The sequence below is a fragment of the Telluria sp. ZB4P37 genome, assembly GCF_059685855.1.
The window spans coordinates 229,382-286,539 of record NZ_JCASID010000005.1 but is presented as its reverse complement, the minus strand read 5'-3'; the positions used below and the strand labels follow the sequence as shown (position 1 = coordinate 286,539).

Sequence of the window (57,158 nt, the reverse complement as noted above, 5' to 3'; positions counted from 1 at the left end):
TCCGGCCCATGTACTTGTTCGGCAAACGCATGGGCGTGGGCATCAATGGGATAAGCAAGACGTTTGACGCGGACGAAGTAAAGGGCTTGCTGTACCGCTCTTGATAGCTGGTTCGCCCGACGGAACTGGGCCAGCGTCCCCTTAACGATTTACAGGAAAGGTTCCCGGGCGAGAACCGGCAGCTGTGTTTCCACGCTTGCCGACGTGGCGCTTCCTGCGCCACGGCCATCGCCTTGCCCTGGATTGACCCAAAAATCTTGCTTGGCGATAAATACACGCCGTAATATAATTGGGAACCATTCTCATTCTCATTCCCATTTACTTTCCCATCGACGACTATGCGTTCTTCACCATTCTTCCGCCCGACCCCTATCGCGTTTGCCGTGGCAGGTACGCTTTTCAGCTCCATAGCGCTTGCAAACGACGACCAGCCTCCCCCGGTGGCGGTGGTCGAAGTGCTCGGCTCAGCCGACCGTGGCTATGTCGAAAAAGCGACCGTCAGCGTGATGAAAACCAATACGCTGCTGCGCGATACGCCGCAGTCGGTGACGGTGATCACGCGGCAGTTGATGAACGACCAGGCCATGCAGAGCATCGCCGACGCGATCCGCTACGTGCCGGGCATCGTCACGGCCCAGGGGGAAGGCAACCGCGACGCAGCCGTGTTCCGCGGCAATAGCTCCACCGGCGATTTCTTTATCGATGGCATGCGCGACGACGTGCAGTACTACCGCGACTTCTACAACATCGAAAGCCTCGAGGCCATCAAGGGCGCCAATGCCATGATCTTCGGCCGCGGCGGTTCGGGTGGCGTGATCAACCGCGTCAGCAAGCAGGCGCGCTGGGCACCCGTGGCCGCTGTCAACCTATCCGTCGGCTCGTATGGCCACAAACGCGCCGCCGTCGACGTCGGCGGGGCGGTGAACCCGGACATGGCAGTGCGCGTCAATGCCATGGCCGAGCGGTCGGACAGCTACCGCGATGGCGTCACGCTCGAACGCAAGGGCATCAATCCGACCATGAGCCTGCGCGCCGGCAGGAACACCCGCATCAGCCTCGGCTATGAGCATTTCCGCGACGACCGCATCGCCGACCGCGGCGTGCCGTCGTTCAACGGCCGTCCATTCGACACTGACGTGTCGACCTTCTTCGGCAATGCCGAGCTGAGCCCGACCGCAGTGCGCGTAGATGCCTTCTCGGCCTACGTCGAACACGACGCCGGCAATGGCTTCATGCTGCGCAACCGTACCCGTGTGGCCAAGTACGACAAGTATTACCAGAACGTCTATGCCAACAGCGCCGTCAACGCAGCCACCGGCCGTCTCGCCGTGGGCGCCTATCTCGACACGACTGAACGCAATAACCTGTTCAACCAGACCGACCTGAGCTACGCGCTGGCGACCGGCAGCATCACCCACAAGATCGCCGCCGGCGTCGAGCTCGGCCGCCAGGAAACCGATAACGCGCGCCGCACCGGTGCCTTCGCAGCCCCCGCGAGTGTTCTTGCCAGTAACCCGATCTATACCGGCGGCGTGAGCTTCCCGACGGCGACGACCAGCAACTACAGCGAGGCCAAGGTTGCGTCCGTCTATCTGCAGGACCAGATCATCTTCTCGCCCCAGTGGCAGGCGGTGGCGGGCTTGCGCTACGACCGTTTCAGCGTCGACTTCAACAATCGCCTTGCCACCAGCAACGGCCAGTTCGAGGTGACCGATACGCCGCTCTCCCCACGTTTCGGCCTGATCTACAAGCCGGTGGAAGCGATGTCGGTATATGCCAGCTACAGCCGCGCCTACCTGCCGCGCGCCGGTGACCAGCTCACCTCGCTTACCGCCAGCAACCGTGCTTTCGATCCCGAGAAATTCGACAATGTCGAACTCGGTGTGAAGTGGGACGTAACCCCGCTGCTGGCCGCCAGCGCCGCCATCTATCAGCTCGACCGCAGCAACGTCGTCGTGCCGGGCGCGGTGGCCGGTACCAGCATTCTGGTTGATGGCCAGCGCAGCAAGGGCATCGAACTGGACCTGACGGGACGCGTGACCCAAGCACTTAGCGTCATGGGCGGCTACGCTTACCAGGACGCGGTGCTGACCGCCAACCAGTCGGCCACCGTGCGTTCCGGCGCAAAGCTGGCGATGGTGCCGAAGCACACGTTCTCGTTGTGGAGCCGCTACGATTTCAGCGCACCGCTGGCCGCAGCCCTGGGCGTGGTCTATCGCGACAGCCTCTATACCTCGACGTCGAACACGGTGATGCTGCCTTCGTTCACCCGCGTCGATGGCGCTGTCTTCTACCGTTTCAGCAAGCAGTACCGCGTGCAGCTGAACGTGGAAAACCTGTTCGACAAGAAGTACTGGGCATCGGCCCACAACGACAACAACATTACGCCGGGCGCGCCGCGCAGCGTGAAACTGTCGCTGTTCGCTAGCTTCTAAACCTGCCGTAAGGTACTGCCGCCGGCCCCGCAAGGGGCCGGCAGCGGTCAAGCGGGGACGTCGACCACGTGGTCGACGTCCAGGCGGATGCAGATCCGTTCGCCCGGCGCGTGGTCGTGGATGGACTTTGTTCGTCACCGCGTCACCGAGATGCCACAGAATTTTGCCATCCGTTCGACCGGCATCATTCCGTCGCTAACAGCCAATTTCCGAGAGTAATCTGCCCCTAGCAGTTGTGATGGCGATGCAGTTGCCGAATTGCTAAACGCTAAAACAACGCGATTACTTTTCTCGGGCGGATAGACGACAAACCAATGGGAGTAGCCGCGCTCGACAGCAAGACTTGTATAGGCACACATCAGCCAACGTGCGCCAGCTGCAGTACGCTCGTGGAAACCGGGGACGTTGAGGTAGGACTTCGTTGGCAGACGCTGAATCTCGGTGAGCAACAAATCGAAAGGCTTGCCTTGCGCTTTTGAACTCACCGAAAATAGTACAACATCGTCGGCGTTCGCAGACATAAAAACGATACTCGCGACTGCCAGCAGGAATGCTCGTCGGATTGTTTTTTCCATAGAATACCTTCTATTCGAGTCGTGACTCAGTGCGCCTGAAAACTGTCGTTTATCGTTGTGTGAAATTCATCTGCAAGCGCGGACAGCGACAGTTTTTCCATGACAAGTTTTCTTTATTCGTACCTCTATTCGGGCGGCTACAAGGTCCGCTTCTGGCCGAACCCGGCCGTTGAGCTCAGCATAGCAGGTCGCCAAGACGGAAAAATCGCAGACTGTCACGAAGGACCGGATCCGATTCATAGCGGACATGTAAAAAGGCACGGCCTGCATAGGTGAGCCGCCTTGAGACCTAGGTCAGTACACCCACGTTTGATACGCAAAGAACGTATGGAATGTGGCAGCAGTGTCCTGCACGCGGTACGCAGCCATGCCTTCAGCGCCTTTTCGCGACGAGACTAAGACAGCGAAAGATGATATGACCCGACGCGTTCGAGCGTCGAAAATTGCCACCTGGCTGCTGTTCAACAATCGGCCTACAAAGTACTGGGACTTATCGCGTGTCCTTTTTCGACTGTGGATTCAACTGGTGAACGCAACACTCTAAGAAGGTATGGAGGAGTGTTCAAACTGACCCGTTCGTAATCAATGTCCGCGGTCACGGTTTACTCTTCGATGTCAGTTGCGGCGCACCACCCGCGCGCGCGTCTTCGGATAGTTTGCACTTCCGACCTGTTCACCTTTAGGTGACGCCAACCGCATGCAGGTACGGTAGACCAAGTCCCGGAGCCACTCGTGACCTTTGTCCGTTTCATGGCGGGCATGCCAGACGAGATGGAGGTCCACGGCGGGCACCTCAAATGGCAGCGGGCTGACCTCCAGGCGCAGCGCGCTCGCCAGTTCCCTCGCCGCTATTCCCGGGAGCGAAGCAATACCCGGGAAGCGCCGCAATACAAACGGCAATGTGCTGAACCGCGTCGTGGTCATCGTAACGTGGCGGCTGAGGCCGCGTTCTACCAAGACATCATCGACATAGCCGGTGAATTCACCCCCGAACGATGTTAGAAGATGAGGGTATGCAAGGTAGTCTTCAAGGCTGATTGGAATGCGCGCTTGTACCAGCTTGGGGTCGAACATGCAGGCAAAGGACTCCTTGAACAGCGGCTTGGTACATATCCAGCCCGTCGTGGGGCCTATGTCTGTCACTGCAAGGTCCAGCATCCCTGCTTCAAGTTGGGCAACTACGTTGGCCCGGTCGACTGGACGCAATGCGAGCCGTATGCGAAGTGCCTGTGCTGCCAGAGCGCCGAGCAGCGCAGGCGCCAGCGTGACCTCACCGATATCGAACATCCCCAGAGAGAACGTACGATCACTCGAGGTCGGGTCGAACGCACTATCTGCGAAGAGCGCAGCACTGAGGCCTTCAAGGACCGGCTTTAGACGCTCTGCCAACGCGAGAGCGTGGGTGGTCGGCTCCATTCCTTGGGCCGTTCTCACGAACAGATCGTCTCCAGCGAATGTGCGAAGTCGAGCCAAGGACGCGCTCATCGCCGGCTGACCAAGGTATAGACGTTTGGCAGCCCGAGTCACGCTTCGCTCGCGCAGCAGTGCTGTGAAGACAAGCAGGAGATTCAGATCAAGCTTGTGAAAATCATGCTCATTGATATCGATCATGTTTTTAATCGATTTGAATAATCAATGAGACGAGTCTAACCTTTTGGTGTCGACGGCGCATCTACTCTTTCGGGACATGCCAAGTCTTCATTTGGTTCTATGAATTTTTGCACTTACCTAAGAGGATCACTATGCGCTATCGCGTTTTCGGCAAGCACACGGGCTTGCGAGTTTCCCAGTTAGCTCTGGGTACAGGTAACTTTGGGACAGCGTGGGGATACGGCGCCGAGCCGGATGAAGCGCGTCGCATGTTCGGTCGATATATCGAGGTGGGTGGAAACTTCATCGATACGGCCGACAACTACCAGGCCGGACAGTCTGAAACACTGCTCAGTGACCTGATTGCTCCCGTTCGCGAGCGACTTGTCCTGGCCAGCAAATTCACGCTAGGTCCTATGCCGACACATGCCGGGATGGCGGCGACCGGGAACTCGCGCAAGGTGATGATTCAGTCCGTCGAGTCCAGCCTGAAACGCTTGAAGACCGATCGGATTGATCTCCTGTGGGTCCACATGCCCGATGGCGTTACGCCGATAGAGGAGATTATGCGGGGTCTAGACGATCTGACGCGAGCCGGCAAGATCGTGTACGCTGGCCTGTCCGACTTCCCCGCATGGCGCATCTCCCGTGCGGTTACCTTGGCCGAAATCCGAGGTTCGCTACCGATTGCTGGCGTCCAGCTCGAGTACAGCTTGGTCGAGCGTACGGCCGAGAGAGAGCTGCTGCCAATGGCGCAGGCATTGGGTCTCGGTACCGTAGCTTGGTCACCACTGGGCGGGGGGCTTCTAACAGGCAAGTATCGTCGTGGCGAAGTAGGCCGTGCGACCCAGTTGGGCACGCTAATTCATCACGAGGACAGCGCCCAGAAGGGAGCGGTCCTTGACGCCTTGCAAGTCGTCGCTGATGAAACGGGGTCGAATCCTGGAAGAGTGGCGATCGCTTGGGTGGTGGCACGAGGCGCCATCCCGATTGTCGGACCGAAGTCACTGGCACAGCTGGACGACAACCTCGCCGCTACAGAATTAACGCTCACTGAACAGCAGCTGTTACACCTGAACGCGGCAGGCGCGCCCAGTCTTGGGTTTCCTCATGAACTCCTGAACCAGGAATCTACCCGCCAAAGCTTGGCAGGCGGACAGCTCGATCAGCTGGACGGACCAAATCATCCGATAGCATGAGTACATCAAACCGGTGATGGATCCGCGTTGAATAGGCGCGGCACTATCCTAGCGACAGTGCTGAGAGTCCGCTTTGGCCGAAAGCGGAATTCGGAAAGCCCAAGTGTACGGGGCTGTTGCTCCCCGAGCAAGCAGGGTCAAAGGTAGCGGCGTTGGTGACAAATGTCATACCAATCTGATGGCGCCTGCTTCTTACGCAACCCCCGCGCTGTTCGCATACTGGTTCCACACCAACCATGCGAGGAATGTATGAACGCTACCCTGAAAGCCCTGTCCACCGCCGCCGCACTCTGCTTGGCGAGCGCCGCCATCGCTGCCCCCACTCTGGTGCAGGACGTGCGGGTCTTCGACGGCGAACGCGTGCACGAGCGGCGTTCGGTACTGTTCGACAAGGGAGTGATCGTCGATGCCAATTTTCGCGGTGCGGTGCCGAAGGATGCGCGGGTGGTGAACGGACAAGGCCGCACGCTGCTGCCTGGCCTGATCGATTCCCACACCCACGCCTTCCGCTTTTTCGAGCTGCCAGTGCTGTTCGGCGTGACCACCCAGGTCGACATGTTCACCGACGTCGGGATGCTTGCGACCGCCAAGAAGGCCATGCGCGCAGGCGGCAACCACCAGCACGCCGACCTGTTCTCGGCCGGCACCCTGGTCACCGCGCCGAGCGGCCACGGCACCCAGTTCGGCATCGCCATCCCGACCCTCACCAAACCCGGAGACGCGCAGGCCTTCGTGGATGCCCGCATCGCCGAAGGCTCGGACTTCATCAAGGTCGTGATGGAGGCGGGCCTGGGCTTCAAGTCGCTCGACCTGGCTACCGTAAAGGCCGTGATCGCGGCGGCGCACCGGCGCGGCAAGCTGGTTGTGGTCCACATCAGCACCGAGGCGGACGCCCGCGCCGTGCTGGAGGCGGGCGCCGACGGCCTGGTGCACCTGTACACCGGCAGCACTGCCGATGCGGAGGGCATGGCGAAACTCGCGCGTAGCAAGGGCGCGTTCGTGATCCCGACCTTCACCGTCCTGGAAAGCATGGCCGGCTACAAGGGCGACGACCTGCTGGCCGATCCCGCGCTTGCCGGCCTGCTCGACAAGGACGGCCAGGCTCCGCTCAAGGCGCGCTACGGCTCGCAGCAGCAGCCCGCGATGCTGGCGGCGCCGAAGATGGTGACGGCCGCCATGCAGCGCGCCGGCGTGCCGGTCTTGGCCGGCACCGACGCCGGCAATCCCGGCACCCAGTATGGCGTGAGCATGCACCGCGAACTGGCCTCGCTGGTCGAGGCGGGCCTGAGCCCGGCCCAGGCGCTGGCCGCTGCCACCAGCGCGCCGGCCATGGCATTCAAGCTGGGCCGGCGCGGCCGCATCCAGAATGGCTACAAGGCCGACCTGCTGCTGGTGGAGGGGAATCCTGCGCTGGACATCCGCGCGACGCGCCGGATCGTCGAGGTGTGGAAGGATGGCGAGAGCGCGGGCGGCCTGCGCGAGCGCCAGCGCGAGCAGGTGGCGAAGGCGGCGACCGGCGCCAACCAGCCGTTGGCGCTGCCGGCGGACGGCCGTATCAGCCAGTTCAGCCAGGCCAAGCTGGCCAGCCCGTTCGGCGCCGGCTGGATGCCGTCGACCGACAGCTTCGCCGGCGGCAAGTCGACCGTCAAGCTGGCAGCACAACCGGCCCTGCCCGATGGCCAGGTGCCGCTCGCGGTGAATGCGACAGTCGCGCCGGGCCTGCCGTTTGCCTGGGCCGGCGTGGCCTTCATGCCGGGCACCACGCCAATGCAGCCGGTGAACCTGAGCGCGGCGAAGCAGGTGCGCTTCAAGGTGCGCGGCGACGGCAAGGTGTACCAGATGATCGCCATGTCGCAGGGCGTGCAGATGCCGGGCGCCGCGCGCTTTACCGCCGGCCCCGAATGGGCCGAGGTGACGGTGCCGGTGAGCGACCTGAAAGGCGTCGATCCGGCCACCCTGACCATGTTAGGATTCAACGCCGGTCCACAGCCGGGCGACTACCGCTTCGAGATCGCCGACGTGCGCCTGCTCGCACAATAACAACCTGGATGGAAGACGCATGAACAGGATCAGGCAGGGCATCGCGAGACTATGGACGGGACCCTGGATCCCGCCCGAGCATGGCAAGATGCCGTACTTCTGGCTGCTCAGCCTTGGCTACATGGGCTGGAAGTACGCCTACGTTTCGCCCACTGCACTCGAAGCGCTCATGCTGGTGCTCACGCTCGTGGTGTTCCTGGTCCTGTATTGCGCCAGCTTCTGGACGCACGGCTGGCAGTCGGTCGGCTGCATGCTGGCGGGCTGCCTGATCGGCGCGGCCTGGGTGCGCTGGAACGTCGGCGCCGCCACCTTCTTCATCTTCGCCTGCGCGGCGGCGGCCGGGATCATGCAGCTGCGGCTGGCCATGCTGGCCATCGGCGGCGTCGTGGCCCTTGCGGTGCTCACGTCCTTCTTCATCCTGGACACGCAGATGCGCTGGCTGTTCCTGATGCCGGTCCTGACCATCAGCCTGCCGGTGGGCGTGGGCGCCGTGATGGATGCGCGCCTGCGCCGCTCGCGCCAGGCGCTGGTGCGCAAGCAGGAAGAGGTCGAGCACATCGCCACCATCGCCGAGCGCGAACGCATCTCGCGCGACCTGCACGACCTGCTCGGGCACTCCTTGTCGCTGATCGCCTTGAAGGCCGAGCTGGCGCGCAAACTCGTGCATCGCGATGCCGATGCCTGCGCGCGCGAGATCGGCGACATCGAAACCAGCGCGCGCCAGGCCTTGGCCGAAGTGCGGGCGGCTGTGAGCGGCTACCGCGAGAGCGGCCTGGCCCATGCCCTGGCCAGCGCCCGCGCCAGCCTGGCGGCGGCCGACGTCCAGCTGGACGAAAAAGTGGAGCGCTTCGCGCTCGCGCCGGCTGCCGAGAACGTGGTCGCGCTGGCGTTGCGCGAGGCGGTCACCAACGTGGTGCGACATGCGGGGGCGAGGCGTTGCAGCGTGTCGCTCGCGCTGGAACAGGGCGTTGCCGTGCTGCGCATCGCCGACGATGGGCAGGCGCGCAGCGAAGCCGATATCCGGCATGGCAACGGCTTGTCCGGCATGCGCGAGCGCGTGGCCTCGGTCGGCGGCAAGCTGGCGCTGCGCGCGCGCGCCGGGCTCGAACTCGAATTGCGCATTCCGGCGGGAGCCACGACATGATCCGCATCCTGCTGGCCGAAGACCAGAACCTCGTGCTCGGTGCCATGGCCGCGCTGCTGCGCCTGGAACCCGACTTCGCGGTCGTCGGCGCCGCCACCAACGGACGCGAAGCACTGGCGCTGTGCGAAGAGCTGGCGCCGGACGTGGTGCTGACCGACATCGAGATGCCCCAGATGACCGGGCTCGAACTGGCGGCCCAGATCAAGGAGCGCCGCCTGGGGGCGAAGGTGATCGTGGTGACCACCTTCGGCCGCAGCGGCTACCTGCGGCGCGCGCTCGAGGCTGGCGTGCGCGGCTACCTGCTCAAGGATGCGCCGGTCGATGCATTGGCCGCGGCGATCCGCGCGGTGCACGAAGGCGGGCGGGCGATCGCGCCCGAGCTGGCGCTGGAAAGCTGGAGCGGCGGGGGCGACCCGCTCACCGAGCGCGAACGCCAAGTGCTGCGCCTGGCCGGGGAAGGGCGCAGCAGCTCCGATATCGCGCGCCATGTGCATTTGTCCGAAGGGACCGTACGCAACTACCTGTCCGAGGCGATCAGCAAGCTCGGTGCGGCCAACCGGGTGGACGCCTACCGGATGGCACGCGACGCCGGCTGGCTGTAGGCATCAAGCGCGGGCGCCTTGTCTTTCTGCTTGGGCGTGTACACCAGCGGATGGGCGTGCGGATCAGGCTTGGTAGAGCATCGGCTCGCGCCGGCTCGGGCGAGCGTCGCGGGCGCGCAGGCGGCCGGCGCTTGGGCCCTGGAGTATCGGGTAGACCAGCGCCAGGCCGGTGACCAGCGTGAAGCTGAGCAGCAGGCCGCCCATCCACAGCACATTCGGGTCGTTGCCGAACCAGAGCGTGGCGACGCCGGCCAAGAAAGGCGCGCCCAGTACCATCACGCACAGGCGGCGCAGCGGGGGCGAGCGCTTGATCCGGTGTGCCGAGAAGGTGATGAAGAAGAAGGCGGAGGCCGCCAGCATCAGCATCAACGCCATGGCCAGCGCCCCGGCCAGGCGGGGCGTCACGGCGCCATTCGGGAACAGCACGGCCGGCGGCGCGACCAGAACTGCTATGCCGGCCACCAGGCAGGCAAGGCGCAGGAAGATCATCGGCCGCCTCCGGGAAGCAGCTTGGTTGGACGGTATTCATTGTTTCCTCGTGTCGGTTTGCTTGTTGCGGAAACTCAGCAATAACGAGAAGTTATCGGAAAAACTATTTTCGTGGCGCGCGACTGGGCGCGGCAGAAGTGGGGCGGGGCGGGACGGGCGGCGGCATGCGACGCCGCCCGGAGTCGTTCAACTGCTGCTTACTGCTCGCGGACCCAGGTCTGCGAACGGCCGAACATCGGCGCGCCGATGTAGCCGCGCACTTCCAGCTTGCTGCCGTTGTCCTTCAGCTGCGCCTTGCTCTTGTAGGTCTTGCCCTTGGCCGGATCCATGATCTCGCCGCCGGTGTACTCGTTGCCGTCTTTCTTCAGGCCAGACAGGATGGTCATGCCGATCAGCGGCTGGTCCTTGCGCGCGCCATCGCAGGCGGTGCATTTCGGGTTCTGGTCCTGGTCCGCAGGGCGGAACAGCTTCTCGATCTTGCCGGTCAGGACGCCGCCCTCCTCGGTGATCCGCACCAGCGACTTCGGCTTGCCGGTTTCGTCGTCGATCGTTTTCCACGTGCCCGCCGGCGAGGCGTTTTGCGCCATTGCAGGCATGGCGAACATCATGGCAATCAGGCTTGCCCCAATCAGTTGTCGCATTGTCAGTCTCCATTGTTGTTGTCAGGCGGGGTCAGTGTAGCAAACTGTGTTGACGCCGGGGTGATCTGGAACCTGAAGAACCATTCCAATCACCGTGGCCGCCCGCCCTATGAAAACAAAAAAACGCGGCCACCAGGGCCGCGTTCTCAGGAAGCGCAACAGCTTACGCCGCCAGCTTGCCCAACTGCTCCCGCATCTTGTCCAGCGTCGCCGAGAAGTTCGCCACGCGTTCCTTCTCCTGCGCCACCACCGCGGCCGGGGCGCGGGCGACGAAGCTTTCGCTCGAGAGCTTGGCCGTCGCCTTGGTGATCTCGCCTTCGATGCGCGCGATCTCCTTCGACAGGCGCTCGCGTTCGGCGGCGACGTCGATCTCGACCTTCAGCATCAGCTTGGTGGTGCCGACGACCGACACCGCGGCCGGCGATTCCGGCAGGGCGTCGACGATTTGCACTTCGGCCAGCTTGCACAGCGACTGGACATAGGGCGCGAAGCTCGCCAGGGCTGCCCGTTCGGCACCGGCTCCCGGCTCGACGATCAGCGGCACGCGTACCGAGGGCGAGAGCTTCATCTCGCCGCGCAGGTTGCGGGTGGCATTGGTGAGGTCCTTGAGCTGGGCCATCCAGCCTTCGGCCGCTTCGCTGATCAGGGATTCGTCGGCGATCGGGTAGGGCTGCATCATGATGCTGTCGCCCGTTTTCCCGGCCAGCGGCGCGATCGCCTGCCACAGCGCTTCGGTCACGAACGGGATGATCGGATGCGCCAGGCGAAGGATCACTTCGAGTACGCGCAGCAGGGTGTGGCGGGTGGCGCGCTGCTGCGCTTCGGTGCCTTGCTGGACCGAGACCTTGGCCACTTCCAGGTACCAGTCGCAGTACTCGTCCCAGACGAACTTGTAGATGGTGCTGGCGATGTTGTCGAAGCGGTAGTCGGCGAAGCCCTTGGCCACGTCGAGCTCGGCGCGGTTCATCAGCGAGATGATCCAGCGGTCGGCCTGAGACAGGTCTTCCGGGTTCGGCTGGCCGCAGTCCTTGCCTTCGGTATTCATCATCACGAAGCGCGTCGCATTCCACATCTTGTTGCAGAAGTTGCGGTAGCCTTCGCAGCGGCCGAGGTCGAAGTTGATGTTGCGGCCCAGCGAAGCGTAGCTGGCCATCGTGAAGCGCACGGCGTCGGTGCCGAAGGCCGGGATCCCGTTCGGGAATTCCTTGCGGGTGGCCTTGGCGATTTTCTCCGAAGCCCGCGGGTCCATCAGGCCGGTGGTGCGCTTGGCGACCAACTCTTCGATGCCGATGCCGTCGATCAGGTCGATCGGGTCGAGCGTATTGCCCTTCGATTTCGACATCTTCTGGCCCTGCGAGTCGCGCACCAGGCCGTGCACGTACACGGTCTCGAACGGTACCTTGCCGGTGAAGTGGGTCGTCATCATCACCATGCGGGCAACCCAGAAGAAGATGATGTCGAAGCCCGTCACCAGCACGGACGAAGGCAGGAACATCGACATGTCCTTCGTCTGCTCGGGCCAGCCCATGGTCGAGAAGGGGACCAGGGCCGACGAGAACCAGGTATCCAGGACGTCGTCGTCGCGGCGCAGCGGGCCGTTGACGCCGGCGGCTTTGGCCTTGGCTTGCGCTTCTTCTTCGGTGCGCGCGACCACGATCTGGCCGTCTTCCGCGTACCAGGCCGGGATGCGGTGGCCCCACCACAGCTGGCGCGAGATGCACCAGTCCTGGATGTTGCCCAGCCACTGGTTGTAGGTGGTGGTCCAGTTCTCGGGCACGAACTTGATCTCGCCGCTGGCGACTTTTTCCATTGCCACTTCGGTGATCGACTTGCCCGGATTGAAAGTGCCTTCCGGCGCCGGCTTGCTCATGGCGACGAACCACTGGTCGGTCAGCATCGGCTCGATGACGACGCCGGTGCGGTCGCCGCGCGGCACCATCAGCTTGTGCGGCTTGACCTGCTCCAGCAGGCCTTGCGCCTCCAGGTCGGAGACGATCTGCTTGCGCGCGGCGAAGCGGTCCATGCCCTGGTACTGGGCCGGGGCGTTCTCGTTGATCTTGGCGTCGAGCGTCATGATCGTGATCGGCGCGAGGTTGGCGCGCTGGCCGACCGCGTAGTCGTTGAAATCGTGGGCCGGCGTGATCTTCACGCAGCCGGTGCCGAATTCCTTGTCGACATAGCTGTCGGCGATCACCGGGATCTGGCGGCCGGTCAGTGGCAGGGTAAGCATCTTGCCGTGCAAGTGGGTATAGCGCTCGTCGGTCGGATCGACCGCCACGGCGACGTCGCCCAGCATGGTTTCAGGACGCGTGGTGGCCACCGTCAGGTGGCCGGAGCCGTCGGCAAGCGGGTACTGGATGTACCACATCGAGCCGTCCTCTTCCTGCGAATCGACTTCCAGGTCCGACACCGCGGTGCCCAGCACCGGGTCCCAGTTGACCAGGCGCTTGCCGCGGTAGATCAGGCCCTGCTCGTACAGGCGCACGAAGACTTCCGAGACGACCTTCGAACGGGTTTCGTCCATCGTGAAGTATTCGCGCTGCCAGTCGGGCGAGGTGCCCATGCGGCGCATCTGGCCGGTGATGGTATTGCCCGACTTTTCCTTCCACTCCCAGACCTTCTCGACGAAGGCGTCGCGGCCCAGGTCGTGGCGCGAGATCTTCTGCGCGTCGAGCTGGCGCTCGACCACGATCTGGGTGGCGATGCCGGCGTGGTCGGTGCCCGGGATCCAGGCGGTGTTATGGCCGCGCATGCGGTAGTAGCGGGTCAGGCCGTCCATGACAGTCTGGTTGAAGGCGTGGCCCATGTGCAGCGTGCCGGTCACGTTTGGCGGCGGCAGCTGGATGCTGAACGACGGCTTGCCGTCCTCCATGGTGGCGGTGAAGTAACCGCGCTTTTCCCACTCGGCGCGCCAATGTTGTTCAATGTCGGCGGGCTCGAAAGACTTGGCTAATTCCATAATGTGCGGGCGATTGAATTTGAGAAAAAAACCATTATAGGTCACCTTCCAGCGCCCGCCTATTCCCGGCAGCGGCGCAGCCCGGGAGCCTGCCGCGCCGGCCAGTCCGCCTTCCGACGGCATGTCATTTTGTAACCAGTAAGTCTTTGATCCAGCTCACATGGGCTGTCAAATCGTCTCCGATCAATACGGACTCGACAAATCGCTTTCCCCCGACCCCGGTCAAAAAGGGATATTCATACTAAAAGGGAAGGGGAAGCCTGTAGTCGCATAAGCTTCCGGCCGGATACCGGGCCTCGCAGCCCATTGTCGCGCCGGACACGAATGGTCGTGATGGAGACGAATATGTCGCAACCTGATCCAACCGGCGTGGAGTCCGTCGCCGCCGAGCGGCAGACGGAGAATGCCGTCAGCCAGCTCACCTACGAAGAAATATCCGGCCCCGGTAATGGCGAGCTGGGCCTGGCCGCCAATCCAGTCATTTCCGCACGGTGCGGATCGAGACCGACAGCGTGTCCGACGTCGTGCCGCCCCTGTTCACCAGTTATCACACCGGCACCCTGCCGTCCGGCGGCAGTGGATGGGTCACAGGTGCTGTCGAAGATCCTGACCGTGCGCGTGCGTTATCCGGTGAGCGAAGACGACGACAACCTGGCGGAACTGTTCATGGGCGACGGCCAGGGGGCGCTGCTGGGCCGAGCGCGGCGAGGGAAATCGCGCCATCCGAGACGCCGTTCGTCGACGCCAGCCTGGTCGAGGGCAGGCTCGAGTTGCAGGCGCTGCCCGGGGAGACGCCGATGCTGTAGAACCCGGCCCATCCCGGGCCGGGGGGTGTGGCTTGTAAGTACAAGTTTGCCTGGGCTATAATCCGCCCGTTGCCGAAACGGCAGCACACGCTAGGGGTCCTGCGCATGCATATTGCTGCATGCGCGGGTGAGAAATACCCTCCGAACCTGATCTGGATAATGCCAGCGAAGGGAAGCAGTCGGCCAGGCGGCCGCGCGCATGCGCACAGGCGTCGCCACACCCGATGAATCCTTTGCTGGCTCCTCGCAAAGGAGCCACATGAATGCACCACTCGACGCCGCACTGAAGGCATCGCTTCCCACCCCCCATTCTTTCGATGCCGCGACCGCCACGGTCGACCGCGCGGCCATCGCGCCCTTCCCGAACTCGCGCAAGGTCTATATCGAAGGCGGCCGGCCCGACATCCGGGTGCCGATGCGCGAGATCGCGCAATCGCCCACACCTGGCAGCCTCGGCGGCGAGCCGAACCCGCCGCTGTTCGTCTACGACACCTCCGGTCCCTACACCGATCCGGCCGCCGGCATCGACCTGCGCTGCGGCCTGAAGTCGCCGCGCCTGCCGTGGATCCGCGAACGCGCCGACACCGAGGAACTGGCGGGGCCGAGCTCCGCCTACGGCCAGGCGCGGCTGCGCGACCCGGCCCTGGCTGCGCTGCGTTTTAACCTGCAGCGCAAGCCGCGCCGCGCACTGCCGGGCCGCAACGTCACGCAAATGCACTACGCGCGGCAGGGCATCATCACGCCCGAAATGGAATTCGTGGCGCTGCGCGAGAACCTGCGGCGCCGCGAATACCTGGCTTCCCTGGTGGAGTCGGGCCCGATGGGCGCGCGCACGGCCAGCCTGCTGGGGCGCCAGCATCCGGGCCAGTCCTTCGGCGCCAGCATCCCGCCGGAGATCACGCCGGAATTCGTGCGCAGCGAACTGGCGCGCGGCCGCGCCATCATCCCGGCCAACATCAACCATCCGGAGGTCGAGCCGATGATCATCGGCCGCAACTTCCTGGTGAAGATCAACGCCAACATCGGCAACTCGGCCATCACGTCTTCGATCGGCGAAGAAGTCGAGAAGATGACCTGGGCCATCCGCTGGGGCGCCGACAACGTGATGGACCTCTCGACCGGCAAGCATATCCACGAGACGCGCGAATGGATCATCCGGAATTCCCCGGTGCCGATCGGGACGGTGCCGCTCTACCAGGCGCTGGAAAAGGTGAACGGCAAGGCCGAAGACCTCACCTGGGAGATCTACCGCGACACCCTTATCGAACAGGCGGAGCAGGGCGTCGACTATTTCACCATCCACGCCGGCGTGCGCCTGGCCTATGTGCCGATGACGGCAAACCGCCTGACCGGCATCGTTTCGCGCGGCGGCTCGATCATGGCCAAGTGGTGCCTGGCCCACCACCGCGAATCCTTCCTCTACACGCATTTCGAGGACATCTGCCAGATCATGAAGGCTTATGACGTGTCGTTCAGCCTGGGCGACGGCCTGCGTCCGGGTTCGATCTTCGATGCGAACGACGAGGCCCAGCTGGCCGAACTGAAAACGCTCGGCGAACTGACGCAGATCGCTTGGCGCCACGACGTGCAGACCATGATCGAAGGCCCGGGCCACGTGCCGCTGCACCTGATCAAGGAGAACATGGACCTGCAACTCGAGCAGTGCAGCGAGGCGCCGTTCTACACGCTCGGACCGCTCACCACCGACATCGCCCCCGGCTACGACCACATCACCTCGGGCATCGGCGCGGCCACCATCGGCTGGTACGGCACCGCCATGCTGTGCTACGTCACGCCCAAGGAGCATCTCGGCCTGCCCGACAAGGCCGACGTCAAGGAGGGCATCATCACCTACAAGATCGCGGCCCACGCCGCCGACCTGGCCAAGGGCCATCCGGGCGCGCAGATGCGCGACAACGCGCTGTCGAAAGCACGCTTCGAATTCCGCTGGGACGACCAGTTCAACCTGGGTCTCGACCCCGACAAGGCGCGCGCCTTCCATGACGAGACCCTGCCCAAGGAGTCGAGCAAGGTTGCCCATTTCTGCTCGATGTGCGGGCCGCATTTCTGCTCGATGAAGATCACCCAGGAAGTGCGCGCCAACGCGGCGCCCAATGGCGTTGGCGAGCAGGCCGCGCTGGCGCAAGGGTTGCAGGAAAAGGCGATCGAATTCGTGAAGGGCGGCGCTCGTCTGTACCGGGAGGCGGGATGACACGGATCGAATTGAACGGCGCACCTTTCCATGTGCCGGCGGGGCAGTCGCTGCAGGAGCTGGCCGGCGAACTTGGGCTGGCGGGGCAGGCGGTGGCGGTGGCGGTCAACCGCGAAGTGGTGCCGCGCGAAGCGTGGGCGGAACGGCGCTTGCGGGCCAGCGACAAAGTAGACATTGTGCGCGCCATCGGCGGCGGTTGATCAACGGGTTTCGCAGGGTGGGCTGGAGGACCCGCCACCCTGCAAGAAAGGACAACAATGAACGAAGATTTCCTCACCATCGCCGGCCGCCAATTCTCTTCACGCCTGCTGGTCGGCAGCGGCAAATACCGCGACCTGGCCCAGACCCGCGAAGCCACGCTGGCAGCGGGCGCCGAGATCGTCACGGTGGCCATCCGCCGCGTGAACATCGGTCAGGACCGCAAGGCTCCGAACCTGCTCGACGTCCTGCCACTTGGCGAATTCACCATCCTGCCCAACACCGCCGGCTGCTACACCGCGAAAGACGCCGTCTACACACTGCAGATGGCGCGTGAGCTGCTGGGCGGGCGCAAACTGGTCAAGCTCGAAGTGCTGGGCGACCCGGCTACCTTGTTCCCGCACATGCCGGAAACCTTGAAAGCCGCCGAAACGCTGGTGCGCGACGGCTTCGACGTGATGGTCTATTGCAGCGACGATCCGGTGCAGGCCCGCATCCTGCAGGAGATCGGCTGCGTCGCGGTGATGCCGCTGGCCTCGCTGATCGGTTCGGGCATGGGCATCCTGAACCCGTGGAACCTGGGGCTGATCGTCGAGCAGGCCACGGTGCCGGTGCTGGTCGATGCCGGCGTCGGCACCGCCTCGGATGCGGCCATCGCGATGGAACTGGGCTGCGACGGCGTGTTGATGAACAGCGCGATCGCCGCTGCGCGCGACCCGGTGCGGATGGCGCGCGCGATGCGCCATGCCGTGATCGCCGGCCGCGAAGCGCACCTGGCAGGGCGCATGCCGAAGCGCTTTGCCGCGGCGCCATCCTCCCCGGTCGAAGGGTTGGTCGCCTGATGGTGCCCACCGTGCTGGTGTTCGCCGGGCTCGATCCCGGCGGCGGGGCCGGGCTGGCGGCGGACATCGCCGCCATCGGCGCGCTCGGGGCCCATGCGCTGCCGGTAGCGACGGCCCTCACGGTGCAGGACAACAACCGCGTACACGAGGTGCAGCCGGTCGATACAGGCTTCATGCTGCGCCAGGCCGATGCGCTGATCGACACCTGCAGCATCGACGCGGTGAAGATCGGCATCCCGGGCAGCCGCGAGAACGCCGCAGCGATCGCCACGCTGCTGCACCGGCTCCGCCTCGCCGACCCGAGCCTGCCGGTGGTGCTCGACCCGGTGCTGGGGAGCGGCCATGGCGACTTGCTGGGCCGGGACAATGCCGTGGACGCCCTGGCCGAGCTGCTGCTGCTTGCGACCGTGCTGGTGCCGAACCTGCCGGAAGCGCTGGCCCTCGGGGCGTTTGATGCCATGCCCTGCGAGCACGTGTTCGTCACCGGCGGCCATGGTGACGGCGACATCATCCTGAACCGCTGGCTGCGCGGCGGCGTCGAAGAGCGGGTATGGCGCCTGCCACGCCTGCCGCATACCTACCACGGCAGCGGCTGCACCCTGGCCGCCGCCATCGGCGCCCGGCTGGCGCTGGGGGACCCCGTCGGGCAGGCGCTCGAACGCGCGCAGGACTACTGCCACCAGACCCTGGCCCATGCCTTCTGGATCGCCCCGGGCCAGCGTATCCCGCGCCGCATCCTCCACACCCACTGAAAGACCGCATTGAACACCCACACCCTGCAAGGACTTTACCTGGTCACCCCCGACTGGCCTGATACCGACCGCCTGCTGGCCCTCACCGAGACCGCGATCAAAGCCGGCGCCGCACTGCTGCAGTACCGGAACAAGAGCGCCAGCCCCGCGCTGCGGGCGGAGCAGGGCGCCGCCCTGCTGGCGCTGTGCCGCCACCATGGCCGTGCGCTCGTGATCAACGACCATGTCGACCTGTGCCGCGATCTCGGCGCCGACGGCGTGCACCTGGGAGGCACGGACGTATCGGTGGCCGAGGCGCGCGCCCGGCTCGGTCCCTGCGCGATCATCGGCGCGTCCTGCTATGGCGAACTGAAACTGGCCGAGGCGGCCCAGCAGAGCGGCGCCAGCTATGTGGCCTTCGGCGGTTTTTATCCCTCGCCAGTGAAGAAGTACAGCTTCGTGACGCCGCCGCAGCTGGTCGACGTCTGGCGCGACCGCGTCGCCCTGCCGATGGCGGTCATCGGCGGCATGACGCCGCAAAATGCTGCGCCGCTGGTCAAGCGCGGCGCAGCCATGGTGGCGGCCATCACCAGCGTGTACGCAGCCGACGACCCGGCAGCGGCCGTGCGTACATTCTGCGCGATATTCGATTCCGCATGAAAGATAGTTGCTCGCTTGTCTAGCGAGCCGCCGTCTTGGGGCCGGTAACGTTACAATGTCATAACGTTATTCTGAAAATAATAAAATGACTAAACCGCAAGGCAATCAGAACGGGGTGGCTGCCCTCACCCTAGGTGCGATTGGCGTCGTCTACGGCGATATCGGAACCAGTCCCCTATACACCCTCAAGGAGGTGTTCGCACCTGCCCATGGCATCGCGGTGACGCCCGCAAATGTCATCGGCGTCATCTCGCTGATCCTCTGGTGCCTCATCATTGTGATCTCGCTGAAATACGTGACGCTGGTGTTAAGGGCGGATAACCATGGCGAGGGCGGCATCATGGCCCTCACCGCACTGGCGCTGAAATCGGTGACCCAGAATTCGCGCTTCTACTATCCCGTGATGCTGCTCGGGATGATCGGTGCGGGCCTGTTCTTTGGGGACGGGATCATCACGCCGGCGATTACCGTCCTGTCCTCGGTCGAAGGCATCGAGGTCGCGACCCCGGCGTTCAAGCCGTATGTGATTCCCTTGACCCTGACCGTGCTGGCGGTCCTGTACTGGGCCCAGCACCGGGGGACAGGCGGGATCGGCAAATGGTTCGGCCCGATCGTCCTCGTCTGGTTCACCACGCTCGCGGCGATGGGGGTGGTGAATATCCTCGAAGATCCGCAGATCCTGGCCGCGCTCAATCCCCTGCATGCGGTGCAATTCCTGTTACACAACGGGTGGTTCGCGTTCGTCGCGCTGGGCGCCGTGGTGCTGGCGCTAACGGGGGCGGAAGCACTGTATGCGGATATGGGCCACTTCGGCCGCAAGCCGGTACGCCTTGCATGGTTTTCGGTTGTCTTTCCTGCCCTCGCGCTAAATTACCTCGGACAAGGGGCGGTGCTGATCTCCAATCCTGCAGCAGCGTCCAACCCGTTCTTCAACCAGCTCGGCGCGTGGAGCATCTATCCCCTGGTGGCTCTGTCGACCGTGGCCGCCGTCGTCGCGTCCCAGGCAACCATCTCGGGTGCGTTCTCGGTCGCCCAGCAGGCGATTTCACTGGGCTTCCTGCCGCGCATGCGCATCGTCCAGACGTCACACCAGGAGAAAGGACAAATCTATATCCCGCTGGTGAACTGGCTGCAGTTTGGCGCCGTGGTCTTCGCCGTGGTCGCGTTCGGGTCGTCGACCAACCTGGCTTCGGCGTATGGCATTGCGGCCACGGCCACCATGTTGACGACGACACTGCTCACCTTCTTCGTCGTCCGCTACGGATGGAATTATTCTTCGGTGATTGCCGCATCGGCCACGCTGTTTTTCCTGGTCTTCGACGTGACCCTGTTCGCGTCGACCAGCCTCAAGATCGTGAGCGGCGGCTGGTTCACGTTGTTGATCAGCTTGTTAATGGTGACCATCATGCTCACCTGGCGCAAAGGGCGGGAGCTGGTGTTCGAAAACGTCAAACGGCACCTGCTGCCGCTGCAGGAATTCCTCGAAAGCCTGTTCGCTTCGCCACCGCATCGCGTGCCGGGAACGGCCATTTATTTCCGCGCCGAGGGTGACGGCGTGCCGCATGCAATGCTGCATAACCTGCTGCATAACAAAGTCTTGCATGAACGCGTCGTTTTCCTGACCGTGCAGGCGACCGATATCCCGACCGTTCCACCGGGAGAGCGTCTTGAAGTCGCAGAGCTCGGACACAATTGCTACCAGCTAAACCTGTCCTACGGCTTCACCGATCCGCGTGACGTTCCCGCTGACCTGGAAAACGCAGCAGGCCTGGGTTTGCGCTTCGACCCCATGAGCACGTCGTATTTCATCGCCCGGCAGACGGTCATTGCGACACCGGGGAAAGGCATGGCGCTTTGGCGCGAAAACCTGTACGCCATGATGGCGAGAAACGCGAGGGATGCGGCCGATTACTTCGGGCTTCCGGCAAACCGTGTCATCGAACTCGGGACGCAGATCGAGATCTGACCGGGCAGTATTCAGAACCCACCCCCGCGCACGGCGTGGGGGATGTCGCGTCCATGGTCAGCACCCGCGCCGCGGGGGCAGCGGAGTGATCTGCGCGCTCTCCCTGCCGTACCAGCCCTACAATCGCGGCATTCCAATTCCGTGTCGACCACGCTCCCATGTCCCTCCTGATCCATACCAGCCGCCATCCCTCCGCCGTCCTGTTGCTTGTGCAGCTGCTCGGGATGTTGCTGTACCCGTTCATCGAGGGCGAGCCGGCAGGGCATGGCGCCCTGAATGTCTTCGGCGTCGTGGTGCTGGCGCTGACGATCCGCATGGTGCGGCGCACGCCTGGTGAAACCTGGATCAGCGTGGCGCTGGCGGTGCCGATCATCGTGTTGCTGGCGCTGCAAACGGTATTCGGCATGCGCGGCGCGTTGCTGCCCTGGTCCTCGGCACTGGAAGCGCTGTTCTATTTCTATGCCGCCGGCAGCCTGATCGCCTACATGATGGGCGACCGCCAGGCCACCACCGACGAGCTGTTCGCCGCCGGCGCCACCTTCACCCTGCTGGCCTGGGGCTTCACCCATCTCTACCTGATGGTGCAGGAACTGCATCCCGGCAGCTTCGCGGGCGCGGTGAACGTCGGGGCGCCGCGTTCGTGGACCGAACTGAATTACCTGAGCTTTGCGCTGCTGTCGAGCACCGGGATCGGCGATGTGATCCCGCTGACCGTGCACGCGCGGGCGTTGTGCAGCATCGAGATGCTGGTCGGCGTGATGTACATAGCGGCCGTGGTGGCGCGCCTGATCGGCTTCACGACCCAGGGCAAGGTGCACCGGCGCCATCCGAACGAGGCGCCCGAGCCCTGGGAAAAAGATTGATCAGCCTTCTGGCGCCGGCCCGGGTTCCGCCGGCGCCGCCTCGCTTGCCGGCCGCGCGCGTGGCGCCGGCTTGCGCGTCAGGGTCCCCGAGCAGGTGAACTTGAAGCCGTGAAGTTGGCGGCGCTCGATTCGGGATGGATCTGCGGCCTTTCGCGCGCGGCGCGGCCGACGAGGATCGAGCCGTCGCCGTCGATGCTCACGCAGGAGGGCGTCAGCACCTCGCCCAGGCTGTTGGGAATGAGGCGCTGGCGCATTGACCGCGCCCCGCCCGCCATGCGATATTGCCTTTCTTGCCACTTGAACGGAAGCCCATCGCATGCGTCTCTATGTCACCGCCCTTGTCCTCGCACTGGCCAGCGCCGGCTGCGCCCAAGTCCCGACGCATGCCGACATCGTGCCCGGGGCGCTGCGCAGCCACGTCTCCTTCCTGGCGTCCGACCTGCTGGAAGGCCGCGGCACGCCGTCGCGCGGCCAGGACCTGGCGGCCGAGTACATTGCGGCCCAGTTCCGCGGGGCGGGCCTGGAGCCGGCCGGCGACGACGGCTATTTCCAGACCGCGAACTGGCAGTACGCCGAGCGCAAGCCTGACGATGTCACGCTGACGGTGACGGCCGCCGGCACGGCGATCACGGTGCCCGCGGGCGGCGCGACCGGCAGCTTCCTCGACCCGGTGGCGCTGGCCGCCACCCCGGCCGTGTTCATGGCCTGGAAGGATGCGCTCGACAACAGCGAGGCCGCCAACGGCAAGGTGCTGGTGGTGCCGGCCGCGCCGCTGCCGGGCGCCGCCCGTATCCTGCACGAAAAGCTCAAGGGCACACCGGCGCTGGTCATCATGATCGACCGCGAGAAGCGCCATGGCGCCGGCACCGGGGGCTGGCTGGTCGATCCCGAGCAGGCGCTAGTTAAGGGCGGGCCGCCGGTGCTGGTGCTGCACGCGCCGGATGCCGCCGCTGCACTGGAAAAGGGCGGTGCGTTGGTGGCCGCGCGCGTGGCGGCAGCGGCGGTGCGCCCGGTCAAGCTGCGCAACGTGGTGGGCGTGCTGCGCGGATCGGATCCGGCGCTGAAAAACACCTACGTGCTGCTCACCGCGCACCACGACCACGTGGGCATGCGCAACGGCGAGGTCTTCAACGGCGCCAACGACGATGCCAGCGGCGTGGTGTCGGTCATCGAGGTGGCACGCAGCCTGGCCGCGCAGAAGGAACGTCCGCGCCGCAGCATCGTCTTCATGACCTATTTCGGCGAAGAGCTCGGGATGCTGGGCTCGAAATACTATGCGCGCCACCCGGTGTTCCCGCTGAAGGACAGCGTGGCCAACCTGAACCTGGAGCAGACCGGCCGCACCGACGACAGCGAAGGCGCGCAAGTCAACACGCTCGCGATGACGGGCTTCGATTTCTCGACCGTCGGCGAGATGCTGCGCACGCCCGCCGAGCAGGCCGGCATCCGCCTGTGGAAGCATGCGTCCTTCAGCGACCAGTTCTTCGGCCGGGCCGACAACCAGTCGCTGGCCGACGCCGGCGTGCCGGCGCACACGCTGTCGGTGGCCTATGGCTTCTCGGACTACCACGGCAAGGACGATACCTGGGACAAGCTCGATTACGACAACATGGCGCGCGTGACCCGCATGCTCGCGCTGGGCACGGCCGCCATCGCGAACAACCCGCAGCGCCCGCAATGGACCGCGGCGCCGAAGGCGGCGGCTTTTGCCGCCAAGGGCCAGGCATTGAAGGCCGCGCCGTGACCCTACCCGCGGAGCCGGGCAGGGCGGGTCTCACGATCCGCAGCCTGCTGGCCGATGAATGGCAGGCCTACCGCGCGATCCGCCTGCGCGCGCTGCTGGAAGCGCCCGACGCCTTCGGCAGCACGCTGGCGCGCGAGACAGCGCTGGCGCCGGAGACCTGGACGGCGCGGGTGGCGAACGCCGCGGTCTCCGGCATCGACTGCCCGCTGGTGGCCGTGGCGGAGGGCGAATTCGCCGCCCTGGCCTGGGCCAAGGTGGATGCCGACGATGCCGCCATGGTCAACCTGTTCCAGATGTGGGTGGCGCCCGAGTGGCGCGGGCAAGGCATGGCCGCCGCGCTGCTGCGGCAGGCAATCGCCTGGGCCGGCGCGCGCGGCGCGCACGCCCTGCAGCTGGGCGTGAACTGCGCGAACGAGGCGGCCGTCGCGCTGTATGTGCGCCACGGGTTCGAGGCGGTCGGCGCGCCGTACCCGATGCGCGAAGGGACGGCGCTGCTCGAACAGACCATGCGGCTGAAGCTGAAGCGGTAAGCGCCGGCGGGATACCGAGACAAAAAAAGGGACGCCGAAGCGTCCCTTTTCACGAGGCGGGGTAAGGATTAGTTACCGCAGCCCAGCGATGCGATACGGTCCTTGGCTGCTTTCGCCTGGACCAGACCGAAACCGAACTTGGTGTCGCGGCCGACGGTGCCCAGGTCCTGCGCGCTCTTGGTGAGCGATGCGCGCATCTGCGCAGCGGTACAGGTTGGCGAGTAGCTCCACACCAGTGCGGCGACAGCCGACACGTGCGGGGTAGCCATCGAGGTGCCGTCGAAGTAGGCGTAGTTGCTTGCCTTGATGCCGACGGTGGCGCTCTGGCCCAGCTGTGCCTTCATCGCGGCACCGTCCACGTCGGTCGCGGTGACCGATGGGATGTTGGTCACGGTGGTGCCCAGCGTGCCGCCGAATGCGCCAGCCACGTTGTTGTACACGATGGCGCCGACACCGCCGCTGTTCTGGCAGTTCGAGACCTTGGTCGAAAAGTCCACGGTGCCGCGCTGGATCAGGCAGACCTTGCCCGAGACGGCCGTGTTGACCGCGTCACCGATGCCGAAGTCTGCCAGCGGTGCGGTCGCGGTCTTGACCGGCGAGCCTTCCATTGCGCCCGGGACGTAGGTCGAGGCGCCGACAGTCAGGACGGCTTCCTGGCCAGTGCCCATCGGGACGGTGGACAGGACGCCGACGCCAGGACCGGCCAGTTCGACCTTGCTGTTGTATTGCGAGAAGGTAGCCCAGGCCTTGTTCTCGTCGACCGCACCGACCATGATCACGCTCGAATAGCCGGCCGGGTAGGACACGACGGTGTTGCCGTCGTTGCCGGCGGCGGCGATGTTCAGCACGCCCTTGGAGTACAGGCTGTCGAAGGCCTTTTGCTCGGTCATGCTGGCACGGCCGCCGCCCAGCGACATGCTGATCACGTTGGCGCCGGCGGCGCCGCACTTGTTGGCGGCGGTTGCCAGGGTCGACGAATAGGCCCAGCCGGCTGCGCCAAACACCTTGACGATGTGCAGTTTGAGCGTCTTGTTCGGGTTCACGCCGACGACGCCGGTGCCGGCGTTGTTGATGGCGGCGATGGTGCCGGCCACGTGGGTGCCGTGGTCGTTCTCGTCGGTGTACCACCAGCCGGTGCCGGCGTCGTATTCACCGGTCATGCTGTTGCCCGACAGGTCTTCGTGATCGCGGTTGATGCCCGAGTCGATGATGCAGACCTTGCGGTTGGCGGCGGCGCTGTCCGACAGCAGGTCTGCCTGCACTTGCTTGATGCCGTAAGGAACCAGCTGGCCGGTGGTGTACGGGGTGCCGGTCGATGGCGAGGTCAGCGCGAATGGCTTACGGACCACGTCTTCTTCGATGTATTCGACGTTCGGGTTGTTCTCCAGGCCTTTCAGCGCAACCGCCGGCACTTCAATCGCCATGGCGTTCATGCCGAAGATTTCGTGCTTGACCGAACCCTTGGAAGCCGCGACGGCGGATTTCACTTTCGCTGCAGCGCCCGGTTTGAACGCGACGATGACGCGGGTCGTGTCCGGTGCGGCAGCTTGCGCGTTGCCGAAGATGCCGGCAGCGACCAGGGCTGCCATGCCAACGCGAAGGGAGGTTGCGCGAGTGTTCTTGTCTACCATTGATATTCTCCGTTTGAAAACAATGAATGTCGTCTTGGCTCTGCTGGCCTTGTGCGAGTTTATTTTCCGCAATATTTAAGCGGCAATTGAGTCTATTTCAAAAGTATGTTTGTATGTATTCGAATTTCAACTGTGCGCAAAAATATTTGAGCTAGCGCAGTGCAGCATGGATTTATGTAGGAGGCATATCAGAACCCATGCTATATTTTTCTCCAAACGTACAAATTGCTGAGCCGGAAAACGCCCCCACGGCGGCCCGGCTGGCGCCCCCTTTTCGACGCCGCTGTTGCCCGATGGCGCTGCCGTGCACAGGGATGCGTCCACCTTGCTATCATTGCCAGACTCATGCCGCCGCCTGCGCGGCCGCGCCGCGCAGGCGCACGAATCTCGTTCAAGGATCAGGAAGGAACACATGAAGACCAAGGCAGCAGTTGCATGGAAAGCGGGCCATCCGCTCACGATCGAAGAAGTCGAGCTCGAAGGTCCGAAGGCCGGCGAAGTGCTGGTCGAAGTCAAGGCCACCGGAATCTGCCACACCGACTACTACACCCTGTCGGGCGCCGACCCCGAAGGCCTGTTCCCGGCCATCCTGGGCCATGAGGGCGCCGGCGTGGTGGTGGACGTCGGGCCGGGCGTGACCAGCCTGCAGCGCGACGACCACGTCATCCCGCTGTACACGCCGGAATGCCGTCAGTGCAAATTCTGCCTGTCGCAAAAGACCAACCTGTGCCAGGCGATCCGCTCGACCCAGGGCCGCGGCCTGATGCCGGATGCGACCAGCCGCTTTTCGCTCAATGGCGAGCCGCTCTATCACTACATGGGCACGTCCACCTTCTCGAACTACATCGTGGTCCCGGAAATCGCGCTGGCCAAGGTGCGCCCGGACGCGCCCTTCGACAAGATCTGCTACATCGGCTGCGGCGTCACCACCGGCATCGGCGCGGTGATCTTCACCGCCAAGGTGGAGGCGGGCGCCAACGTGGTCGTGTTCGGCCTGGGCGGCATCGGCCTGAACGTGATCCAGGCCGCGAAAATGGTGGGCGCGGACAAGATCATCGGCGTCGACCTGAACCCCGAGCGCGAAGCGATGGCGCGCAAGTTCGGCATGACCCATTTCATCAACCCGACCAAGGTCGAGAACGTGGTCGACACGATCGTGCAACTGACCGACGGCGGCACCGACTACAGCTTCGAATGCGTGGGCAACGTCACCACCATGCGCCAGGCGCTGGAATGCTGCCACAAGGGCTGGGGCCAGTCGATCATCATCGGCGTGGCGGCGGCCGGCCAGGAAATCTCGACCCGTCCCTTCCAGCTGGTGACGGGGCGCGTATGGAAGGGCTCGGCCTTTGGCGGCGCGCGCGGCCGCACCGACGTGCCGAAGATCGTCGACTGGTACATGGAAAACAAGATCAACATCGACGACCTGATCACCCACCACCTGCCGCTCGAGCGCATCAACGAAGGCTTCGATCTGATGAAGTCCGGCGAGTCGATCCGCTCCGTCGTCGTGTTCTGATGGTTCCGGGCAGGCGGCCCTGGCCTGCCCATCCTGCTTTCCCTTCCAGCCTGTACCGCCAATCCTGCCTTCTGTCGCACCGGGCTGGCCGGCGCCCGCACGTCCCCCTACAGTAGTTCCATCGCCGGCAAGGTCCGGCACAAAGTAGAAAAAAAGTTCTAGACAATTTTATCTAGAACTTTTAATCTAGTTGCCAAGGATGGAGTAAGCGATGACGCTGCCTGGACCCACGATGACGGAGAACACCCGATGAACGCGCTGCTGGAGGCCTGGGCGCCGGCCCTGGCCTGGGCGCTGATCGATTTCCTGTGGCAGGGCCTGCTGGTCGGCTTGGCCGCCGCGCTGCTGCTGGCGCTGATGCGCAAGGCGAGGCCGCAGGCGCGCTATGCGCTCGCCTGTGGTGCGCTGCTGCTGTGCGCCGCCTTGCCGCTGGCCGGCACGGTGCAGCGGATTGCGGCGATGGACATCGGCGCGAACCCCGGCGCGGCGACCACGCTGCTCGCCGCGATGGGGCCGATGGCGCAGTCGCCGGCGCTGCCGGCCGCCATGCAGGGCAGCAGTCGCTTGGCCGGCTGGGAAATGGTTTTGCAGGAAAAACTACCCCTGGTGGTGCTGTTCTGGTCCGCCGGCGCAGGCTTGCTGGCGCTGCGCATGATGCTCGGCCTGGCCTGGGTGCGCCGGCGCAGCCGGCCGGGGCAATACCAGGCCGACCCCGTGTGGCAGGCCCGGCTCGATGCGATGGCGCGCCGCATGGGCATTGCCCGCCGCGTCACCCTGGGCCTGGTCGATGATGTGGCCGATGACCTGACCGGGCCGGTGACGGCCGGCTGGTGGCGCCCGGTGGTGCTGGTGCCGGCCTCGCTGCTTTCGGGCATGCCGCCGCAGCTGCTGGAAGCGCTGCTGGCGCACGAGCTGGCTCATGTCCGGCGCTGCGATTACGTAGTGAATCTGATCCAGGGCGCGATCGAGATCCTGCTGTTCTACCACCCGGCCGTGTGGTGGTTGTCGAACCGGATCCGCATTGAACGCGAACAGATTGCAGATGATGTAGCCGCAAGCGAGCTCGGCGAACCGCGGCGCCTGGCACTTGCATTGTCCGAACTGGATTTGTTCCAGTTCACCCCGCAACTTGCCCCAGCAGCACATGGAGGAAATCTTATGTCCCGCATCAAACGCCTGGTTCGCCCTGAAGCCGAACCGCTGAACTGGAAACTGGCCCTGCCGATCCTTGGCCTGGCCACCTGCGCCGCGTTTTACTCCTGGGCCGGCCCGGCCCAGGCCGCCGATCCGCGTCCGGAGCCGGCGCCGCACAGCCAGCCGGTGGGCGAACAGCGCACCGCACCGGCTGAGGCGAAGACCGAGCGGCGCGTCGTGCGCAGCATCGCCAGCGGCCGCGACGAGCCGTATTCCGTGGTGCGTGCCGGCGACAAGGGCATGACCATGAGCGGCAGCAGCGACGACTGGGACGAGATCAAGGAAGCCCGGCGCCGCATTGGCGGCGAATTCCTGTGGTTCCGCGAGGGCGGCCAGGCCTACTACGTGCAGGACCCAAGTGTGCTGGCTCGCGTGACGGCCGCCTGGGCGCCGGTCGACAGGCTCGGCGCGCAGATGGATGTGCTCGGCAAGGAAATGGACGTGCATGGCAAGCGGATGGATGCCCTCGGCAAGGAAATGGACGTGGCTTCGCGCGGCTTCAAGCCGGACGAGATGAAGCTGCGCGCCATGGAAGGGCGCATGAAGAGCCTGGGTGCCGAGATGGAAGCGCTCGGCAGGCAGATGGAGAAAGCCACGACCGATGCCGAGCGCGACCGCCTCAGCCGGCGCATGTCCGAGGTAGGCGAGCGCATGTCGGCGGCAGGGAGCGAGATGGGCGAGGCGCACAACGGACCGGGCATGCGCCAGGCGCAGAAATCGATGGACGAGATCGGCCGTCGCATGGGCGATGCCGGCAAGCCGATGGATGCCCTGGGCAAGCGCATGGGCGCACTGGGCAAGGACATGGAGCGCGAGAGCAAGGCGGCGGACAAGACCGTGCGCGCCCTGATTCGCGAGGCGCGCGAGAAAGGCCTGGCCAAGCCGGTGCCGCAGGCGGGCTAGGCAGAGCAGGTGGCCTGGTGGTTCATCGATATGTCGGGCATATCAGAAAGGGGTCATTGATACGCCCCGCGTATCACCCAGTACAGCCACTTGATTGGCCATGAAAAAACGGCCCGGTCGCAGATCGCAACCGGGCCGTTCGCATACAGGGGCGGAACGCATCCCGCCTGGCTGGATTATTGCTGGGCGATCTTGCCGCGCCATGCGCCGGTTTCCGAGCCGCGCTTCTCGAGCAGTTCCCTGAAATTCTGCAGGTTCGAGCGCAGTTCCATGCGCACGGCGCCGATGGCGTCGCCAACGGTTTCCAGTGCGCCATCCGGCTCGTAGTCCATCTGGACCATGACGCGCGTGACATTGTCCGAGATTTTGTGGAAGGTGGCGACGCCGCCATTCTTCACACCCGTGACGCTGCGCCATGCGATGCGCTTGTCCGGGATCTGCTCGGTGATCTCTACATCCCACTCTTTGGTTTCGCCGGCAACATTAGCAACCCAGTGCAGGTGCTTGTCGTCGAGCTGGCGGATTTCCTTCACGCTCTTCATAAACTGTGGGAAATCTTCAAACTGGGTCCATTGGTTGTATGCAGTCTTGACCGGAACATTGATCTCGATCGATTCTGCCACCGAGGAGCTGGTGCCAAAGCCACGATTCTGTTTCAGTTTCTTCGACAGCAACATGCCGCCGACCGCAAGTGCAGCAACAGTAACTACGCGATTGAGCATTTTTAATCTCCTATTGGATGGAAAGCCGTTCCGCATGCTTGATGACAATGGCCCGTACCGATAGCATGCGGAGCAGGTAGCTTTGTAAGGCTAGGTAACGACGGGCCACGCGATCTGTCGTGAATCTTTAGTTAAAATAAGCTAAAAGCTAATAAGGCGGCGCGCGAAAGGTTGGGGCAGCGCTCCTGCTTTGATACTGATGAGCACATTATTTCCAGCTCGAAAGGGATCCGGTATGAGCATGCAAGGAGGCTGTTTCTGCGGTGCAGTAAAATACGCCGTCATGGGCAACATTTTCAACAGTACCTTGTGCCATTGCACCGACTGCCGCAAGGTTTCAGGCGCACCGGCCCTGGCCTGGTTCAGCGCGCGCCGCGCCGATTTCCGTTTCACGCTAGGGCAGCCGGCGCGCTTCGCATCGAGCGCAGGCATCCAGCGCAGCTTCTGTCCGCATTGCGGCACTGCGCTCACTTTCGAAGATGCGCGCTGGCCGGAAGAGCTCGACATCACCAGCGCCTCGCTCGATGACCCGGAGGCCGCGCCGCCGGGCGACCATACCTTCGTGCGCAGCCGGCTCGGCTGGATGAAGCTGCATGACGGGTTGCCGGAATACCCGACCACGCGCGCGGCCGGACAATAGGCGAGGGAGACGCTGCCGGCAGTCCTGTTGCAAAGCTGGATGGGCATACAGTAATCGCGGCGGTATAATGGGCCCATGCAGAATCTCCTCCATAACCTCAATCCTGAACAGCTCGCCGCCGTCACCCTGCCGTCGCAGAGCGCCCTGATCCTTGCGGGCGCCGGTTCCGGCAAGACCCGCGTGCTGACGACGCGCATCGCGTGGCTGGTCCAGACCGGCCAGGTCTCGCCCGCCGGCATCATGGCAGTGACGTTCACGAACAAGGCGGCCAAGGAGATGCTGACCCGCCTCTCGTCCATGCTGCCGATCAATACCCGCGGCATGTGGATCGGCACCTTCCACGGCCTGTGCAACCGCCTGTTGCGTACGCACTACAAGGATGCGGCACTGCCGCAGACCTTCCAGATCCTCGATTCGCAAGACCAGCTTTCGCTGATCAAGCGCATGCTCAAGGCCGCGAACGTCGACGACGAGAAGTACCCGGCCAAGAACCTGATGTACTTCATCAACAACGCGAAAGACCAGGGCCTGCGCGCGGGTGCGGTCGAGGCCTACGATCCGATCGAGCGCCGCATGGTCGAGCTCTACGAGCTCTACGACCAGCAATGCCAGCGCGAAGGCGTGGTCGATTTCGCCGAGCTGCTGCTGCGCTCGTACGAACTGCTGGCGCGCAACGGACCGCTGCGCCACCACTACCAGATGCGCTTCCGCCACATTCTGGTGGACGAGTTCCAGGATACCAACGACCTGCAATACAACCTGCTCAAGCTGCTGGCCGGCCACGACCAGGAAGGCGGCGGCGCCATCTTCGCGGTGGGTGACGACGACCAGAGCATCTACGCCTTCCGCGGCGCCAACGTCGGCAACATGCAGGCTTTCGAGCGCGATTTCCGCGTCCAGAACCTGATCAAGCTGGAGCAGAACTACCGCTCGCACGGCCACATCCTGGACAGCGCCAACTTCCTGATCGCCAACAACACCAAGCGCCTCGGCAAGAACCTGCGCACGGATGAAGGGCAGGGCGAGCAGGTGCGCATCTACGAAGCCTCCTCCGACCTTGAAGAAGCGCAGTGGATCATCGAAGAGACCAAGAGCCTCATGAACGAGGGCCTCAAGCGCAGCGGGATCGCCATCCTGTACCGCTCGAACGCGCAAAGCCGCGTGATCGAGCATGCGCTGTTCGCCGCCGGCCTGCCCTATACGGTGTATGGCGGCCTGCGCTACTTCCAGCGCGCCGAGGTCAAGCACGCCATCGCCTACCTGCAATTAATGGACAACCCGCACAACGATTCGGCTTTCCTGCGGGTGGTGAATTTCCCCACCCGCGGCATCGGCGTGCGCTCGATCGAGCAGCTGCAGATGGCGGCCGACTCGTACGGCATTTCGCTGTTCGCGGCGGTGCCCTACCTGACCGGCAAGGCCGGCACTTCGCTGGGCAATTTCGTCAAGCTGATCGAATCGGCGCGCTTCGAGACCCAGCAACTGGCGCTGCCCGAGATGGTGCGCGTGGTGCTCGAGCGCAGTACCCTGCTCCAGCACTATGGCAACGAAAAAGAAGGCGCCGACCGCATCGAAAACCTGGAGCAGATGGTCAGTGCCGCCACCCAGTTCGTGCAGGAAGAAGGCTTCGGCCAGTTCGCCCCGGCCCACCTCGGCCCGCAGGCGCTGCCGCAGGCCGGCGAAGCGATCCTCAACCAGGATGGCATCGAAGTGTTTGATGGCGATGCGCCGCTGCCTACCGTGATGTCGCCGCTGTCGGCCTTCCTCTCGCACGCCTCGCTCGAAGCCGGCGACGCCCAGGCCCAGGCCGGGCAGGATGCGCTGCAGCTCATGACCGTGCACTCGGCCAAGGGCCTGGAGTTCGACGCGGTGTTCATCACCGGTCTGGAAGAAGGCCTGTTCCCGCACGAGAGCAGCGCGCGCGAGCTCGATGGCGTGGACGAAGAGCGGCGCCTGATGTACGTGGCAATCACGCGTGCGCGTCGCCGCCTCTACATGAGCTTTACCCAGCAGCGCATGCTGCACGGCCAGACCCGCTTCAACATGAAGTCGCGCTTCTTCGAAGAGCTTCCCGAAGAATCGCTCAAATGGCTGTCGCCGCGCGTCCAGACCAACTGGTTCGCCGGCCGCAAGTCCACCACGGCCTGGGACGACGCGGCCTTCCGCGACGGCACCGACAACCGCATCGCGCAGCAGATCACGCAGAAGTCCGCCAACGGCAACGGCACCGGCTGGCGCGTGGGCGAGTCGGTGGCGCACACCAAGTTCGGCGAAGGCGTGATCGTGAATATCGAGGGCGGGGCAGGGGCGGCGCGCGCCCAGATCAATTTTGGCGCGGCGGGGATGAAGGTGCTGGATCTGTCGATTGCTAAATTGGAGCGGATCGGCCGTTGATTTGAACGCGTGGGCAAGGAACTTGCCCACGCTACGGGTTCACGACGGATCTACTTGGCGAGACTCACGCCACTGCCATCCGGCTTCCCGAAAATCTGCCGATACCCCACATACATCGCGCACTGCAACAGCAGCACGAACAAGAAGATCAACCACATGATCAAGACCCGCACCAGGTTGTCCCCTCCCAGCAGCAGCGACAGCACCAGGGTGATCGCAAAGAAAATCGCGAACCACGCCAGCAGCAGCACGATGAACACGCGCGCGCTGCGCAGCACGGCGAAGAAGCTGTAGAAGGTCGCTTTCCCCGGCGGCATCTTCTGCCAGTAGGTGAGCGGTCCGGCGAAGCACATCGCCACCATCCCCGCCATATTCAGCATCACGATCGCGAAGATCGACAGCATGAACGAACCTGACACCTGCGGCTGGCCGCCTTCGCGGCTCTGGCGCGCCATTTCCTGCATCGCGTCCGGATCGATCAGGAGGCGCACCAGCACCAGCTGCACGATGCCGATGCCCAGGTAGACCAGGCCGATCTTGCACAGGGCCTTGAAGGCAGGCTTGCGGAAACCCGTGAGCAGCACGCCGGGCGTGACGCGCTCGTCGTTTTCGATCATCAGGCAGGCCTGCATGAAAGCCATCGAGAACGAAGGAATCAGGACCGAGACGATCAGGGGCCCGAGCAGGGGCACGGCGCTGATGCCGATGCTGACCAGGATGTTGGCGAACAGCAGGGTGGTCAGTGCGGCAGGCTGCTTGCGGAACAAGGCGGCGCCTTGCTTGAGCCAATGCCAGCCGGTGATTGCAGGAAGATTATTCATACGGGAAGCTCCGGTGCGCTGCCAGCGATGCGCTCGCGCAGGATGCGTTCAAAATGGGTGGGGTCGTGGGGCGTGAGCAGCTCGGCTGCCCGCGGCAAATGGAAATCGTACAAGCGCGACAGCCAGAAACGCAGCGCGCCGGCGCGCAGCAAGGGCAGCCAGGCGGTACGCTCCTCTGGCGTGAACGGACGCGCGCCGTGGTAGGCCTCGAGCAGGGCGCGCACACGCGGCTCGATGAGCTTGCCAGTGGCCAGGTCGATGCACCAGTCGTTGACGGTGACGGCGACGTCGAACAGCCAGGTGTCGACGCCGGCAAAGTAAAAATCGAAGCAGCCGGTCAGGCGCTCGCCTTCGAACATGACGTTATTGCGGAACAGGTCGGCATGCACCGGGCCGCGCGCAAGCAGGGAGTAGCCGGCGCTGGCGGCGAAATCGCGTTGGAACGCGACCTCGGTGCGCAGCAGCGCCGCTTCCGGTTCCGACAGGAAGGGCAGCACCTGGGGTGCGGTCGCCACCACCCAGTCCAGGCCACGCAAATTCGGCTGCGTCATGGCGAAATCTTGCCCGGCCAGGTGCATGCGCGCCAGCATCCGGCCGACTTCGGCGCAATGCACCGGCTGCGGGTCCATCTGCGAGGCGCCGCTCAGGCGGCTGACGATGATGGCCGGTTTGCCCTGCAGGTCCACGACCAGTTCGCCCTCCAGGTTCGCCACCGGCGCCGGCACCGGAATGCCGCGCTCGGACAGGTGGCGCATCAGTTGCACGTAGAAGGGCAGCTGCTCGAAACCTAAATTCTCGAAAATGGTCAGCACGAACTCGCCACGCTCGGTGGTGAGAAAGAAATTGCTGTTGTCGATTCCGGAGGAAATGCCCTGGAGCGCAAGGGCGCGGCCTAGGGGGAACTGCTTGATCCACTGGGAAAGGTCGTCCAGCGAGACCGCGGTGAAAACTGCCATGTGCTTGCTACAAAGGTGAGTGTCGGCTGCCGAACGCCTCGGCAGCGGAGGATTATTTTTTCTCGACAGTTTCCATCGGAGGCGGCGGTGGTGCGTCGGCGCGGGCCGGCACGCCTGCCTTGGCCGGGGCCGGCGCGGTAGCCGACGGGTCGGCGGCCGGCTGCTTCTTCGGATTGCCGAGGTCGAATTCCATGACCTGCCATTGTGGGGCGCGGATCGCGCTGCTCTGGGCATCGCCGGGTTGGGCGTTACCTGCTGCAACGTTGGGCTTCATGATATAGCGGCTCTTGCCGCTTTTCACTTCTACTTCCTTGACCATGCCGTCATTGCCGCGCTTTTCGGTGATGCGGGTGCGCTCGCGCGGCGGGATGGTGGTGGTCGGGGTATCGCTGCCCGGTTCGATCCGATCGAGCTGGGGAGGGGCCTGGCTGGGCCGCTGTTGCGCCGGCGCCGGCTGTTGCGCCTGTTGTTGGGTCTGCTGTTGGGCTGGCTGTTGCGCCTGGGCCGACGCCAGTCCGGCATAGGCAAACAGGCACAGCGGCAGGAGTTTCAGGCGGGAAGAAGTGCGCAACATGATGGTCACCCTTGTATCGTTTAGTTCATTGTAACAAACAGACACGCTTCCCTGTGAAAAGTGTGCGGGGAATCCCGGCAGTGCCGCAGGCCGGGTCCGCCATCCCCCGTGCGTTGCCCCGCTTGATTCTGCGATAATGCCGGCTACCTGGCGCGCCCGCGCCACTGCCCCTTTTTGATCGAACTGCATAGTCGCCCTATGGAAAATACCCTGCTGCTCGTTGACGGTTCCAGCTACCTTTATCGCGCCTTCCACGCGCTGCCCGACCTGCGCAGCCCGGACGGGTTCCCGACCGGCGCCATGCACGGGATGGTCAACATGCTGCGCCGCCTGCGCGCCGATTACCCGGCGGCCTACATCGCCTGCGTGTTCGATGCCAAGGGCAAGACCTTCCGCGACGATTTGTACCCGGAATACAAGGCCACGCGCGCCTCGATGCCGGAAGACCTGGGCAAGCAGATCGAGCCGATCCACGAGATCGTGCGCCACATGGGCTGGCCGATCCTGATGGTCGAGGGCGTTGAAGCCGACGACGTCATCGGCACCCTGGCGGTGCAGGCGCGCGCGCGCGGAATGAAGACCGTGATCTCGACCGGCGACAAGGACCTGGCCCAGCTTGTCAACGACCAGGTCATGCTCATCAATACGATGAGCAATGAGAAGCTCGACGAAGCCGGCGTGATCGCCAAGTTCGGCGTACCGCCGAACCGCATCATCGATTACCTGACCCTGGTGGGCGACACCGTCGACAACGTGCCGGGCGTGAGCAAATGCGGCCCCAAGACCGCGGTCAAGTGGCTCACCCTGCACGGCTCGCTCGACGGCGTGGTGGAAAACGCGCACAGCATCACCGGCGCGGTCGGCGAGAACCTGCGCGCTGCGCTGGAGTGGCTGCCCAAGGGGCGCGAGCTGATCACCGTGAAAACCGACTGCGACCTGGTCAACCACGTGATCTCGTTCGAGGAAACCCTGGTCGCCCGTCCCGAAAATGCCGAAGCCCTGCGCGAGTGCTTCCAGCGCTACGGTTTCAAGACCATGCTGCGCGAACTGGGCGGCGGCGGCCGCGCGGACGGCGCCGTGGCCCCGGCCCGTGGCCAGGGTGCGAACGGCGAGCCCCTGAATTCGCCGGAAGGCGCGCTCGGCACCTCCGACACCCTGCCGGGCATGGCGATCATCAAGGGCGAGTACGAAACCGTCCTCACCGACGATCAACTCGATAAATGGCTGGCGCTGGTCGATGCCGCCGAACTGACCTCGGTCGATACCGAGACCACCTCGCTTGACCCGCTGGCGGCCGAGATGGTCGGCATCTCGCTGTCGGTGGAGCCGGGCAAGGGCGCCTACATTCCGCTGGCCCACCGCTACGCCGGCGCGCCGGACCAGCTGGGACGCGAATACGTGCTGGAGCGCATGCGCTCCTGGCTGGAAAACCCCGCCAAGCCAAAGCTCGGGCAGAACCTGAAGTACGACATGCACATCTTCGAGAACCATGGGGTCAAACTGAAAGGCATCGTGCACGACACGCTGCTGCAGTCCTATGTCTTCGAGTCGCACAAGCCGCACGACATGGACACCATGGCCATGCGCCACCTCGGCTACACCACGATTCCGTTCGTCGACGTGTGCGGCAAGGGCGCCAACATGATCTGCTTCGACCAGGTCGAGCTGGGGCGCGCCACCGAATACGCGGGCGAGGATTCCGACATCACCCTGCGCCTGCACGGGGCCATGCTGGGCCACGTCGACGCCGACGAGGGCTTGAAGTACATCTACCGCAACATCGAGATGCCGACCATGGAAGTGCTGCAGAAGATCGAGCGCAACGGCGTGCTGATCGACGCGGAGCTCCTTGGCGTGCAGTCGGGGGAACTGGGCGCGCGCATCCTCGAACTCGAGCAGCAGGCCTATGAGCTGGCCGGCGGCCCCTTCAACCTCGGCTCGCCCAAGCAGATCGGCGAGATCTTCTTCGGCAAACTCGGCCTGCCGGTGGTCAAGAAGACCGCCACCGGCGCGCCCTCGACCGACGAGGAAGTGCTGCAGAAGCTGGCGGAAGATTATCCGCTGCCGAAGATCCTGCTCGAATACCGCGGCATGTCCAAGCTCAAGTCGACCTATACCGACAAGCTGCCGAAGATGGTCAACCAGAAGACCGGCCGCGTGCACACCAATTATGCGCAGGCCGTGGCCATTACCGGCCGCCTGTCCTCGAACGAGCCGAACCTGCAGAACATCCCGGTGCGCACCAGTGAAGGCCGCCGCATCCGCGAAGCCTTCATTGCTCCGCCGGGCAGCGTGCTGGTCTCGGCCGACTATTCCCAGATCGAGCTGCGCATCATGGCGCACATCTCGGGCGACCCGGCCATGCTCAAGGCCTTCGCCGAGGGCGAGGACATCCACAAGGCCACCGCCGCCGAAATCTTCGGCATTGCGCCCGATGAAGTCCAGAGCGAGCAGCGCCGCTATGCCAAGGTGATCAACTTCGGCCTGATCTACGGCATGAGCGCCTTCGGCCTGGCCCAGAACCTCGGCATCGAGCGTTCCGCCGCCGCCAGCTACATCGACCGCTATTTCGCCCGTTTTGCCGGCGTCAAGCAGTACATGGACGAGACGAGATTGCAGGCCAAGGCGCGCGGCTATGTGGAAACCGTGTTCGGCCGCCGCCTCTGGCTCCCCGAAATCAACTCCCCCAACGGCCCGCGCCGCGCCGGCGCCGAGCGCGCGGCGATCAACGCGCCGATGCAGGGCACGGCGGCCGATTTGATCAAGCTGGCGATGATCGCGGTGCAGGGTTGGCTGGAAGCCGATGGCCTGGCCACGCGCATGATCATGCAGGTGCACGATGAACTGGTGCTCGAGGTGCCGGAGGCCGAACTGGAACTGGTGCGGGTGAAGCTGCCGGAGCTGATGGCCAAGGTGGCGAGCCTGAAGGTGCCGCTGCTGGCCGAGACCGGGGTGGGGCCGAATTGGGAGCAGGCGCATTGAGTATGGACTTGCGCGCACCAAGTTGCGTGCAAACCGGCCGCGCTTTTAGTACCACCAGTGTTGAATCCGTCATCCCGGTGCAGTTCACCTTCGCCGGGAGTCATTGCCGCCAGTGGCGGCAATGACATGCTGAGGTAGTGGGTGAATTGAGGCGTCGCGTCTGCGCGGGAGAACCCGCCAGCAGCATGAACGGCAGATCGCACCATATCCTGTCGCCGTCCAATGTTGGATTGACCCGCTAAGCTGCAGCCGCGCAAGCGCGCACCCTTCCGGACTTTGCTAAGATTGCAAGCCTGTCCAACACAACCGGAAGGGTGCACATGAAAGATCTCATCAGCGACGGCGAAAGCCTGCTGTCGGCCAGCGCGTTCGGCGACGGCGTCGACCGCCGCGTTTTCCTGAAAGCTGCCATGGGCAGCGGCTTTGCCGTCGCCGCACTGCCGGTCGTGGCGCAAACCCAGATCCAGACCTCGACCGAGGGCCTCGACGCCGCCGACCACATCATCGTGATCAACGGCCAGGACGTCCCGGTCTACCGCGCCCAGCCCAAGGACCGCACCAACCTGCCGGTGGTGCTGGTGATCTCCGAGATCTTCGGCGTGCACGAGCACATCAAGGATGTGGCGCGGCGCTTCGCCAGGGCCGGCTACATGGCGGTGGCCCCGGACCTGTTCGTGCGCCAGGGCGATGCGACCAAGACCCCGATGCCGGACCTGATGAAGAACATCATTTCCAAAACCCCCGACGCGCAGGTCATGCTTGACCTGGATACCGTGGTCACCTGGACCAAACAGCGTGGCGGCAACACCGACAAGCTGGGGATCACCGGTTTTTGCTGGGGCGGGCGCATCACCTGGCTGTACGCCGCGCACAACCCGAAGGTAAAAGCCGGCGTGGCCTGGTACGGCCGCCTGGTGGGCGAGGCGAACGCCAATTCGCCGAAGCACCCGATCGACGTCGCCCAAGCCCTGAAAGCGCCGGTCCTGGGCCTGTACGGCGCCAAGGACGGCGGCATTCCGCTGGAGTCGGTCGAGCGCATGCGCAAGGCCCTCGATGCGGGCAACAGCCGGTCGATGATCCATGTGTATCCGAATTCGGGACATGCCTTCCACGCCGACTACCGCCCGAGCTTCAATGCCGAGGACGCGAGAGACGGCTGGAGCCGCGCGCTGAACTGGTTCGCCAAGAACGGCGTCGCCTGATCTTGCACGGCCGCAGGCCCGGGCAGGTTACAATGCCCGGTTTGCGGCACTGCGCAAGACCAGAACAAAAGGCTTTCAAATCGACCCGATTCTCGACCCCACCTTGAGCTCCATCCTGCTGGCGACGCTGATCGCCGGCGTCTTCAGCATCTCTGCCGCTGCGGTGTTCTCGTTTTCGCTGCTGTCGAAGATGGTGGAGCGGATGGTCAGCCTGTCGGTGGGCATCATGCTGTCAACCTCGCTCCTGCACGCGCTGCCGGAAGCCTTCGAGTCGGGCGCCGACACCCACAGCCTGTTCGCCACCCTGCTGGGCGGCCTGCTGACCTTCTTCGTGCTCGAAAAACTGGCGCTGCTGCGCCATTCGCATCACCACGAGGGCGACGGCCACCACCACGCCCACGGCCACGACGCCCACCAGGCGGGCAAGTCGGGCTGGATGATCCTGGTCGGCGATGCGATGCACAATTTCACCGACGGCATCCTGATCGCGGCGGCCTTCCTGGCCAACCCGGAACTGGGCCTGGTTACCGCGCTGGCCATCGTCGCGCACGAAATCCCGCAGGAGATTGGCGACTTCATCGTCTTGCTCAACGCCGGCTTCTCGCGCCTGCGCGCCTACCTGTTCAACCTGTTGTGCAGCCTGATGGCGGTCGCCGGCGGCCTGCTCGGCTACTTCACGCTGGACCAGGCCAGCGGCCTCATTCCCTACGTGCTGGTGTTTGCCTCGTCGGGCTTCATCTATATCGCGGTGAGCGACTTGATGCCGCAGATGCAGCGCCGTGCCACCGTGAAGGAATCGGTGCCGCAGGTGCTGCTGATCGCGCTGGGCGTGGCGATCGTGCTGGCGCTGAATAACGCGCACTGATCGGCAGTCGCTTGCGCCACCTGGGCGGGGCGCCTGCATCTTGGTGAATCGTAGCGTGGGCGGATCCCACCCACGCGTTCAACCAGCCTTATTTCTTCCCGCGCGCGCTTTCCAGCTCCGCGCGCAGCGAGCTGCGTTCGGCATAGGACTTGTCGAGCTGGCTGCGCAGCGTCCGCACTTCGGCTTCGAAGTTGTCGCGCGCCGTCGTCGCGCCGATCAGTTCCATCTCCGCGGCCAGGCGTGCATCCGATTCGGAGGCCTGTGCCGCCACGTTGCGCTCGATCTGGGCGCGCAGGTCGGCGAGCTGGCGGTCCTTGCCGTCGATCGCGAGCTGGTCTTTCGCCTTGCTCACCAGCGCTTCGGTGGCCAGCTTGCGGGCGTCGCGCAGCTCGATCGTCAAGCGCTCGATCTCCGCTTCATGCTCGCTCGATGCCGCCAGGGCCTGGTCGCGCGCCGCCTCCAGCCGGGCACCGGTTTCGCGCAGCTCGGCCGCATCGATTTCCAGCTGTTCCAGCGCTTCGCGCAAGGGGGCGGCGGTCTGCTCGGCCACTTGCCGCACCCAGCCGCTCAGGGCGGCGGCGACTGCTTCGGGGATCTCCAGCGCCGGCACGGCCGCGCGCGATGTTTCTTGGTCCGACATTGGTACGTTATCCTTGCTGGTTGATTTCTTCATCTGGCGCCCCGCACTCTACGCGCCGCCGGTGGCAACCGGGCGGGCGGGATCGGCCACCCATTCGCTCCACGAACCCGGGTACAGCGCCGCACCGGGCAGGCCCGCCACTTCCAGCGCGAGCAGGTTGTGGCAGGCGGTCACGCCCGAGCCGCACTGCATGACGACGCGCTGCGGATCGTCGATCAGCGGCATGAACTCGGCGCGCAGGCTGGCCGCATCCTTGAAGCGCCCGTCCGCAAGCAGGTTGTCCTTGAAGAAGCGGTTCTTCGCGCCGGGGATATGGCCGCCGACCGGATCGATGGTCTCGTTCTCGCCGCGGAAGCGGTCGGCGGCTCTCGCGTCAATGACGGTGCGCTCGCCTTTTTCGATATTGTCCATTACGTCGCGCACGGTCACGGTCGGCACGAAGGGTGCGCGCACGGTGACGGCGCCGCGCGCATTCGCCGGTACGTCAACCGTCAGCGGCTGGCCGAGCGACTGCCAGGCGGCCATGCCGCCGTCGAGCACCGCCACCGCCTCGTGGCCCAGCCAGCGCAGCAGCCACCACAGGCGCGCGGCGAACATGCCGCCGTGCGCGTCGTAGGCCACCACTTGCGAGCCGTCGTTCACGCCCAAGACCCGCAGGGTCTCGATGAGGGCGTCCTTTTCCGGCAGCGGGTGGCGGCCGCGGAACACGCCGTCCGGCCCCTGCTTCGCGCCCGACAGTTCGGTCTCGATGCTGGCGAATACCGCGCCCGGCAGATGGCCGATGGCATAGCCCTCGCGGCCGGCCGCCGGGTTCATCAGGTCATGGCGGCAGTCGACGACCACCCAATCGGGATCGGCGATGTGCGCGGCGAGTTCAGTGGCGCTGATCAGGGTCTTGTACATGGTGCTCCTCAGGTTTCGCTGGCGATCGGATCGGTATCCTTGACCACGGCGCCTTTGGCTATCGCGCCCCGGGCCGTGCTCTTCGTATTGTAGAACGTCGCGGCAACGCCCGACGCAAGGATCACGGCGATGCCCAGCCAGACGTACCAGCCGAAGCGGTCGCCCCAGAGCGCCAGCCCCCACAGGCTGGAAAACACGATGCCGGTGTACTGCAGGTTGGCCACCACCAGCACCTTGCCGACGCGGTAGGCGCGGGTCATGGCGATCTGGGCGAGCAGGGCGGAGATGCCGATCCCCAGCAACAGCACCATGCTGTACGGGGTGTGGCTATGGAAGGCAGCGCCCGAGGGACCGTCGCCCAGCAGGGTGCCGGCCAGGCCGACCAGGGTCGTGGTGGCCGAAAAATAAAACACCACGCGGTATTCCGGCTCGCCCATCTGGCCGAGTTTACGCACCTGCATATAGGCCATGGCCGAGATCACCGATGAGCACAGGCCGGCCAGGCCGCCCAGCCACTGGTTGCTCTCGACCGCCGGCTGCAGCACCAGCGTGACGCCCAGGAAGCTCATGGCGATGGCCAGCACCAGCGGCCATTCGGCCACCTTGGTCCCGGTCCACCAGCCGGTGGCGAACATCCAGGCCGCGATCCAGATCGGCGCCATGTAGTTGAGCGTGACGGCGGTGGCCAGCGGCAGGCGCGTGATCGCGAAGAACCACAGCCACAGCGAAGTGACGCCGACAAAACTGCGCCACAGGTGGGCGCGCGGGAAGGAAGTAGTGAAGGTGCCGCCGCGGTGGCGCACGGCCAGCACCAGCACCACGGTGCCGATGAGGCCACGGTACATCAGCAGTTCGGAGGTGGAGTAGAACTCGGAGGCCAGCTTCACGCCCGCGCCCATGGCGGCGAACGCGAAGCTGGCAAACAGCATCCAGAGTGAAGGCATTGGCTAGAGTGCCAGTTTGCTGCGGTACCACTCGTGGAAATGCTGCATCCCGTCTTCCATCGGCGACTGGTAGGGTCCCACTTCATTGACGCCGCGCTCGACCAGGATCTTGCGGCCGGCATCCATGCGCAGCGCGATCTCGTCGTCCTCGACCGCGGTCTCCATATAGGCGGCGCGCTCGGCTTCGACGAATTCGCGCTCGAACAGCACGATTTCTTCGGGATAGTAGAACTCGACCACGTTGCGGGTCTTCTGCGGGCCGATCGGCCACAGGGTCGACACCACCAGCACGTGCGGGTACCACTCGACCATGATGTTCGGGTACAGCGTCAGCCAGATGGCGCCGAACTTCGGCGGCTGGCCGTTGTTGAACTTCAGGATCTGTTCCTGCCACTTTTTATAGGCCGGCGAACCCGCCTTTTGCAGCGCGCGGTTCACGCCCACGGTCTGCACGCTGTAGTCGCGGCCGAATTCCCATTTCAGGTCGTCGCAGGAGACGAAATTACCCAGGCCGGGATGGAAGGGCTCGACGTGGTAATCCTCCAGGTAGACCTCGATGAAGGTCTTCCAGTTGTAGTCGCACTCGTGGATCTCGACGTGGTCGAACATATAGCCCGAGAAATCGAGGTCGCGGGTGGCTTCCATGTTCTTGAGCTTGTCCATCACGTTATAGCCGTTCTGCTCGAACAGCAGGCCGTTCCAGTTCTGCAGCGGCGTCTTCGACAGGTTCAGGCAGGGCGTTTCGGCGAAATGCGGCGCGCCGATCAGCTGGCCCTTCAGGTCGTAGGTCCAGCGGTGCAGCGGGCAGACGATGGTGTTCGCGTTGCCGCGGCCATTGAACATGAGCGCCTGGCGGTGACGGCAGACGTTCGACAGCACCTCGATGCCGCCCGCATTACGGACCAGCATGCGGCCTTCGTTTTCGGCGGGGAGGGTCGCGAAATCGCCCAGCTCCGGCACCATCAATTCGTGACCGACATAACGCGGGCCGTTGTGAAACAGCTCTTGCTTCTCGCGCTGCATCAGCGCGTCGTCGAAGTAGACATTTACCGGAAGCTGCGCGCACGAAGCGGCCAGCTTGGCCTGGGTAGCCAGATCGGACATCCCCACCCCCCTTGTAATCGATACCACCAAAGAAGAGAAAGAATCCAAAGACCAGTATCTTGGAAAAAGGAATACGGTATTTCGGACAGAACCGTCGATTATACCGTGGAACAAGCTCTACAGTCTCGGGCCGTCGCGGGCATGTGGCGCGCATGTGTACAGAAAATGTACAAACAATATCGTTTTCATGGCGGGGAGGGGACGGTGGGCTAGAATGTGGTCGTGCAGGCAAGTTGCGGACGGTGCAATGCGCGCCCCCCGTGGGGAAGGTTTGATCTAAAATACGCGATTGGATTGCCCCGCGGCGCACCCTTGCGCTGTCCTCACGCTAGATAGCTATGTCAAATAATACAAACGCAGTTCCACCCGAGTCCTTCGAAGGCGCGATGGCCGAGCTGGCCCAGCTCGTCACGCAGATGGAATCCGGCCAGTTGCCGCTGGAAGCCTCGGTGGCCGCCTATGCGCGCGGTTCCGAGCTGGTGAAATACTGCGCGGCCCAGCTGGAAAAGGTCGAATCCCAGGTCAAAGTGCTCGAGGGCGACATGCTCAGGCCGTTCTCGGCCGAGGGTGGCGACGAGGGCGGACAATGACAGCAGCAGCTTTCGACAGCTGGATGCACGAAGTCCAACAGGAAGTCGAGCGCGCGCTGGACAATAACCTGCCCCAGGCCGCGGCCTTGCCGCACAAGCTGCACGAAGCGATGCGCTATACGGCGCTCGGCGGCGGCAAGCGGGTACGCCCGCTGCTGGCCTATGCCAGCGGCGCCCTGTTCGGCGGCGATGCGCAAGCGCTGGCCCGTGTGGCCAGTGCAGTCGAGATGATCCACGTGTATTCGCTGGTCCACGACGACATGCCCTGCATGGACGACGACGACCTGCGCCGCGGCAAGCCGACCGTGCACGTGGCCTATGACGAAGCGACCGCGCTGCTGGTCGGCGACGCGCTGCAGGCCCAGGCCTTCCAGGTGCTGGCCGATATCGACACGCTGCCCCCAAGCCGCCAGATCACCATGCTGCGCCTGCTGGCCGAAGCGGCCGGATCGGGCGGCATGTGCGGCGGCCAGGCGATCGACCTGGACAGCGTCGGCCTGTCGCTCCAGCGCGAAGAGCTCGAGCGCATGCATCAGCTGAAAACCGGCGCCATGCTGCGCGTCTCGGTAATTTTGGGCGCGCTGTGCGGTAAAGATTTGTCGCCCACCGAGATGGAAGCGCTGGGCGCCTATTCGAAGGCGATCGGCCTGGCCTTCCAGGTGGTGGACGACGTGTTGGATGCCACCGCCGATTCGGCCACGCTGGGCAAGACCGCGGGCAAGGACGCGGCGGACAACAAGCCGACCTATGTGTCGATCCTTGGGCTGGAACCATCGAAGGAACTGGCCGAGCAATTGCGGCGTGAAGCGCATGAAGCGCTGGCGCCATTTGGAGAACAAGCACTGCGGCTGCGCGAACTCGCGGACCTGATCGTGCAGCGGAAGGCCTAAATGAAACTGTTAGAGACCATCAACGACCCCGCGGACCTGCGCCAGCTTGGCCGGACCCAACTGACCCCGCTCGCCACCGAGCTGCGCCAGTTCCTGCTCGACTCGGTATCGAAAACCGGCGGCCACCTGTCGTCGAACCTCGGCACCGTGGAGCTGACCATCGCGCTGCACTATGTGTTCAACACGCCGCACGACCGCATCGTGTGGGACGTGGGTCACCAGACCTATTCGCACAAGATCCTCACCGGCCGCCGCGAGCGCATGCCGACCTTGCGCCAGCTGAACGGCCTGTCGGGCTTCCCGAAGCGCGACGAAAGCATCTACGACACCTTCGGCACCGCCCACTCGTCGACCTCGATTTCCGCTGCCCTGGGCATGGCGACGGCCGCCAAGATCAAGGGCGAGGACCGCCACGCGATCGCCGTGATCGGCGACGGCTCGATGACCGCGGGCATGGCCTTCGAGGCGCTGAACAACGGCGGCGTCGACGAAGACGTCAACCTGCTGGTGGTCTTGAACGACAACGACATGTCGATCTCGCCGCCTGTCGGTGCGCTGAACCGCTACCTGGCGCGTTTGATGTCCGGCCAGTTCTACGCCGCCGCCAAGAACGTCGGCAAAAGCGTGCTGCCGGGCCCCGTGCTCGACCTGGCGCGCAAGATCGAAGAACACGCCAAGGGCATGGTGGTCCCGGCCACGATGTTCGAGGAGTTCGGCTTCAACTACATCGGCCCGATCGACGGCCATGACCTGGAATCCCTGATCCCGACGCTGGAAAACATCAAGAAGCTCAAGGGCCCGCAATTCCTGCACGTGGTGACCAAGAAGGGCCAGGGCTACAAGCTGGCCGAGGCCGAACCGATCCTGTACCACGGCACCGGCAAGTTCAACCCGACCGAGGGCATCAAGCCTGCCAGCGCGCCGAGCAAGATCACCTACACCGAGGTCTTCGGCAACTGGCTGTGCGACATGGCGGCAAGCGACAAACGCCTGGTCGGCATCACGCCGGCGATGCGCGAAGGTTCGGGCATGGTGCGCTTCCACCAGCAGTACCCGGAGCGCTATTTCGACGTCGGCATCGCCGAGCAGCACGCGGTGACCTTCGGCGCGGGCATCGCGACCGAAGGCATGAAGCCGGTCGTGGCGATCTATTCGACCTTCCTGCAGCGCGCCTACGACCAGCTGATCCACGACGTGGCGCTGCAGAACCTGGACGTGACCTTCGCGCTCGACCGCGCAGGCCTGGTGGGCGCCGACGGCGCCACCCACGCCGGCAACTACGACCTGGCCTTCCTGCGCTGCATCCCGAACATGGTCGTCATGGCCGCGTCCGACGAGAACGAATGCCGCCAGATGCTGACCACCGGCTACCACTACCCGGGCCCGGCCGCCATCCGCTATCCGCGCGGCGCCGGTGTCGGCGCGGCCATGTCGTCCGAACTGCGCTCAATCGAGATCGGCAAGGGTGTCGTGGCCCGCGAAGGCAAGAGCATCGCCATCCTGGCCTTCGGGTCGATGGTGGCGCCAAGCCTGGCCGCCGGCGCGGAGCTCGATGCCACGGTTGCCAACATGCGCTTTGTGAAGCCGTTGGATGCGGAACTGGTCAAACGCCTGGCGAAAGACCACGACTATTTCGTGACGGTGGAAGAGGGCTGCGTCATGGGCGGCGCAGGTTCGGCCGTGGCCGAGGCGCTGGCCGAAGCGGGGCTGGTCAAGCCGCTCTTGAATCTGGGACTGCCGGACAAGTTCATCGACCAGGGTGATCCGGCGGCGCTGCTGGCGTCGGTGGGGCTGGATGCCAAGGGGATTGCGGCGTCGATTCGGCAGCGGTTTGCCGTTGGCGAACCTCGCCTGGTGGTGAATAACACCTGATGTAATGGCGCTGCGCGGTTTGAAGTTCGCGTGGCGCGCCCAAACTTGGGTTTCCGCGAAGGCGGGAACCCAATTTTCGTACCGAAGCCCTTACCTTGCCTTGCCCGCCTGCCCAAACAACACCTCCGCCCTCTGGAACAAAATCCACGAGGTCGCGATGTACTTGTCGCCGCTGCGCGACACATGCCCCTTGTGGGTATGCGTAAACCCCGCCGGCGCAATAATGAGCCGCCCCTTGCGCGCCTCGACCTTGCGCCCCTGGTACAGGAACTCCGTCTCGCCGCCATCCTCCACATCGTTCAGGTAGAACTGCCACAGCAGCACCCGGTGCAGCGTCTCGCCGCTGGCGTTCTGCGGATAGATCTCGGAATGCCAGTGGTGGTAGCCGCCGGTCCCCTGCAGGTACTTCTGCAGGTTGACGTTCCCCACGCGATAAATCGACTGCATCAGGTCCACCACGTTCGGCGTGCCGAATTCATCGAAGTTCGCCAGCGACAAGGTTACCGCCTCGCCAGTCTCCGGATGCGCCACCTGCGGCGACAGCGCGCCGATCAGCAGCATGCGGTATTGAATCATGTACTGCGCCAGGTGGTGAGCCATGGCCTGCGTCAACACCGCGCCGACGTCGTCCCATTCCGGCAAGCCGTTGATGGTCAGGTCGTAGCTGTCCTTCTTGCTGACGTCGACGCCGTTGCCGGTGCGGCCCCGTGCAACCTGTTTGCTGGCGTCGAAACGGGCGCGGATGGCGTCGCACTGCTGGGCGGTGAGCGCGTCGTCGTAGATCCCGATGAAGTCTTCCATTCGCTTAGCCCCGCTTGCGCTCGTGCTGCCACAGCACGTCGCTGCCGCCGGCAAACCGGTTCAGCACGCGCGACAGCACGAACATCAGGTCGGACAGGCGGTTGACGTATTCGCGCGGATGGGGACGGATCGACTCGGCATTCCCCAGCGCCACGATGCTGCGCTCGGCGCGGCGGCAGACGGTGCGGCACACATGCGCCAGCGAAGCCCCGCGCGAGCCGGCCGGCAGGATGAATTCCTTCAGGGTCGGCAGGTCGGCATTGTATTTCTCCAGCAGGCCGTCCAGGCGCGCCACGTGCTCGTCCTTGATCAGCTCAAAGCCAGGAATGCACAGCTCGCCACCCAGGTCGAACAGGTCGTGCTGGATCGAGACCAGCTCTTCGCGCAGGTCTCCCGGCATCTCCTCGCACAGCAGCAGGCCCACGAACGAGTTGAGCTCGTCCACCTCGCCCAGGGAGTGGATGCGCGCGCTGTCCTTGCCCGTGCGGCTGCCGTCGCCCAGGCCTGTGGTGCCGTCGTCGCCCGTGCGGGTGGCGATTTTCGAGAGTCGGTTACCCATGATCTGGCCTTATGCAATATATTAGACAAACGATAGGGCGAGCATACGATAAAACGCGGCGCTTGTGCCCCGCTCGTGCCCGATTTTGCCTACAATTCAATCATGTCCACGACCGCAACTGCCGCTACTCCTTCCACCATGTCCGGGCTCGCCGAGCGGCGCCGGCAGGTGGTCGCCGCGCTGCGCGCGCAGCTGCCCGAACGCTGCGTGCTGTCCGACCCCGAAGACACCCGCCCCTACGAATGCGACGGCCTGGCAGCTTACCGCCAGCTGCCGATGATCGTGACCCTGCCCGACAGCGAAGAGCAGGTGCTGGCGATCCTGGACGTCTGCCGCGAACTGGCCGTGCCGATCGTTCCGCGCGGCGCCGGCACCGGCCTGTCGGGCGGCGCGCTGCCGATCGTGGATGGCGTGGTGATCTCCACCGCGCGCATGAATCGCATCGTGCGCGTGGATGCCTACTCGCGTACCGCCGTGGTGCAGCCGGGCGTGCGCAACCTCGCCATCTCGGAAGCCGCCGCAGGGGACGGCCTGTACTACGCGCCCGATCCGTCCTCGCAGATCGCCTGCACCATCGGCGGCAACGTGGCCGAGAATTCGGGCGGCGTGCACTGCCTCAAGTACGGACTGACCGTGCACAACGTGCTGCGCGTGCGCGTGGCCACGATCGACGGCGAGATCATTGAACTCGGCAGCGAAGCGCTCGACGCTCCTGGCCTGGATCTGCTGGCCGTCTTCATCGGCTCGGAAGGCATGCTCGGCATCGTCACCGAAGTCACGGTCAAGCTGGTGCCGAAGCCCGCGGTGGCGCAGGTCATCATGGCCTCGTTCGGCGACGTGCTCACGGCCGGCAATGCAGTGGCGAATGTTATCGCCGCCGGCATCATCCCGGCTGGGCTGGAAATGATGGACCGCACTTCGGTGCGCATGGTCGAGCCTTTCGTCCATGCCGGCTACGATACCGACGCCGCCGCCATCCTGCTGTGCGAGGCGGACGGCACCGCGTTGGAGGTGGCGGAAGAAATCGCGCGCATGAAGGCCGTGTTCGAAGGCGCGGGCGCGACCGCGATCGCCGTGTCCGAAACGGAGCTTGATCGCATGCGCTTCTGGTCCGGCCGCAAGAACGCCTTCCCGGCGGCGGGGCGCATTTCGCCAGACTACTACTGCATGGACGGCACCATCCCGCGCAAGAAACTGGCGCAGGTCTTGGGCGCAATCGAACAGATGGAAACGACCTTCGGCCTGCGCTGCGCCAACGTCTTCCACGCGGGCGACGGCAACATGCATCCGCTGATCCTGTTCGACGCCAACCAGCCGGGCGAATTCGACCGCGCCGAAGCCTTCGGGGCCGCGATCCTGGCACTGTGCGTCGAAGTAGGCGGCACCATCACCGGCGAGCATGGCGTGGGCATGGAGAAGATCAACTCGATGTGCGTGCAGTTCGGCCGCAAGGAGCTCGACGCCTTCTTCGCGGTCAAGCGCGCATTTGACGCGCCGATGCTGCTCAACCCGGACAAGGCGATCCCGACGCCGCACCGCTGTGCCGAATTCGGCAAGCTGCACGTGCATGGCGGCGCCGTGCCCTTCCCGGACCTTCCGCGCTTCTAGCACCATGACCTCCATCGAACACTACCAAGAGCAGGTGCAGGCCGCCGCAGCCGGCCGGCAGCCGCTACGCATCCGCGGCGGCGGGACCAAAGACTGGTACGGCCAGCGCTTCGAGGGCGAGATCCTCGACACGCGCGGCTACAGCGGTATCGTCGATTACGAGCCGACCGAGCTGGTGATCACGGCGCGCTGCGGCACGCCGCTTGGTGAGATCGAGGCCGTGCTCGCAAGGCAGAACCAGATGCTGGCCTTCGAGCCGCCGCATTTCGGGCCAGGAGCAAGCATGGGCGGCGCGATCGCCGCCGGACTGGCGGGCCCGCGCCGCGCCAACAGCGGCGCCGTGCGCGACTTCGTGCTGGGCGCCAAGCTGCTGGACGGGAAGGGCGACGTGCTCACTTTCGGCGGCCAGGTGATGAAGAACGTAGCCGGCTATGACGTCTCGCGCATGCTGGCCGGCTCGATGGGCACGCTCGGCCTGCTGCTCGAAGTGTCGGTGAAAGTGCTGCCCAAGCCTTTTGCCGAAACCACGCTCCAATTCGCGATCGGCGAGATCGACGCCATCCGCAAGCTCAATGAATGGGGCGGCCAGCCGCTGCCCCTGTCGGCCAGCTGCTGGCATGATGGCGTCCTGTCGCTGCGCCTGTCGGGCGCGCAGGCGGCGGTCGACGCGGCCGTGCGCGGGATCGGCGGCGAGGTGGTGCAGGACTGCGATGCCTTCTGGGCCGGCGTGCGCGAGCAGCAGCATCCCTTCTTTGCGGGCGAGGACGCGCTTTGGCGGCTGTCGGTGCCGTCGACAACGAGCGCCATCGTCCTGGGTGGAACCCAACTGATCGAATGGGGCGGCGCCCAGCGCTGGCTGCGCACCGGGCGGGACGCCGCGACCATCCGCCGCACGGTGTCGGCACTGGGAGGACACGCGACGCTGTTCCGCGGCGGCGACAAATCCGCCGGTGTGTTCCAGCCGCTGCAGCCCGCCGTGGCACGTGTCCACGAACGCCTGAAGGCGTCCTTCGATCCGTCGAACATCTTCAATCCGGGACGGATGTACTAGCATGCAAACCAATCTCGCCGACTTTATCAAGGGCACCGCCGACGGCATCGAGGCGGAAGCGATCCTGCGCGCCTGCGTGCACTGCGGCTTCTGCACCGCCACCTGCCCGACCTACCAGCTGCTGGGCGACGAGCTCGACGGCCCGCGCGGGCGCATCTACCTGATCAAGCAGGTGCTCGAAGGCGCCGAGCCTACCCGCAAGACCCAGCTGCACCTGGACCGCTGCCTGACTTGCCGCAACTGCGAGACCACCTGCCCGTCGGGCGTGAAATACGGGCGGCTGGTGGATATCGGCCGCCGCGTGGTCGACGAACGCGTGCCGCGCCCCTTGAGCGACCGCATCAAGCGCACGACCCTGAAGGAATTCCTGCCGCGAAGCAGCCTGTTCAAGCCGGCGTTCAGGGCAGGGCAGCTGGCACGCCCACTGCTCTCCACCGGGCTGCAGGACAAGCTGCAGCCCGCGCGCAAGGCCGGCGCCTGGCCGACGCGCACCCATGCGCGCAAGATGCTGGTGCTGGACGGCTGCGTACAGCCTGCCATGGCGCCCAACATCAATGCGGCCACGGCGCGTGTGCTCGATGCGTTCGGCGTGCAGCTCGTGGTGGCGCCGAAAGCCGGCTGCTGCGGCGCCGTGCGCTACCACCTCAACGATCAACAGGCCGGGCTGGACGACATGCGCCGCAATATCGATGCGTGGTGGCCTTATGTGGAGCAGGAGCAGGTCGAAGCCATTGTCATGACGGCGTCCGGCTGCGGCGTGACGGTCAAGGAATACGGCCACCTGCTGGCGCACGATGAAGCCTACGCCGCCAAGGCCGGGCGCATCGCGATGCTCACGCGCGACCTGTCCGAGATCCTGCCCGAGTTCGAAGCGGAACTGGCCGACAGGCTGAAAGGGAAGATCGCCAAGCGCGTCGCCTTCCACCCGCCCTGCACGCTGCAGCACGGCCAGCAAATCCGCGGCAAGGTCGAAGGCCTGCTGCGCGCCGCCGGCGTGGACGTGCGCCTGTGCGCCGACAGCCACCTGTGCTGCGGCTCGGCCGGCACCTATTCGGTGCTGCACCCCGAGATCGCCCACGAACTACGCGATCGCAAACTGGCCAACCTGGAAGCGACGGGGGCGGACGAAATCGTGTCGGCCAACATTGGCTGCATGAGCCACCTGCAGTCGGGCACGCACACGCCGGTGACGCACTGGATCGAACTGATCGACCGCGCGCTGGCTTGACCCGCCGCCCGCAGGGTCCGGCCTTATACTGGCGCCCTGTCTTGATTCCAAAGGATTGACCGTGAGTTTCGTGTTCCAGCTCATCCGCGACGACGAGGGCTTTCCGCCCGCCGTCGTCTTCGAAGACTCCACCACCCCCGGCCTGGTGCCGCTGTGGGAAGCTGTCGGCGTCTACGATGTGCTCTACAACAGCGACGGCCGGCGCGGGCGCGACGTGTCGCGTGCCATCGCCTATGGACTCGACAAGGTGAGCCAGGACGCGAGTCTGGCCCGGCTCGTGCCGCCGGGCGTGTCGCAGCTCGAGGCGATCCGCTTCCTGGAAAACGTCAACCGTGGCTGCACCACGCACGGCGCGGCCTGGATCCAGACGCGTTAAATTCGTCTGCTGGTAGTCGAGTTACGCCTTTTGTCATATGATCTCTGAGCTCAGCCGGAGGGAAAGTAGTATTCCTACTGCCGGTGTGTCACATACAAGGGAACTCCATGCACATCCGCCGCTTCGCCGCCGTCCTGACACTATCCTGCTTCTTCAGCCTTCCCGCCTGGGCCCAGCAGGTCATCGCCAGCGCCGCGTCGCCCGGCAATGTCCTGAGCGTGGAAGTGCAGGTCGATGGCGGCGGCAAGCTCGCTTACAGCATCACGCGCAAGGGCGCGCCCATCATCGGGCTGTCGCGCCTGGGCTTCAACCTGGCCAATGCGATGAAGCTCGACGGCGGCTTCAGCCTGCGGCGCCAGGCTACCCGTGACCATGACAGCACCTGGGAACAGCCCTGGGGCGAGCGCCAGTTCGTGCGCAACCGCTACCGCGAGCTGCGCGTGGACCTCGAACAGAAAAAATACGAGGGCCGCCAGCTCACGGTGGTTTTCCGCATCTACGACGACGGTGTCGGCTTTCGCTACGAATTCCCGGCGCAGCCGCAACTGAAAACGGTCGAGATCCTCGACGAGCTGACCGAGTTCGTCGTGACGCAGCCGGCCACTGCCTGGTGGATTCCAGCCGGCGAGCTGCCGGGCCTGGAAGAAGAGATCCGCAAGGCTCCCTTGCGCGAAATCGGCATCGCCAATACCCCGCTGACGGTGCGCCTGGACGACGGCACCCACATCGCCTTCCACGAAGCGGCGCTGGTCGATTACGCCAGCATGTGGCTGCGCAAGGTGGATGGCCAGAAGCTGCGCGCCATGCTGGCGCCGTCGCCGGGCGGCCCGGCCGTGGTGCGCCAGGGCGCCTTCACCACGCCGTGGCGCACGCTGCAGATAGCAAGCGACGCGGCAGGGCTTTACATGTCCGACCTGGTGCTGAACCTGAACGAGCCGAACAAGCTGGGCGACGTGTCGTGGGTGAAGCCGTCGAAATTCGTCGGCGTCTGGTGGCAGATGCACCTGAACAGCGGCAGCTGGAATGCTGGGCCGAAGCACGCCGCGACCACGGCCAATACGAAAAAACACATCGACTTCGCGGCGAAGAACGGTTTTCGAGGCGTGCTGGTCGAAGGCTGGAACAAGGGTTGGGAGAGCGACTGGGGCCATGGCGGCGCCGACTTCAGCTTCACCCAGCCCTACCCGGACTTCGACCTGCCGGGCCTGGCCGCCTACGCCAGGTCGAAGGGCGTGCGCCTGATCGGCCACCACGAGACCGGCGCCAACATCGTCGCCTACGAAAAGCAGATGGACGCCGCCTATAAACTGTATGCGAAGCTGGGCGTGGACAGCATCAAGTCGGGCTATGTGCACGAGGCGGGCACCGCCTTGTTCATGGGCCGCGACGGCAAGCCGCGCTACGGCCACTACGATTCGCAGGAAGGCGTGCGCCATTTCGTGAAAGCGGTCACCGAGGCAGCGAAATACAAGCTCTCGATCGACACCCACGAGCCAATCAAGGACACCGGCCTGCGCCGCACTTATCCGAACTGGCTTACACGCGAAGGCGCGCGCGGCGTCGAGTACAACGCCTGGGGCAATCCGCCCAACAGCGTCGACCACGAGGCCAAGCTGGTGTTTACCCGCATGCTGAGCGGCCCGATGGATTACACGCCGGGCGTCCTGAGCCTGGTGGGCGCGGACGGCAAGGTGTTCAATTCCACCCAGGCCAAGCAGCTGGCCAACTTCGTGCTCATCTACTCACCGATCCAGATGGCGGCCGACCTGCCGGAAAACTACGAGAAATACCCGGCCGCCTTCAAGTTCATCCGCGACGTGCCGACCGACTGGGCCGATACGCGCGTGATCCACGGCGTGATCGGCAAGTTCGCGACCATCGCCCGCAAGGACCGCGCTAGCCCCGCCTGGTATGTGGGCGCGGTCACCGATGACCAGGGCCGCACGCTCCCGCTTAAACTGGACTTCCTCGACAAGGACAAGCGCTACACGGCCGAGATCTACCGCGACGGCGACAAGGCCGACTACCGCACGGCGCGCCGCTTCGACCTGGTGGTCGAGACGAAGACGGTCACCGCGACGGACGTGCTGCAGATGCGCCTGGCCCCCGGCGGCGGACAGGCGATCCGCCTGGTGCCGCAGCCGTAAGGTGAAGCGCCGGCTGCCGGCCTACAGCGCCAGCAGCCGGTCGATGTCGCCGGCAATCTCCGAAGGCGTCGTTTGCGGCGCGTAGCGCTTCGCCACCTCGCCATCGCGGCCCACCAGGAACTTGGTGAAGTTCCACTTGACGGCTTCCGTGCCCAGCACGCCGGGCTTTTCGCCCTTCAGGTGCTTGAACAGCGGGTGCGCGTCCTCGCCATTGACCTCGACCTTGGCGAACAGCGGGAAGCTCACGCCGTAGTTCTTTTCGCAGAACTCGCCGATCTCGGCTTCGCTCCCGGGTTCCTGCTTGCCGAACTGGTTGCAGGGAAAGCCCAGCACGGCCAGGCCGCGTTGGCCGTACTGGCGGTGCAGCTCTTCCAGCCCCTTGTACTGCGGCGTGAAGCCGCAGGCGCTGGCGGTGTTGACGATCAGGAGCACCTTGCCGCGGAAGCGCTCCAGGCTGACAGGCTGGCCGTCCAGGCCATTGGCGGTGAAATCGAAGACGTTCATGGTGGCGTTCTTGTAGGGTTAAACGCAAAGTGTAAGACAAGGCCGCAAATGCTGCTGTTTCGCTGTCATTGTTTGTTACATATGTAAACCTGCCTCCATGCGACAATCGCGCTCGCCTCAACTGTCGAGCAGGAACCATGTCCACCACACGCCCTACCGCAAGTCCACGTCCTCCCCGGATTTCCCTGATTGCCCACTTGGTTGCAGGCACGCTGCTGGCGCCGCTGGCGGCTCTCGCCCAGCAGGCGCCGGCTGCCGCGGTGCCAGAGCAGGCCAGGCAGGCTCCGGCCAAGCCCGTGCCGGTGGAGTCCACAGTCACCGTCACCGCCACCAAGACCACGAACCGCATCGACCGCCAGTCCTATGATGTCAAGGCCGACCCGGCCACCTCGAACGACACGGTGGCCGATACCCTGAACAAGGTGCCGTCGGTGGCCGTGGACGGAGAGGGCAATGTGACGCTGCGCGGACGCGGCAACGTGCAGATCCTGGTGGACGGTAAACCCTCCGCGATGATGCAGGGCGAGAACCGCGCGGCGGCGATCAATGCGCTGCCGGCAGGCGACCTCGAATCGGTGGAAGTGATCAACAACCCGGGCGCGCAGTTCGGCAACGAAGGCGGCGGCGGGCCGATCATCAACCTGGTGATGCGGCGCGACCGCAGCCCGGGCGGCTTCGGCGTGGTCAACGCCAACCTCGGCCAGTCCGGACGCTACAATTCCTCGGCCTTTGGCAGCTATAACGCTGGCCGCATCAGCCTGCAGGGCGGCGTGTTCCGCCGCCACGACGGACGCGATTCCAGCGGCGAGACCCGGCGCGAACGGATCGACCCGGTCACCGGCGCCGTCGCGCGCAGCACCCAGGTTTCCAGCGGCGAGAACAAGACCGATGCAGCCGGCTTCAATGGCGGCATGACCTATAACCTCGGCGAGAAGGACGTGCTCGGCGTCACCGCCAGCTATTCGCAGAACGAGAACGGCTCGCGCTCGACCGACCACTATCGCAGCTTGAACGCGACCGGCGTGGTGGACAACGACTACCTGCGCACCAGCCTGCGCGATGCCGACAGCCGCAACTACAGCCTGGGCGGACGGCTCGACCACAAGGGCGGCCAGCCGGGTGAAGTCTTCAAGCTCGACCTGCGCCTGTCGGGATCGGACTCGGATAGCGACGCGCGCTATGCCAGCGCCTACACGGTGCGCCCACCGACCGCCGCCGCGGCCAACAGCCGCCAGGCCGGCGTGAATGAAACGCGCGTGGTCGATTTCACCGGCGACTACGAGCTGCCGGGCGAGCATGGCGTGATGAAGAT

48 protein-coding genes and 1 riboswitch (1 of these 49 cut by a window edge) are annotated in these 57,158 nt (G+C 64.7%); of the genes, 30 read left to right on the top strand and 18 right to left on the bottom strand.

What is annotated here, in order from left to right; all coding sequences use genetic code 11:
* Positions 1 to 383 precede the first annotated feature (383 nt).
* On the top strand, positions 384 to 2,435 hold the full coding sequence (locus tag AC56K1_RS11935) for a TonB-dependent receptor (RefSeq protein ID WP_497158051.1): 2,052 nt from the start codon (positions 384 to 386) through the stop codon (positions 2,433 to 2,435).
* 134 nt (positions 2,436 to 2,569) lie between these two features.
* On the opposite strand, the gene AC56K1_RS11930 is transcribed toward AC56K1_RS11935, so the two are convergent.
* The gene (locus AC56K1_RS11930) at positions 2,570 to 3,010 is read right to left on the bottom strand and encodes a hypothetical protein (RefSeq protein ID WP_497158050.1); all 441 of its coding nucleotides are present in this window, start codon (positions 3,008 to 3,010) and stop codon (positions 2,570 to 2,572) included.
* Between the two features lie 615 nt (positions 3,011 to 3,625).
* On the bottom strand, positions 3,626 to 4,621 hold the full coding sequence (locus AC56K1_RS11925; protein ID WP_497158049.1) for a LysR family transcriptional regulator: 996 nt from the start codon (positions 4,619 to 4,621) through the stop codon (positions 3,626 to 3,628).
* Between the two features lie 131 nt (positions 4,622 to 4,752).
* On the opposite strand from AC56K1_RS11925, the gene AC56K1_RS11920 reads away from it, so the two are divergent.
* From AC56K1_RS11920 to AC56K1_RS11905, 4 genes are all read left to right on the top strand, one after another.
* Positions 4,753 to 5,799: an aldo/keto reductase gene (locus tag AC56K1_RS11920; RefSeq protein ID WP_497158048.1), complete on the top strand. Its 1,047-nt coding sequence runs from the start codon at positions 4,753 to 4,755 to the stop codon at positions 5,797 to 5,799.
* A 249-nt stretch (positions 5,800 to 6,048) separates the two neighbouring features.
* The gene (locus tag AC56K1_RS11915; RefSeq protein WP_497158047.1) at positions 6,049 to 7,839 is read left to right on the top strand and encodes a CIA30 family protein; all 1,791 of its coding nucleotides are present in this window, start codon (positions 6,049 to 6,051) and stop codon (positions 7,837 to 7,839) included.
* Between the two features lie 19 nt (positions 7,840 to 7,858).
* On the top strand, positions 7,859 to 8,983 hold the full coding sequence (locus AC56K1_RS11910; protein WP_497158046.1) for a sensor histidine kinase: 1,125 nt from the start codon (positions 7,859 to 7,861) through the stop codon (positions 8,981 to 8,983).
* Positions 8,980 to 9,585 (top strand): response regulator transcription factor, encoded by a 606-nt coding sequence (locus AC56K1_RS11905; protein WP_497158045.1) that lies wholly within the window; start codon positions 8,980 to 8,982, stop codon positions 9,583 to 9,585. The genes AC56K1_RS11910 and AC56K1_RS11905 overlap by 4 nt, the downstream gene beginning before the upstream one ends.
* 63 nt (positions 9,586 to 9,648) lie before the next feature.
* Here the strand turns inward: AC56K1_RS11905 and AC56K1_RS11900 are convergent, their stop codons facing one another.
* The 3 genes from AC56K1_RS11900 to AC56K1_RS11890 all read right to left on the bottom strand — a co-directional run bounded on the left by AC56K1_RS11900 (position 9,649) and on the right by AC56K1_RS11890 (position 13,674).
* Positions 9,649 to 10,074: a hypothetical protein gene (locus AC56K1_RS11900; RefSeq protein ID WP_497158044.1), complete on the bottom strand. Its 426-nt coding sequence runs from the start codon at positions 10,072 to 10,074 to the stop codon at positions 9,649 to 9,651.
* 197 nt (positions 10,075 to 10,271) lie between these two features.
* Entirely contained in the window at positions 10,272 to 10,715 is a 444-nt protein-coding gene (locus AC56K1_RS11895) for a DUF2147 domain-containing protein (protein ID WP_497158043.1), read from the bottom strand.
* A 163-nt stretch (positions 10,716 to 10,878) separates the two neighbouring features.
* Positions 10,879 to 13,674 (bottom strand): valine--tRNA ligase, encoded by a 2,796-nt coding sequence (locus AC56K1_RS11890; protein ID WP_497158042.1) that lies wholly within the window; start codon positions 13,672 to 13,674, stop codon positions 10,879 to 10,881.
* Positions 13,675 to 14,562: 888 nt separating this feature from the next.
* Positions 14,563 to 14,671, top strand: a riboswitch (TPP riboswitch).
* Positions 14,672 to 14,739: 68 nt separating this feature from the next.
* Between AC56K1_RS11890 and thiC the strand changes: the two genes are divergently transcribed.
* The 7 genes from thiC to AC56K1_RS11855 all read left to right on the top strand — a co-directional run bounded on the left by thiC (position 14,740) and on the right by AC56K1_RS11855 (position 21,952).
* Positions 14,740 to 16,692 carry a phosphomethylpyrimidine synthase ThiC gene (thiC, locus tag AC56K1_RS11885; protein WP_497158041.1) on the top strand — a complete coding sequence of 651 codons (1,953 nt, stop codon included), beginning with the start codon at positions 14,740 to 14,742 and terminating at the stop codon, positions 16,690 to 16,692.
* Positions 16,689 to 16,892 carry a sulfur carrier protein ThiS gene (gene thiS, locus AC56K1_RS11880; RefSeq protein WP_497158040.1) on the top strand — a complete coding sequence of 68 codons (204 nt, stop codon included), beginning with the start codon at positions 16,689 to 16,691 and terminating at the stop codon, positions 16,890 to 16,892. Before thiC ends, thiS begins: the two co-directional genes overlap by 4 nt.
* Before the next feature lie 57 nt (positions 16,893 to 16,949).
* Positions 16,950 to 17,732 carry a thiazole synthase gene (locus AC56K1_RS11875; RefSeq protein ID WP_497158039.1) on the top strand — a complete coding sequence of 261 codons (783 nt, stop codon included), beginning with the start codon at positions 16,950 to 16,952 and terminating at the stop codon, positions 17,730 to 17,732.
* Positions 17,732 to 18,484, top strand: coding sequence for a hydroxymethylpyrimidine/phosphomethylpyrimidine kinase (locus AC56K1_RS11870; RefSeq protein ID WP_497158038.1), 753 nt, complete (start codon positions 17,732 to 17,734; stop codon positions 18,482 to 18,484). The genes AC56K1_RS11875 and AC56K1_RS11870 overlap by 1 nt, the downstream gene beginning before the upstream one ends.
* Before the next feature lie 24 nt (positions 18,485 to 18,508).
* The gene (thiE, locus tag AC56K1_RS11865; protein WP_497158064.1) at positions 18,509 to 19,123 is read left to right on the top strand and encodes a thiamine phosphate synthase; all 615 of its coding nucleotides are present in this window, start codon (positions 18,509 to 18,511) and stop codon (positions 19,121 to 19,123) included.
* An 85-nt stretch (positions 19,124 to 19,208) separates the two neighbouring features.
* On the top strand, positions 19,209 to 21,089 hold the full coding sequence (locus AC56K1_RS11860) for a potassium transporter Kup (RefSeq protein WP_497158037.1): 1,881 nt from the start codon (positions 19,209 to 19,211) through the stop codon (positions 21,087 to 21,089).
* A gap of 158 nt (positions 21,090 to 21,247) precedes the next feature.
* The gene (locus AC56K1_RS11855; protein ID WP_497158036.1) at positions 21,248 to 21,952 is read left to right on the top strand and encodes an ion channel; all 705 of its coding nucleotides are present in this window, start codon (positions 21,248 to 21,250) and stop codon (positions 21,950 to 21,952) included.
* Between the two features lie 77 nt (positions 21,953 to 22,029).
* Here AC56K1_RS11855 and AC56K1_RS11850 read toward each other — a convergent pair whose 3' ends face one another.
* On the bottom strand, positions 22,030 to 22,206 hold the full coding sequence (locus AC56K1_RS11850) for a hypothetical protein (RefSeq protein ID WP_497158065.1): 177 nt from the start codon (positions 22,204 to 22,206) through the stop codon (positions 22,030 to 22,032).
* 62 nt (positions 22,207 to 22,268) lie between these two features.
* Here AC56K1_RS11850 and AC56K1_RS11845 point away from each other — a divergent pair, with 62 nt between their 5' ends.
* Together AC56K1_RS11845 and AC56K1_RS11840 are read left to right on the top strand one after the other, a co-directional pair.
* On the top strand, positions 22,269 to 23,696 hold the full coding sequence (locus tag AC56K1_RS11845; RefSeq protein ID WP_497158035.1) for a M28 family metallopeptidase: 1,428 nt from the start codon (positions 22,269 to 22,271) through the stop codon (positions 23,694 to 23,696).
* Complete coding sequence (locus tag AC56K1_RS11840; RefSeq protein ID WP_497158034.1) at positions 23,693 to 24,226, top strand: GNAT family N-acetyltransferase; 534 nt, start codon at positions 23,693 to 23,695, stop codon at positions 24,224 to 24,226. Before AC56K1_RS11845 ends, AC56K1_RS11840 begins: the two co-directional genes overlap by 4 nt.
* 68 nt (positions 24,227 to 24,294) lie before the next feature.
* On the opposite strand, the gene AC56K1_RS11835 is transcribed toward AC56K1_RS11840, so the two are convergent.
* Entirely contained in the window at positions 24,295 to 25,815 is a 1,521-nt protein-coding gene (locus tag AC56K1_RS11835; protein ID WP_497158033.1) for a S8 family serine peptidase, read from the bottom strand.
* 454 nt (positions 25,816 to 26,269) lie between these two features.
* Between AC56K1_RS11835 and AC56K1_RS11830 the strand changes: the two genes are divergently transcribed.
* Both AC56K1_RS11830 and AC56K1_RS11825 read left to right on the top strand, forming a co-directional pair.
* On the top strand, positions 26,270 to 27,376 hold the full coding sequence (locus AC56K1_RS11830; protein ID WP_497158032.1) for an S-(hydroxymethyl)glutathione dehydrogenase/class III alcohol dehydrogenase: 1,107 nt from the start codon (positions 26,270 to 26,272) through the stop codon (positions 27,374 to 27,376).
* Positions 27,377 to 27,625: 249 nt separating this feature from the next.
* Positions 27,626 to 29,473 (top strand): M56 family metallopeptidase, encoded by a 1,848-nt coding sequence (locus AC56K1_RS11825; RefSeq protein WP_497158031.1) that lies wholly within the window; start codon positions 27,626 to 27,628, stop codon positions 29,471 to 29,473.
* A gap of 176 nt (positions 29,474 to 29,649) precedes the next feature.
* Here AC56K1_RS11825 and AC56K1_RS11820 read toward each other — a convergent pair whose 3' ends face one another.
* Entirely contained in the window at positions 29,650 to 30,195 is a 546-nt protein-coding gene (locus AC56K1_RS11820; protein ID WP_497158030.1) for an SRPBCC family protein, read from the bottom strand.
* 199 nt (positions 30,196 to 30,394) lie between these two features.
* On the opposite strand from AC56K1_RS11820, the gene AC56K1_RS11815 reads away from it, so the two are divergent.
* On the top strand, positions 30,395 to 30,835 hold the full coding sequence (locus AC56K1_RS11815) for a GFA family protein (RefSeq protein ID WP_497158029.1): 441 nt from the start codon (positions 30,395 to 30,397) through the stop codon (positions 30,833 to 30,835).
* Between the two features lie 75 nt (positions 30,836 to 30,910).
* The gene (locus AC56K1_RS11810) at positions 30,911 to 33,229 is read left to right on the top strand and encodes a UvrD-helicase domain-containing protein (RefSeq protein WP_497158028.1); all 2,319 of its coding nucleotides are present in this window, start codon (positions 30,911 to 30,913) and stop codon (positions 33,227 to 33,229) included.
* A gap of 50 nt (positions 33,230 to 33,279) precedes the next feature.
* On the opposite strand, the gene AC56K1_RS11805 is transcribed toward AC56K1_RS11810, so the two are convergent.
* Genes AC56K1_RS11805 through AC56K1_RS11795 form a run of 3 tightly spaced genes read right to left on the bottom strand, consistent with a single transcriptional unit; the run spans position 33,280 to position 35,580 of the window.
* Complete coding sequence (locus AC56K1_RS11805) at positions 33,280 to 34,050, bottom strand: BPSS1780 family membrane protein (protein WP_497158027.1); 771 nt, start codon at positions 34,048 to 34,050, stop codon at positions 33,280 to 33,282.
* On the bottom strand, positions 34,047 to 35,006 hold the full coding sequence (locus tag AC56K1_RS11800) for a homoserine kinase (RefSeq protein WP_497158026.1): 960 nt from the start codon (positions 35,004 to 35,006) through the stop codon (positions 34,047 to 34,049). Before AC56K1_RS11800 ends, AC56K1_RS11805 begins: the two co-directional genes overlap by 4 nt.
* A 52-nt stretch (positions 35,007 to 35,058) precedes the next feature.
* Positions 35,059 to 35,580 (bottom strand): hypothetical protein, encoded by a 522-nt coding sequence (locus tag AC56K1_RS11795; protein WP_497158025.1) that lies wholly within the window; start codon positions 35,578 to 35,580, stop codon positions 35,059 to 35,061.
* 198 nt (positions 35,581 to 35,778) lie between these two features.
* Here AC56K1_RS11795 and polA point away from each other — a divergent pair, with 198 nt between their 5' ends.
* From polA to AC56K1_RS11780, 3 genes are all read left to right on the top strand, one after another.
* Complete coding sequence (gene polA / locus AC56K1_RS11790; protein WP_497158024.1) at positions 35,779 to 38,562, top strand: DNA polymerase I; 2,784 nt, start codon at positions 35,779 to 35,781, stop codon at positions 38,560 to 38,562.
* A gap of 320 nt (positions 38,563 to 38,882) precedes the next feature.
* On the top strand, positions 38,883 to 39,764 hold the full coding sequence (locus tag AC56K1_RS11785) for a dienelactone hydrolase family protein (protein WP_497158023.1): 882 nt from the start codon (positions 38,883 to 38,885) through the stop codon (positions 39,762 to 39,764).
* Between the two features lie 127 nt (positions 39,765 to 39,891).
* A complete protein-coding gene (locus AC56K1_RS11780) occupies positions 39,892 to 40,629 on the top strand; it encodes a ZIP family metal transporter (protein ID WP_497158063.1) in 738 nt (245 codons plus the stop codon).
* An 88-nt stretch (positions 40,630 to 40,717) separates the two neighbouring features.
* Here the strand turns inward: AC56K1_RS11780 and AC56K1_RS11775 are convergent, their stop codons facing one another.
* The 4 genes from AC56K1_RS11775 to AC56K1_RS11760 are packed head-to-tail and all read right to left on the bottom strand — an operon-like array spanning position 40,718 to position 44,220.
* Positions 40,718 to 41,269, bottom strand: coding sequence for a DNA-binding protein (locus AC56K1_RS11775; protein ID WP_497158022.1), 552 nt, complete (start codon positions 41,267 to 41,269; stop codon positions 40,718 to 40,720).
* Between the two features lie 48 nt (positions 41,270 to 41,317).
* On the bottom strand, positions 41,318 to 42,172 hold the full coding sequence (locus tag AC56K1_RS11770) for a sulfurtransferase (RefSeq protein WP_497158021.1): 855 nt from the start codon (positions 42,170 to 42,172) through the stop codon (positions 41,318 to 41,320).
* Positions 42,173 to 42,180: 8 nt separating this feature from the next.
* Positions 42,181 to 43,116: a DMT family transporter gene (locus AC56K1_RS11765; protein WP_497158020.1), complete on the bottom strand. Its 936-nt coding sequence runs from the start codon at positions 43,114 to 43,116 to the stop codon at positions 42,181 to 42,183.
* A gap of 3 nt (positions 43,117 to 43,119) precedes the next feature.
* The gene (locus AC56K1_RS11760) at positions 43,120 to 44,220 is read right to left on the bottom strand and encodes an aromatic ring-hydroxylating oxygenase subunit alpha (RefSeq protein ID WP_497158019.1); all 1,101 of its coding nucleotides are present in this window, start codon (positions 44,218 to 44,220) and stop codon (positions 43,120 to 43,122) included.
* Positions 44,221 to 44,558: 338 nt separating this feature from the next.
* On the opposite strand from AC56K1_RS11760, the gene AC56K1_RS11755 reads away from it, so the two are divergent.
* The 3 genes from AC56K1_RS11755 to dxs are packed head-to-tail and all read left to right on the top strand — an operon-like array spanning position 44,559 to position 47,572.
* Positions 44,559 to 44,810, top strand: coding sequence for an exodeoxyribonuclease VII small subunit (locus tag AC56K1_RS11755; protein WP_497158018.1), 252 nt, complete (start codon positions 44,559 to 44,561; stop codon positions 44,808 to 44,810).
* On the top strand, positions 44,807 to 45,700 hold the full coding sequence (locus AC56K1_RS11750) for a polyprenyl synthetase family protein (protein ID WP_497158017.1): 894 nt from the start codon (positions 44,807 to 44,809) through the stop codon (positions 45,698 to 45,700). Before AC56K1_RS11755 ends, AC56K1_RS11750 begins: the two co-directional genes overlap by 4 nt.
* On the top strand, positions 45,701 to 47,572 hold the full coding sequence (dxs, locus tag AC56K1_RS11745; RefSeq protein WP_497158016.1) for a 1-deoxy-D-xylulose-5-phosphate synthase: 1,872 nt from the start codon (positions 45,701 to 45,703) through the stop codon (positions 47,570 to 47,572). It begins immediately after the preceding gene.
* A gap of 90 nt (positions 47,573 to 47,662) precedes the next feature.
* Here the strand turns inward: dxs and AC56K1_RS11740 are convergent, their stop codons facing one another.
* The gene (locus AC56K1_RS11740; RefSeq protein ID WP_497158015.1) at positions 47,663 to 48,373 is read right to left on the bottom strand and encodes a 2OG-Fe(II) oxygenase; all 711 of its coding nucleotides are present in this window, start codon (positions 48,371 to 48,373) and stop codon (positions 47,663 to 47,665) included.
* A gap of 4 nt (positions 48,374 to 48,377) precedes the next feature.
* A complete protein-coding gene (locus AC56K1_RS11735) occupies positions 48,378 to 48,932 on the bottom strand; it encodes a cob(I)yrinic acid a,c-diamide adenosyltransferase (protein WP_497158014.1) in 555 nt (184 codons plus the stop codon).
* Between the two features lie 102 nt (positions 48,933 to 49,034).
* Between AC56K1_RS11735 and AC56K1_RS11730 the strand changes: the two genes are divergently transcribed.
* From AC56K1_RS11730 to AC56K1_RS11710, 5 genes are all read left to right on the top strand, one after another.
* The gene (locus AC56K1_RS11730) at positions 49,035 to 50,540 is read left to right on the top strand and encodes an FAD-linked oxidase C-terminal domain-containing protein (protein ID WP_497158013.1); all 1,506 of its coding nucleotides are present in this window, start codon (positions 49,035 to 49,037) and stop codon (positions 50,538 to 50,540) included.
* 4 nt (positions 50,541 to 50,544) lie between these two features.
* Positions 50,545 to 51,591, top strand: coding sequence for a glycolate oxidase subunit GlcE (glcE, locus tag AC56K1_RS11725; protein ID WP_497158012.1), 1,047 nt, complete (start codon positions 50,545 to 50,547; stop codon positions 51,589 to 51,591).
* A 1-nt stretch (position 51,592) separates the two neighbouring features.
* Positions 51,593 to 52,819 (top strand): glycolate oxidase subunit GlcF, encoded by a 1,227-nt coding sequence (glcF, locus tag AC56K1_RS11720; protein WP_497158011.1) that lies wholly within the window; start codon positions 51,593 to 51,595, stop codon positions 52,817 to 52,819.
* Between the two features lie 61 nt (positions 52,820 to 52,880).
* Positions 52,881 to 53,195, top strand: coding sequence for a hypothetical protein (locus tag AC56K1_RS11715; protein WP_497158010.1), 315 nt, complete (start codon positions 52,881 to 52,883; stop codon positions 53,193 to 53,195).
* Positions 53,196 to 53,302: 107 nt separating this feature from the next.
* On the top strand, positions 53,303 to 55,342 hold the full coding sequence (locus tag AC56K1_RS11710) for a glycoside hydrolase family 97 protein (protein ID WP_497158009.1): 2,040 nt from the start codon (positions 53,303 to 53,305) through the stop codon (positions 55,340 to 55,342).
* Positions 55,343 to 55,363: 21 nt separating this feature from the next.
* On the opposite strand, the gene AC56K1_RS11705 is transcribed toward AC56K1_RS11710, so the two are convergent.
* Positions 55,364 to 55,846 (bottom strand): glutathione peroxidase, encoded by a 483-nt coding sequence (locus AC56K1_RS11705; RefSeq protein ID WP_497158008.1) that lies wholly within the window; start codon positions 55,844 to 55,846, stop codon positions 55,364 to 55,366.
* A gap of 137 nt (positions 55,847 to 55,983) precedes the next feature.
* Between AC56K1_RS11705 and AC56K1_RS11700 the strand changes: the two genes are divergently transcribed.
* Positions 55,984 to 57,158, top strand: partial view of a TonB-dependent receptor domain-containing protein gene (locus tag AC56K1_RS11700; RefSeq protein ID WP_497158007.1) — the 5' portion only. Its footprint extends 1,105 nt past the window's final position; 1,175 of the gene's 2,280 nt are visible here — the first part of the coding sequence; its start codon is at positions 55,984 to 55,986; its stop codon lies off the right edge, out of view.

Bases quoted from the DNA above. Each gene is read 5' to 3' on its own strand.
- AC56K1_RS11930 (WP_497158050.1), bottom strand. From the start codon at position 3,010: ATGGAAAAAACAATCCGACGAGCATTCCTGCTGGCAGTCGCGAGTATC.
- AC56K1_RS11925 (WP_497158049.1), bottom strand. From the start codon at position 4,621: ATGATCGATATCAATGAGCATGATTTTCACAAGCTTGATCTGAATCTC.
- AC56K1_RS11920 (WP_497158048.1), top strand. From the start codon at position 4,753: ATGCGCTATCGCGTTTTCGGCAAGCACACGGGCTTGCGAGTTTCCCAG.
- AC56K1_RS11915 (WP_497158047.1), top strand. From the start codon at position 6,049: ATGAACGCTACCCTGAAAGCCCTGTCCACCGCCGCCGCACTCTGCTTG.
- AC56K1_RS11910 (WP_497158046.1), top strand. From the start codon at position 7,859: ATGAACAGGATCAGGCAGGGCATCGCGAGACTATGGACGGGACCCTGG.
- AC56K1_RS11905 (WP_497158045.1), top strand. From the start codon at position 8,980: ATGATCCGCATCCTGCTGGCCGAAGACCAGAACCTCGTGCTCGGTGCC.
- AC56K1_RS11900 (WP_497158044.1), bottom strand. From the start codon at position 10,074: ATGATCTTCCTGCGCCTTGCCTGCCTGGTGGCCGGCATAGCAGTTCTG.
- AC56K1_RS11895 (WP_497158043.1), bottom strand. From the start codon at position 10,715: ATGCGACAACTGATTGGGGCAAGCCTGATTGCCATGATGTTCGCCATG.
- AC56K1_RS11890 (WP_497158042.1), bottom strand. From the start codon at position 13,674: ATGGAATTAGCCAAGTCTTTCGAGCCCGCCGACATTGAACAACATTGG.
- thiC (WP_497158041.1), top strand. From the start codon at position 14,740: ATGAATGCACCACTCGACGCCGCACTGAAGGCATCGCTTCCCACCCCC.
- thiS (WP_497158040.1), top strand. From the start codon at position 16,689: ATGACACGGATCGAATTGAACGGCGCACCTTTCCATGTGCCGGCGGGG.
- AC56K1_RS11875 (WP_497158039.1), top strand. From the start codon at position 16,950: ATGAACGAAGATTTCCTCACCATCGCCGGCCGCCAATTCTCTTCACGC.
- AC56K1_RS11870 (WP_497158038.1), top strand. From the start codon at position 17,732: ATGGTGCCCACCGTGCTGGTGTTCGCCGGGCTCGATCCCGGCGGCGGG.
- AC56K1_RS11860 (WP_497158037.1), top strand. From the start codon at position 19,209: ATGACTAAACCGCAAGGCAATCAGAACGGGGTGGCTGCCCTCACCCTA.
- AC56K1_RS11855 (WP_497158036.1), top strand. From the start codon at position 21,248: ATGTCCCTCCTGATCCATACCAGCCGCCATCCCTCCGCCGTCCTGTTG.
- AC56K1_RS11850 (WP_497158065.1), bottom strand. From the start codon at position 22,206: ATGCGCCAGCGCCTCATTCCCAACAGCCTGGGCGAGGTGCTGACGCCC.
- AC56K1_RS11845 (WP_497158035.1), top strand. From the start codon at position 22,269: ATGCGTCTCTATGTCACCGCCCTTGTCCTCGCACTGGCCAGCGCCGGC.
- AC56K1_RS11835 (WP_497158033.1), bottom strand. From the start codon at position 25,815: ATGGCAGCCCTGGTCGCTGCCGGCATCTTCGGCAACGCGCAAGCTGCC.
- AC56K1_RS11830 (WP_497158032.1), top strand. From the start codon at position 26,270: ATGAAGACCAAGGCAGCAGTTGCATGGAAAGCGGGCCATCCGCTCACG.
- AC56K1_RS11825 (WP_497158031.1), top strand. From the start codon at position 27,626: ATGAACGCGCTGCTGGAGGCCTGGGCGCCGGCCCTGGCCTGGGCGCTG.
- AC56K1_RS11820 (WP_497158030.1), bottom strand. From the start codon at position 30,195: ATGCTCAATCGCGTAGTTACTGTTGCTGCACTTGCGGTCGGCGGCATG.
- AC56K1_RS11815 (WP_497158029.1), top strand. From the start codon at position 30,395: ATGAGCACATTATTTCCAGCTCGAAAGGGATCCGGTATGAGCATGCAA.
- AC56K1_RS11810 (WP_497158028.1), top strand. From the start codon at position 30,911: ATGCAGAATCTCCTCCATAACCTCAATCCTGAACAGCTCGCCGCCGTC.
- AC56K1_RS11805 (WP_497158027.1), bottom strand. From the start codon at position 34,050: ATGAATAATCTTCCTGCAATCACCGGCTGGCATTGGCTCAAGCAAGGC.
- AC56K1_RS11800 (WP_497158026.1), bottom strand. From the start codon at position 35,006: ATGGCAGTTTTCACCGCGGTCTCGCTGGACGACCTTTCCCAGTGGATC.
- AC56K1_RS11795 (WP_497158025.1), bottom strand. From the start codon at position 35,580: ATGTTGCGCACTTCTTCCCGCCTGAAACTCCTGCCGCTGTGCCTGTTT.
- polA (WP_497158024.1), top strand. From the start codon at position 35,779: ATGGAAAATACCCTGCTGCTCGTTGACGGTTCCAGCTACCTTTATCGC.
- AC56K1_RS11785 (WP_497158023.1), top strand. From the start codon at position 38,883: ATGAAAGATCTCATCAGCGACGGCGAAAGCCTGCTGTCGGCCAGCGCG.
- AC56K1_RS11775 (WP_497158022.1), bottom strand. From the start codon at position 41,269: ATGTCGGACCAAGAAACATCGCGCGCGGCCGTGCCGGCGCTGGAGATC.
- AC56K1_RS11770 (WP_497158021.1), bottom strand. From the start codon at position 42,172: ATGTACAAGACCCTGATCAGCGCCACTGAACTCGCCGCGCACATCGCC.
- AC56K1_RS11765 (WP_497158020.1), bottom strand. From the start codon at position 43,116: ATGCCTTCACTCTGGATGCTGTTTGCCAGCTTCGCGTTCGCCGCCATG.
- AC56K1_RS11760 (WP_497158019.1), bottom strand. From the start codon at position 44,220: ATGTCCGATCTGGCTACCCAGGCCAAGCTGGCCGCTTCGTGCGCGCAG.
- AC56K1_RS11755 (WP_497158018.1), top strand. From the start codon at position 44,559: ATGTCAAATAATACAAACGCAGTTCCACCCGAGTCCTTCGAAGGCGCG.
- AC56K1_RS11750 (WP_497158017.1), top strand. From the start codon at position 44,807: ATGACAGCAGCAGCTTTCGACAGCTGGATGCACGAAGTCCAACAGGAA.
- dxs (WP_497158016.1), top strand. From the start codon at position 45,701: ATGAAACTGTTAGAGACCATCAACGACCCCGCGGACCTGCGCCAGCTT.
- AC56K1_RS11740 (WP_497158015.1), bottom strand. From the start codon at position 48,373: ATGGAAGACTTCATCGGGATCTACGACGACGCGCTCACCGCCCAGCAG.
- AC56K1_RS11735 (WP_497158014.1), bottom strand. From the start codon at position 48,932: ATGGGTAACCGACTCTCGAAAATCGCCACCCGCACGGGCGACGACGGC.
- AC56K1_RS11730 (WP_497158013.1), top strand. From the start codon at position 49,035: ATGTCCACGACCGCAACTGCCGCTACTCCTTCCACCATGTCCGGGCTC.
- glcE (WP_497158012.1), top strand. From the start codon at position 50,545: ATGACCTCCATCGAACACTACCAAGAGCAGGTGCAGGCCGCCGCAGCC.
- glcF (WP_497158011.1), top strand. From the start codon at position 51,593: ATGCAAACCAATCTCGCCGACTTTATCAAGGGCACCGCCGACGGCATC.
- AC56K1_RS11710 (WP_497158009.1), top strand. From the start codon at position 53,303: ATGCACATCCGCCGCTTCGCCGCCGTCCTGACACTATCCTGCTTCTTC.
- AC56K1_RS11705 (WP_497158008.1), bottom strand. From the start codon at position 55,846: ATGAACGTCTTCGATTTCACCGCCAATGGCCTGGACGGCCAGCCTGTC.